Here is a 48,198-nt window from a genome sequence, read left to right on the forward strand (position 1 = left end):
GCGATTAAAAAAGCAGATTTAACTAGCTTTTTTGACCTTAATGTAAAGCATGTACAGCAATTGGTACAAGATTTACCTTGGGTGGCAAGTGTATCGGTGCGTAAACAATGGCCCGACACACTGCAAGTTTATGTAGTTGAGCACCGCGCTGTTGCGCATTGGAATAGTGACTTGTTACTTAATCAAAACGGCGATGCATTTGAAGCTAAAAGTAATAAGTTAAGTAAAAACTTACCTCAACTATATGGCCCAGAGGGCAGTGAGCAAGAAGCATGGATTGCGTTTCAGCAATTTGACGAAATGCTAAAAGTAAACGCATTAACGTTAAAAAGTTTAGCGTTATCGGAGCGTTTCTCATGGCAGTTGTGGCTAGATAATGGAGTGCGCTTAAATTTAGGGCGCAAAGACAAAGCTAAGCGTGTACAGCGTTTTATAGACGTTTATCCACGCATGGAAAAGCGTGCAGATGCTCAAATAGATGCAATCGATTTACGCTACGATACTGGCCTTGCAGTCAGCTTTAAGCCATTGCAAGAAGAACAATTACAAAATAAGAGTAAGGCATGACTAAGTCAGCAGAAAGAAACCTAGTGATTGGATTAGACGTTGGCACCTCAAAAGTGATTGCAACGGTAGGTGAAATCACCGCAGACAACAAACTCAGTATTGTTGGTGTAGGCACGCAAATATCCCGAGGTATGGATAAAGGCGGCGTAAACGATTTAAACTTAGTATCTGAGTCTATTCGCCGAGCCATAGACGAAGCCGAATTGATGGCTGATTGTCGTATTAGCTCAGTGTACCTTGGTATCTCTGGCAAGCATATACAATGCCAAAACGAAAGCGGTGTAGTAGCAATTAACAACACCGAAGTAACCGATGAAGACATTGAAAATGTGATTCATATTGCCCGCTCAGTGCCTATTTCAGCAGAGCGTAAAATGCTACATGCGTTACCACAAGAATACAGTATCGACATGCAAGAGGGGATTAAAAATCCACTCGGTATGAGCGGCGTACGTATGGAAGCACGTGCTCACATTATTACGTGCTCAAACGATATGGCAAAAAATATCGAAAAATGTGTACAGCGTTGTGGGCTTGAAGTTGACCAGCTTATTTTTACTGCACTTGCCTCATGTTACTCGGTACTGACCGATGATGAAAAAGAGCTGGGAGTAGCAGTACTTGATATTGGTGGTGGCACTATGGATATCACTATATACATTAATGGTGCACTGCGTCACTCAGCGGTTATTCCGGTGGCGGGTAACCAAGTAACTGGCGATATAGCAAAAATATTTCGCACACCTATATCACATGCAGAGGCACTCAAAGTACAATACGCCTGTGCTAGTAGCCAAATGGCCAGTAATGAAGACACCATAGAAGTACCGAGTGTAGGCGGACGCCCAGCTAGATTAATGTCGCGTCATACATTATCGGAAGTGGTAGAGCCAAGATTTAGAGAATTATTTGAATTAGCGATGGAAGAAATTCGTCGCTCAGGGTTAGAAGACCAAATTGCAGCAGGTCTCGTTATCACAGGCGGAACTGCTAAAATGGCCGGCGCAATGGAAGTAGCAGAAGATATTTTCCAAATGCCGGTAAGAATAGGCAAACCAATTGGGATAGTTGGTTTGACAGACTATGTGGACGATCCTTCGTACGCAACCGCTGTTGGTTTGTTACAATACGGGCGTACCATGCAATCAATGAATGCACAAAAGTTGAAAGCAGAAGGGAATAATAATTTATGGAGCCGCATTACTAAGTGGTTCCAAGGCGAGTTTTAGTACTCAAGTCGGAGAGTAAACATGTTTGATATGATGGAACAACATAGCGAAGAAGCTGTAATAAAAGTAATTGGCGTGGGCGGCGGCGGCGGTAACGCTGTTGAGCACATGGTAAAACAGCAAATTGAAGGCGTATGCTTTATTGCTGCTAATACAGACGCACAAGCATTACGTAACTCAGCAGCGCACGTTACTGTACAATTAGGCACGCAAATAACCTCTGGGTTAGGAGCCGGTGCAAACCCTGAAATAGGTCGTCAATCAGCTGAAGAAGATGCTGATACAATTCGTGCCAGCCTTGAAGGTGCCGACATGGTATTTATTGCAGCAGGTATGGGCGGCGGTACTGGTACTGGTGCAGCGCCTGTAGTGGCAAAAATTGCAAAAGAGCTTGGTATTTTAACCGTAGCAGTAGTTACACGTCCTTTTGACTTTGAAGGTAAAAAGCGAGCTGCAGCTGCTGAACAAGGCATTAATGAATTGTCAGAAATTGTAGATTCACTTATTACAATTCCAAACAATAAACTGCTTAAAGTTTTAGGAAAAGGGACTACACTTTTAGATGCCTTCGCTAAAGCTAACGACGTATTATTTGGTGCGGTTCAGGGTATTGCAGAGTTAATTACTCGCTCTGGTCTGATCAACGTGGATTTCGCCGACGTACGTACAGTAATGTCAGCAATGGGTCCTGCAATGATGGGTACTGCGTCTGCATCAGGTCCTGATCGTGCACAAGAAGCAGCAGAAGCGGCTATCTCAAGCCCATTACTTGAAGACGTAGATTTAACAGGTGCTAAAGGTATCTTGGTTAATATTACTGCGGGTATGGACATTGCGATTGAAGAATTTGAGATTGTTGGTAACCACGTAAAAGCATTGGCATCAGAAAATGCTACTGTGGTTGTAGGTGCAGTAATTGACCCTGAAATGACCGATGAATTACGTGTAACTGTAGTTGCAACTGGCTTAGGTGGCGATCGTCGTCCGCAGTTTGGCATTGTTGATAATGGCTTTAAAAAAGCATCAGGTTCTGATGTAGCCAGCACTTCAAACCAAAGTAGCAGCATGTACGTACCAAGCTTTGCAAGCCAAGGCACAAGCGCTGAAGAAAACACAGCAAAGACGCAAGTTGAAAGTGACGAAAAAACAACTTCATCTAGTGCTAACAAAAGCACAACGAGTGCTGCAGCGCCAAGTAACAAAAAATCAGATAAGTCAGAAGGCGGAGATTATTTTGATATTCCTGCTTTTTTACGTAAACAAGCTGATTAATATAAACAGTATTTCGTTTGAAATGTGAACGAATATTGCAATTGCGGCGTATTTATGTTAGTATCCGCCGTCTAACTGTAACTGAATTTAAGTGAGCGAACCTATGATTAAACAGCGAACGATTGCACAAGTAGTCAAAGCCATAGGAATTGGACTTCATAAAGGTGAGAAGGTCACAATAACTCTCCGACCTGCGAGCGCAAATACTGGGATTGTATTTCGTCGTGTCGACCTTGATCCGGTTGTTGATTTTGAAACAACACCTGAAGCCGTTGGTGATACGCAATTATGTACCTGTTTAATTAACAAAGATGGTGTTCGCTTATCAACTACTGAGCATCTTATTGCCGCTGTTGCTGCAATGGGTATTGATAATCTAATTGTAGAATTAGATAGCTCAGAAGTGCCAATAATGGATGGTAGTGCATTACCATTCATTTATTTGTTACAAAAAGGCGGTATTGAAGAGCAAAATGCAGCAAAACGCTTTATTCGTATTAAAGAAAAAGTACGTATTGAAGAAGGCGATAAATGGGCCGAGTTAGAACCGTATGACGGTTTTCATATCGACTTTGAAATTGCCTTTGATCACCCAGCTATCAATGAAAGTCGCCAACGTATTGGTTTAGATATTACGACGAAAAGCTTTATTGAAGAAATTAGCCGTGCACGTACTTTTGGTTTTATGAAAGACATTGAATATATGCATGCTAACAACCTAGCATTAGGTGGCAGCATGGATAGCGCAGTAGTACTTGATGAGTTTAAAGTGTTAAATCCAAACGGTTTACGCTACAGCGATGAGTTTGTTAAGCATAAGATATTAGACTGTGTTGGTGACATGTTTATGACAGGTCATAACATTTTAGGTAAAGTAACTGCATTTAAATCGGGTCACGATTTAAATAATAAATTACTACGTAAATTAATGGCTACTGAGTCAGCATGGGAGTGGGCAACCTTTGAAACGCCTGTAACGATGCCTGCACCCGGCCTTGAATTAGCGCCAGCCTAATTTATTGCTCACACAGTTATAAAAAATGACGCTAATTAGCGTCATTTTTTTTGCCTATTGAAAATACTTTAAGTGCGTAGCTACCTACAGCTACAGCTCTAAAATACTTTGTAACTGCTTCAAATGAGTAACGGTATAGGTAGGCTTTATACCCTCGGGCAACTGCTCGTTTGGGTGTTGTAACCAGCAGGTATCAATCCCCGCATTATTACCGCCTAAAATATCGCTTGTGGCAGTATCGCCAACCATTAATATTTGGCTTTTATCTGGGTTACCCATTAATTCAAAGGTATGGTCAAAAATAGCTTTATTAGGCTTAGCTATGCCCACTAATTCAGAAATGACTAACCATTCAAACATATCTTTTAAACCAGTATGCTCAAGGCGCACGGTTTGTAAACGTGCAAAACCATTAGTAATAATACCCAACTTAGCGTGGGGCTTAAGTTTATTTAACAGCTCTATGGCACCGGGTAGCGGCTCGCATATTTCTGCCATAGCATCTAAAAATGCATCATTAAGCTCTTTTGCTGGCACATTTAGTTTAGTAGCCCATTCGCTAAAGCGAGTAACCTGCAAGTAGTCGGCACTAATGTCGCCATTTTGGTAATCAACCCATAGTTGCTTATTGGTTTTTTGATAATGAAGATAGTCGGCTTGGCTAAAATCTACGTTATATGTTTTAAACATGCGAGTCATGCCCGCTAAAATATCAAATCTAAACAAGGTTTCGTCTGCATCAAACAGCACGTAACTGTATTTCATTAAACTTCCTAAAATTAATTTGTTTGGCAATAAAGCGCTGAATGTAAAAAAGGTGCCATGGCCAAAGTAAGTGCCTGAGTATAGGTACTTTCGCGGGTGGCGTGGTTATTAGTGAGTAAACCAATAGCGCCGCCTTGCTGCTTTATATTGGTGGTATTAAAAGCCTTATCCATAACATCGCCAAGCTCTGCACCATTAAGTAATGCGTTATACAGTATTTGCGGCAAAGGTAGGTTGCTACTGCGCCCTACAACTTGATTTACCGCGTTATCGATAACTACATAGGCAAAGGTTGCGGCACCGTAACTAAATTGCTCTGCACCGCCTTCCATGGCCACATAATAGTGGGCTTGGTAGTGCTCTTTGCAGTAATTCACTCGGTTTTGTGCGCCAATGCGAGTTTGCTCTTCACCAATAGGTTGATCAGGCACACCCGAGGGAGCATTTACACCTTGGCAGTCAATGTCACGCTCTGGAAAATATATGCTAAAAATGCACTTAGCAGCATTTATTTTTACTGGGTTTTTAGAGCCCACAATAACTTTTAATGGTTGCGACATGCTGATCTCACTTTAAGCAAAATCAGCAGTGTACGTGAGTTGGCTTTAACAAAAAAGGGCTGTGGGTTATCCAATATCAAATAGGTAAATCCAGTGGTGCTAGGTTTTCTAATGCTCGTTTTTTTAAAATAATATCTTTAATGAGTGGGGTAAGTACCAACTCCATTGCCAAGCCCATTTTACCGCCAGGCACTACCAAGGTATTAATACGCGACATAAAGCTACCTTGGATCATCTGTAAATAGTACGGAAAATCGACATCTTCAATGCCCCTAAAGCGGATCACCACAAAGCTTTCATCGAGTGATGGAATGTCTTTTGCGCTGAACGGGTTAGAGGTATCTACGGTAGGGACTCGTTGAAAGTTAATATGGGTGCGTGAAAATTGTGGAGTAATATGGTTAATATAATCGTCCATACTGCGCACTATAGATCCCATTACCGCTTCGCGTGAGTGACCACGATCAGAGGTGTCGCGGATCAGCTTTTGGATCCACTCAAGGTTGATAATGGGCACCATACCAATAAGTAAATCTACATGTTTTGCTACATCCACATTGTGCTCTTGATCTACAACAGCGCCATGCAATCCTTCGTAAAATAATAAATCGGTATTTTGCTCTAGGTTTTGCCACGGAGTAAATGTGCCGGGCAATTGGTTGTAAGGGACCGCTTCGTCAAAGGTATGTAAATAACGACGCAGTTTACCTTGGCCGGTTTCACCGTAGCTATCAAATAGGGTTTCTAGTAAACCAAAGTCGTTGGCTTCGCGGCCAAAGTAGCTAATATGTTTGCCTTCTTGTTGCGCGTCACGTACTTTTTTTTCCATTTCAGGGCGAGTGTAACGATGAAAGCTATCCCCTTCGATAAAAGCCGCACTAATGTTAAGGCTACGAAAAATATGTTTAATTGCATTCGTGGTGGTAGTTGTCCCCGCACCTGAAGAGCCGGTTATTGCAATAATAGGATGTTTAGCTGACATATTAATTCTCTTTTATAAGACCCGGTTAGTTATAAAGATGTTGCTGGTCTAGGTCAAGTGACGTAATCAGCAAATAACGTTATCATGGGGTGCTTAAAAATAAAACGAGATAGAGCATGAAATTTTTAAAACCACTACTAGGGTTGTTTTCAATAAGCGCTTTAACGCTCTCAGTAGCACAGGCAAGTATGCCCAAAAGCCAAGTATTATTAGCCGATTTAAATACTCCTTATGGCCTGCAAGTTACTATTGTGAGCGACAGTGATAGTTATAATAATCAGCCTCATATACACAATAATGGTGTTTACTTTACCCATGAAGTATTAAGTGTTGAGCAAAGCCAAACCGATATTGCTTACTACGACTTTGCAACAAAACAAATTATTAATATAACCAATACGCCAGTAAGCGAATACTCACCAACCGTAATGCCAAATAAACAAAGCTTATCGGCAATTGTGGTAGAGGCCAATGGCAAGCAAAAGCTATGGCAATATCCGCTTGATAGCGAAGTTGCAGCAAGTCGTATTTTTGACTGGATAGAGCCAGTGGGATATCACGCATGGGGTATAAATAACGATTTAGTCATGTTTATTTTAGGTGAGCCACATACATTACAATATAGCTTGGTTGCAGCGGCAAAAGGGCAAGTTGTGGCAAAAAACATTGGTCGTACGCTTATTTACAATCATACAATGGCGCAGTTTATATTTAGTTACACCCAAAATGAGCAACATATTGTAGCGCGTTTTAACCCACAAACTAAGCAGGTAGAAAACTTACTTAGATTGCCGCTACAAGTACAAGACTTTATCTTAAAAGACGACAGTACGCTGGCTTATGCGCTTAACAACCGTGTTTACCAACGTAACCTTAGTGGCAATAACACTGTATCGCAATGGCTGGATTTAACACCCTATTGCCATACCAATATTACCCGTATGAGTTATAACAACGACAAACTTGCTTTTGTTTGTGATGTAGCTGAGGACTAATTTAAATAAATTTCAGACTTTATAATGCGTATGCGTTAAGGTTATGCGCAAATTTAACTAATAGGGATTACAACGTGGCTTATAGTGCAGACGAGCTTACTGAGCAGCTAATTAAATTAGAGTGTAGAAGTAATTTTAAAATAAAGAATATTGCCGAATACATGTTAGTTAATTCAAAAGAAGCGTTTTACACGCACAGTGAAGGCGGCAAAGGTAAAATTATAATTCGCCCAGCGTTTGAAGTGTTTAGTGATGATTTTACCGATATTGATGGGGTAGTGCGTACTCAGGGCTACTTTCATAGTAGCGAAATGACGCGTTTTCCTACGCGTATTTATAAAAGTGCACAGCCGATTCATTATGGTGTCGCGTTTAAAATAAACTCTGAACAAGCAGCAAAAGATTTTATTGCTAAACTAACGATGATTTTAGGCGGGTAATAGTAAAGGTTTATAAATCAGCTTTCAGGCTTCAGATTTAACAAAATATCGGCCAAGCTAGGTTTAGGTTATAAGTAGGCAAGGCAGTATGCCGCGCTTTTTTAAAGCCTGGTAAATTTAACACCACAGCGCAAAATGCTAGGTATTAGTAAAAAACAAACCAAGCTCGCAGTAAATTATTAGCTACGAAGCTTGGTTTTGTTATCAGCTCTAGGCTCTAAAATAAAACCTAGAACCCTAATATAGCTACTTACCTTTTAAGAAGTTATTAACCGATTCAAGCTCACGATTTTTCAGTGCAATACAATCATTAGTACTTTCTTCTAGCTTACTTAAAGTACGAGCGTAACCTGGTATTTCAGCTAACTTAGTATTAAAGAAGCTTTGTGTTGTGGCAAAGCTATTTGCATCACAATTTGCAGTTGTAAAATACGGTAGGTTAGGGATAAAAAACGGCGGTAAGCTTGCTGTTACTTTATCGTAATTACTGTAAACCCAGTCAATAAACAGCGCTTGGCGCTCATCAGTATAGCTTTGTCCTGCTAAAATAGTGCGCATGTCGGATGCGGTTACTTCATCTGTTAAGCTGTAAGCCAATACTGCTTTTTGCAGTGCAGGTTTTGCAAAGTAGCCCATAGCCGAGAGCATATTAGTACGTACTTGTGGATCTTTGGTGGTTTTAAAGGTTGCCATAAATTGATCAAGCAACGCTTTATCGCCGTTAAAAGCAGCTAAAGTTAAATAAGTACCTGCTAAGTACGGGTCTACTTTTTGTGGATCGTTTAAATAAACCTGAGTTTGCTGTTTTGCTTTATTGATCACATTTTGATCTTCGCCATCAAAACCTAAACGCGATACAACCGCAGCTCGAAGTTGTGAAATAGCGCCATCTTCACCTACTTTTGCCTCTAAGCCATATTTTTTAGCCGCAGGGGTTACTGCACCACGAATAAATTTAGGCCATAAGTCTTTATTGCTATCGTCTTTAAAGGTGCGTTGTTGCGATACTAAATAGCCCAGCGCGGTATTAGCAACGCGAGGGTGGCTGTCGCTTATAAATACTTCAAGCGTTTGCATTAACTTAGCGGCCGATATAACACCAGCATCAAGTAGTGCATCGGTAGCAGATAATAACGCTAAACGTTCGCGGTCATCTAGCTTGTCAGCAGCATTGTCGATAAGCGCACTAAACTGTGCATCGTCCATCACCCAGCGGTAATAACCCAATGCGCCTTGATCGGGATAAATCCACTCGGGTGCAAAATCTAAATCTAGCGTTTGGCTTTGTTTATTAAGTAATACGTTCGCTGTTTTTACTTTATCGCCCGCGCCATATTTAATTGCAACAGGCACATTCCATAATTGCTCAGGCGCATCAACACCGGCATTTACAAAGCGACTTTGCGATATAGTTATTTTACTACCTTGCTGAGCTACTTTAATCAGTGGGTAGGAAGATTGCTCAATAAACGATTTTAAAACACTCGCTACATCTTTATTAGAAGCTTTGCCAAGTGCTTGCCATAAATCGGCAGCTTCGGCATTTTTATAGGAAAATTCTTTTAAGTAATTTTGAATACCTTTTTGAAAGGCCTCTTCACCTATCCAGTTTTCAACCATAGCAAGTACCGAGCTACCTTTGCTATAAGCAAGGCCTAAACCATCCATAATATCGGCTTCGGTTTTAATTGGTTTACGAATTGGTTTAGTACTCAAACGCGCATCAAGTGGCATAACGTTATTTTGTGGTAAATCTAGGTGCGATTCAAATTCAGGGTTTAGTTGCTTGGTAATTTTTGCCGCCATCCAACTAGCAAACGCTTCGTTTAACCATAAATCGTTCCACCACTTCATCGTTACTAAGTTACCGTACCATTGGTGTGCAAGTTCGTGAGCAATAATAGACACATTGCGTTGTTTTTTACTGCGCGTAGCGGCAGCTAAATCAACCAATAAAATATCTTCTCGGTAGGTTACAAGTCCTGAGTTTTCCATGGCACCAAACGGAAATTCAGGTACAGCCACCGAATCTAGTTTTTGATACACATAAGGAATACCAAAATACGCCTCAAGTGCGCCTAGTACTTTTGGCATGTTTTCTTTTGCGTACTGGGCTAAATGAATTTTACCTTGTGGGGTAATTACGCGCCCTGGCACCGACATACCTTCAACATTAAGCTCTTCAAAAGGGCCCACAGCCATTGCTACTAAATAAGAAGGAATAGGCGGTGTTTTATCAAAAAAGTGGGTGGTCATGTCGCCATTTACTGTAGTTTTAAGCTCAGGTGTATTGGCATATACTTTTTGTGAGGTAGGCGCGGTAATAGTGAGCTGAAATGGAATTTTGTAGCTTGGCTCGTCAAACACCGGAAATGCACGGCGCGCATCACTCATTTCAAACTGAGTAAATAAGTAAGGTGTACCTTGATCTAATGTTTTATATAGCCCAACACTTTGGCGATTATATGGCGCTGAAAAATCAATTTTTAAGGTGTATTTACCCGGCTGAATTTGCTCATCACAGCTAAATTTTACTTTACCGGTTTTGAGCATTTCGCTGTTTAAGTCACAATTTTGCTCGCCAAGTAATTGTGCCATTTTAGTTGCGTAAGCCACGCCGTTTAGCTCTATGTAGTTAGTTGGCTTGAGTACTTCTAAAATAATTTCAGTCATTCCGCTAAAGTTATCTTGGCTTGGATCGAGTGTTAACGACACTGATTGACTGCTTGGTTTTGCGAGTTTTTCAATTACAAATTCGTTAGCATTTGCTGCGTTCATCGCGAATGCAACACTTACGGTTAAGAGGCTTTTAAGAAACATAGTATCCCTAGTTTATTATTGTTATAAATGACTAAAGTAGACAGCGTTACCACGCTACTTCAATAGAAACGGTATTATATGCGGATATCCTAGCAGCTTTCTTTTATGGAGTAATCGAATAACCCCGGATTTGGACGAGTAAATAGTAACAAAGTTTGTCAGTGACTATCGCGATTGATAAAGCGCTGCCAATGCAGTTGTGAGTTAATAACGCGAATTTGCCCAATTATGCTATTTAACACTGCTACATTGCTATAATTTGGGTGTGGGTATTCGTTAAAGCCCATTAAATAATTAAACGCGTCTTTAGAGTTAGCTTGCAGTGCATAAATACGTACTTGCTGCTCAAAGTTAAGCCGCAGGCTACTTATAGCGGTTTTCATTCCGAGTTGGTCAATGTTTGGAATTGCACATTTTTGTAAGTAACCAGCGCGCTCGCCTTCGCCGCTAAACCAAATGCGAACTTTTTCGCTGTAGCGACCGGTTTTAGCTGGCAAGTCGAACATTAATCGCTGTTGGTTTTGGCTTTTTATAAATGCTAAATAGTCGTTAAAGCCAGCATTAATTAGCGCTTGATGTACAGGAATAAGTCGCGGTTTTATTTTTCCGTGGGTATGAAAACTAAAACATAAAATGTTTTGCTCAACAGTTAAGTCATCAAGTGTTAAACAGCCTATTTCGTCACTATAAGCGCCCGTATAGTAAGCAATTAATGGCAACCAAAAATGCCAATGTTTTGCTTGTTCACGCACCACGCGCATATCGCCATAAATATAGCCAGTGTAAAGTGTGTGCAGCTCCATAGCTGAAAAAGGACGGCGACCAAGATGGGTTTTCAACGGTGTACCTTGAAAATAATGACAAAATACATTTTATACCCAAAACATAGCAAGATGCGAGTATGTTTTGGGTATAAATACTTATACCTAATTAATTAAAACAAAAAAGCCAACTAGCACGAATGCAGTTGGCTTTTTTTATGCTTTATTAATTAAGCTATAGTGAATTATTCACTTAATGCGCGTGCTAAACCTACTGGTTCAATTTCTACGCATACTTGGTCGTCATTCCAGTTAAGGCCAACTAAAGCATTGTCTTCGTTTAGGTCTTCAACCCATTCATCTAAAAATTCATCAAGGCCAATTTCTACTGGGCTGTACTCTTTCCACTCGTCTTTACACTGAGCTTTAGCAGCCGCTTCGCTTTCCCAAAGTAGTAATACGTCAGTCTCGTCAAATTGATTTGAATCACACACTACAAAGCCATTATCTTCTGCACCTAGTGCCCAAATTACTTCGCTCATACGTACTTTTTCAACAAAGTTGACTAGTTCTGATTCAATCTCGATATCGCTCATGTGTTTACCTTTTTAAATTAATGACTAGGACTGGTATTTATTGCTGCTTGGCGTTGGCCATATTGCTCATAAAAAGCAACAAGCGCTGAATGCTGACTAATGTCGGTTAGTTCACGAAAGCAAATCCAATCAAGCAGGCAGTATAAACTGATGTTGAGGTATTCACAGCCTTTAAATTCATCATCAGTTAAATGATCATTTAAAAAGTGTAATGTTTCAACAATACGTTCGTTTTGCAAATTAAAAAATAACGCATCACTTTGCGTATCAAAACCAGAGCGCTGGCATAAAAGCATTTCCACTAAAGAGTCATTACAGGCATTAATAGTGGTAAGTAAGTGCTCTTGCGGCCAAGTTAATTTTGGCTGTGCTGTTTTTTCAAGTAAATAACGCAGTATTGAGTTTGAATCACTAAGGGTTAAATTGCCATCTACGAGAATAGGGATTTTGCGTGCTGGGTTTTTGCTCACCATAGTTGGGCGATCTTGCGCTGAAAAAATATCCAGATTAATAAACTCTAAATCACAGTTATTTTCCAGCGCCCATATTCTAATACGGCGTACATAAGGCGAGGTAACAGAACCAAATAGTTGCATAATTACTCCATAAAAAAGCCGCATAAGCGGCTTTTTTCAAAATTTACAGTACAGAATAAGTTACTCTGAACGGCTGGTTACTTCAAGTAAATGGTAACCAAACTGTGTTTGTACTGGGCCTTGTACTTGATTAATTGGCGCAGAGAACACCACTTTATCAAACTCTGGCACCATCATACCTGGGCCAAACTCACCAAGAGCACCGCCATCTTGACCTGAAGGACAGTTAGAGTGTGCTTTTGCTAACACAGCAAAGTCTTCACCTTGTTCAATTTTTTCTTTTAAATCTAAACACTGTGCTTCACTATCTACTAATATATGTCTTGCGCTTGCCACTGTCATAAAATCTCCTAATAATTAATCTGGTTGTTTTTTAATCATACTAACGTGTATTTTAGTTAGTTTAAACTAATTGTAACGGTTTTAACCTAGTTAATAGCTAATGTCGCTTCAATTGCTGCAGTTAGTTTTTCTGATTCGGGGGCTACTTTACTGTTAAAGCGCGTAATTGTTTTACGATCAGCAGACACTAAATACTTATAAAAATTCCAATTAGGTGAGCTGGTTTGGCTATTTAAGTGTTTAAAAATAGGGTTTGCATCGCTGCCGCGCACTGCGCTGGTGGCAAACATAGTGAAAGTAACCCCGTAATTAACAAAGCAGACTTTGGCGGTGTCTTGCTCGTTGTTTTCTTCTTGAAAAAAATCATCAGAAGGAAATCCCAATACCACTAAGCCTTGATCTTTATATTTATTATAAACCGCTTCAAGCCCTGCAAATTGCGGCGTAAAGCCACAGTTACTCGCTGTATTAACAATTAGCAGCGGTTGGTTTTCAAATTGGCATAAGTTAACAAACTCTTTTGAGCGTAGTTTACGCAAAGTAACGTTAGTAAAGTCTTGGCAGTTATTTTGTTTTTTAATGGGGTGCTCAGCCGTGCTTTGCGCTTGAGCTAATGTGGGTAAAAGTAACGCCATTAATGCTAATAATATTATTTTTATCATTTTTAATGCCTAAAGTTAAAAGGTTACATATTGTTTATAGCCTCAATAATACGCTAATATAAACGCAACTGATCAACCTTATCTAGACCTTATGACAATCCGTTTAGCACGCCCAGAAGATTTAAAAACTATAGTCGCAATTTATAACGAAACCATTGCCAGCAGAATGGTTACCGCCGATACCGAAGAGGTAAGCGTTACCGACAAGCAAGCTTGGTTTGATAGTCACACTTCTCAGCGGCCAATTTATGTATATTCTGAAAATGACCAAGTGTTAGCATGGCTTAGTTATAAACCGTTTTATGGGCGCGTAGCTTACGAAGGCACGGTAGAAATAAGTATTTATATTACCGCTAAAGCACAAGGCAAAGGTTTAGGTAAAACACTGATGGAGTTTGCCCAAACGCAAGCTAAGCAACTTAATATTAAAGTGCTGCTAGGGTTCATTTTTAGTCATAATTTACCCAGTATTAAACTATTTAAACACTTTAATTTTAGTGTGTGGGGCGAGTTACCACAGGTGGCCATTATGGATAATAACCCTTACAGCTTAACTATTTTTGGTAAGCACTTATAACCGTAGCGATTAATTAAAAGTGCTTACTCCACACCTAAACATTTAAGCGTCGCGGGGTAGGCCTTTTTCAACAATTCTGATAAGCCTTGCGGTTTTACGCAGTATAGTACCTTGCTTATTGCGTTGCTGTTGCAGCGCCCAATTTATATGCTCTAAAACCAGTTCACTGCAAGCTAAGCTTTTATCTTCTAGGGCATGAATAATGCTAGGGCTAAATTCAGCATTACCTAAGCCTACAGCCAAATTACGCAACCAACGCTCGTGGCCAATACGACGAATAGGGCTGCCTTCGGTGTTTTTTAAAAAAGTGGCTTCATCCCAAGCAAACAGCTCAAGCAGGTCTTTATCTTTTAATTGAATGCGCGGATGAAAATCATTTTCGTCGGTAAGTTGGCCATAACGATTCCACGGGCAAACTAATTGGCAGTCGTCACAACCATAAACGCGGTTACCTAATAATGTTCGGTATTGCTCTGGAATAGGGCCTTGTAGCTCAATGGTTAAGTACGATATACACTTACGTGCATCTACCACGTAGGGCTCAACAATAGCGCCAGTTGGGCATAGTGTTATGCAGGCTACGCATTTACCACAGCCTTCAAAGGTGTTTTCTGCATCTATGGGCAGCGGTAAATCAACAAATAACTCACCTAAAAAAAACCAAGAACCGGCTTCTTTATTAATAAGTAATGAGTGTTTACCGCGCCAGCCCAAGCCTGCTTTTTCAGCAAGTTGGCGCTCAAGTACCGGGGCTGAGTCGACAAAAGGCCTAAAACCGTATTCGCCAATTTCGAGCTCTATTTTTTGGCCTAATTTTTTTAAGCGATTACGCATTAATTTATGGTAGTCGCGGCCAAGAGCATAGCGACTTATATACGCTTTTTCTGAGTTTTTAAGGGTTTTGGCAAAACCTGCATCGGGGGGCAGGTAATTCATTTTTACCGAAATAACACGCTGCGTTCCGGGCACTAACTCAGCAGGGCGAGCGCGTTTCATACCATGAGCGGCCATGTAATCCATATTGCCATGGTAGCCGGCGTCGAGCCAACGTTGCAGCTGCGTTTCATGCTTGCTTAAGTCTATATCAGTAATACCTACTTCGCTAAAGCCAAGCTCTTGTCCCCACGCTTTAATTTGTTGGGCAAGGTTTTTATAATCAGGAACTGTGTCGCTCACATGCATCACACGGTTAAATAAATAGCTGGGTAATTTAACATATTTAGCTTATGGGTAAAACGCTTGTTATACCCATAAGCTTGTTAGCAAATACCTATTTTTAATAAAATAGGTATTACTGCACAAAGCGTTTTAGTTGTTGTTGTGTTTGTTGGCTGAGGGTTTGTGATTGTTGGCAATCATTAAGTGCTGTATCTATGGTTTGTTTGGCTTGCTCGCCAAGCGCTACAATATGCTCTACCGATTGGTGGGTTTGATTTTGTGTTTGCTCAAGTAAGTGCACAGCCTCGGCAATTTGTTGTAACTGTTGCTGGTTATGCTCAAATTCAGTAAGCATATTAGTAAAACCATTAGAAGTACTATTAATTGATTTTTGCGCATTGTGTGAGTGAGTAATTAATTGCTCTGACTCTTTATTTGTTTCGTTTACTAGCTCGTTCATTTGGTTTATAAAATCACTAATTTGCCGCGTTGCACCACTTACCTTAATTGAAAGAGTACGCACTTCATCGGCAACTACCGCAAAACCACGTCCCGCATCACCGGCTCTTGCTGCTTCAATGGCGGCATTTAGGGCTAGTAGATTGGTTTGATCAGAAAACTCTTCCACCATTTTTAAAATGCTACGAATGTTTTCACTGTTTTCTTTTAAGCCTGAAATAGTTGCCGAAAAGCCGGTTAGCATATCGGTTATTAATTTTACTTGTTGCACTAAGGCCGACAACTCTGTTGCCGAAAGCTTAACAAAATTTAAATGCTCATTATTTACTTTATGCACGCTGTCGGTATTACTTACTATATTTTGTAAGCTCTGCGCTATTTGGTTGCTGGCATTTATAATTGTATGGCTTAAATGTATTTGTTGTCCGCTTAATTGCTCAGTCTGTTGCATAGACTGAGTTACTTGCTCGGTACTTTGCACACCAGCTTGGGCGCTATTGTAGGTTGTGTTTAGTAGCTGATTTAAATGAGTAGTAAAAAGATTGTATTGCTCGCTTAGTTCACGAAACTCATCATAAGTAAAATGGGGTAACTTTGCTGATAAGTCTGCATCTTGCTGGTTTATATTTATTAGCGTGTCGCGCATTGCCTTTACTGGGCGCACCATTAAAAATCGCATATAAAATAGGGTGAAAATAAAGCCAGCCACAATCACTAAAGCTAATGCCCAAAATAACCCAGTACTTTGTTGGTTTAGGGTTAAGCTTTCATACAGCCAAAATAAAGTAATAGCCTGAAATAAAAATACAAAACTTAAATTACCCACAATTTTGCGCGTTAAGGTAAAAAAAAGTGTTTTTTCTAAAAAATTATAAATTCGCATATAGCTACTCATTATGTACAGACCATTTGGTTATTATTAATCACCTAAGTAAGCTTTAGTTTGTGCCGGATAATTTGTAAAAATACCATCCACACCTAAATCTAGCATCAGCTTTATATCTTGTTGTTTGTCTACAGTGTACGCATAAATTATTAAACCACGTTGTTTTGCATCATCTACAAAGGTTTTATTTATAAAGTTTTTATCTACATGAACACTGTACGCGCCTAAGTCTTCAGCAAACTTTGCATAATTAATTGGTATAGATGACGTTAGTGCACCCATTTTTAGCCAAGGTAAGCGTTTTTTTAACCAGGCTAGTTGATGATGATCGAACGACGACACTAAAATGTTATCTGCTGATATGCGTTTTTCTGTAATGTTTTTTTCAACTTGAGTAGCAAACTGTTCAAGATTAAAAGTATGTTTTAGCTCTAAATTTAAGAGTGTTTGATTATTATTCCAATCAAAAAGTTGCTGTAAAGTTGGTACTTTTTCGCCATTACCAGCATTGAGTTGCATAATGTGAGCAGCAGTAAAGTTACACACTTTACCTACGCCGTTAGTGGTTCTATCAAGCCAAGTGTCGTGAATGATCATGTAATCATCAAGTGCGCTTTGTACATCTACTTCAATGCCGTCAACGCCTATTTGTAAGGCCGCCATAATGGCGCTTTGGGTGTTCTCTGGAAAGTGCCCACTGGCACCGCGATGGGCAAATACTTTCATTGGCGTGATTTCCGTGCAATAGACCAAGTTTCAAAACAAGCAGCGCTAACAATTAATGCACCACCAATAAAAGTGGTGATAGAGGGGCGCTCATGCAAAATAATAATAGCTAATAATGTGCCGTAAAGTGGCTGAAGGCAAGCAATTAGCCCCGCGGTTGCCGCCGATAAATGCTTTAAACTGGCAGCAAATAATGAGTGTGGAGCTGCGGTAAATATAACTCCCGCAACTAAAATAAGCACCAAATCGTGATTAGTGGTCGCATAAATAGGCACTTCAATAAACGCGCAAAGCATTAGGCTGGCAATCAAGGTTTGATAAAACATGGTTTGCGGGCCACCGTATTGATTAAAATAGCGCTTATGAATGATATTACGAATGGCAAAAAAGAACGCCGAAATAACCCCAGTGATCACCCCAAGTGTTACATCATTCCCTAAATTTGCATTAGGTATTAATAAATAAATGCCGATTAACACTACCGCCGCACTAATAATGTCTTTTGCTTTGGGCTTACTTTTATGAAAAAACGGTTCTAAAAACACGGTTATTACCGGGTAGCTAAAAAAAGCCAACATACCAATGGTGATCCCAGCAAGTTGCATTCCCGCAAAATAAGTTACCCAATGTATGCCTACTGCCACACCGAGTAACAGGGCAATTAAGTAATCTTTACCTTGGTTTAGCTTAATCGGCTTTTTTTGCATGCCGAGCAAAATAAAAATAGCGATGCCGGCTATGGCTGCACGATACACGGTAATGTCGAGTGCATTTAAACCAATTAACTTTGCAAATAGCGCAGTGCCGCCAAAGAGTAATACGGCAATGTGTAGGTAAATTAAACTTTGCTGTTGCGACTGCATGTTATTTCCTTATGTTGGCTCATCTAAATATTGCAGACAATGGTTAAGATGAGTTTTTGAGTTTTCGTGACAAATGTAAGCAAAGTTAGTTGTATTTAAGGTAATGTAACTAAAATCGAATTTACTTTTAATATTCGTTTAGCTTACACTCGTTAGTAGGTTACTGCGTTTAAAATTGATAAATACAGGAATTAAACGTTTATTTGTAAAGTTGTGCGTAAAAACACTAAACCAAGCTTGAGTGTATTAATAACAAAAACGCGCTGCTGAAACAGCATTAATAATTAAAATAATGAAAAATGAGGGAATAAATGACACGTTTTATAGCAATAAAAACCGAAGAAAGCACGGCCGTTTTAACCATGAATACCCCCGAAAACCGCCATAATCCAGAGTTTTTGGCTGAGTTTAATCAGCATCTTGATCAAATAGAAGCCGATAAAAATATTAAGTCGGTGGTGCTTACATCTAACAGTGAAAAAAATTGGTCATTGGGAATCGATCTAGAGTGGATGGCTAATACGAGTAATACCCCAGAAACAATTGCCGGCTTTATGAGCGATGTAACCGCGTTATTAAAACGCATTATTACGTTTCCTATGCCGATTATTGCCGCGTTAAACGGCCATACTTTTGGTAATGGTGCAGTATTGGCCTGCGCTTGTGATTTTAGGCTAATGAAATCTGATAAGGGATTTTTTTGTTTTCCTGAAGTCGATGTGATGGTGCCATTTTTACCCTCAATGTTTCCTATTATTAATAAAGCTATTCCACAAGCCTTTTTTAACCGTTTAGCTATGTCGGGTATGCGAGTAGGGGCACAAGAGTTATTAGATAACAAAGTAGTAGAAGCTATTTTTGCCGATGAAGCTCAATTACAAGCAGGTGCGCTGGGCTTTGCACAACAGTTTAATAAAAACCGTTGGATTTACGCTCAAAATAAAACCCAAATGAATAAACAAATAGTGTTAACCATGGAAACAGAAGATCCGATCTTTATCGATAATATCAGTAAATTGTTATGGAAAAATTTACAGCAAAAATAATTCTAACTTAGCGTCAAACAGGCCTTGATGAGTTTGTTTGAGCTACTAATTTTAGTTACTAATTTTAACTTATAGCAGAATAAACCCGCCACAAAATTAAGGGCGGGTTAAGCCCGGTTAGGCTAAGTTTTTAAATACAAAAAGTAAGGTAAAAGTGCTTTATTAAAAGTTTAATAGCTTTTACCTGTCTCATTTTAGCTATATGGGTTAAAATACCTACATAACCAAACTAACAAGATAGTGAATGTCAAACCAAGATCCAAATCTCAGTCGAGAACAAGAAAAGTACGAAAACCCAGTCCCTAGCCGTGAGTTTATACTTACTCACCTTCAAGAGCGTTCAAAACCTGCTAACTATGCACAGTTATGTGAAGAACTAGCGGTAAACGATGAAGAACGGCAAATCGCATTTAAACGCCGCCTTCGTGCTATGGAACGTGACGGTCAGCTGTATTTTAATAAGCATAAATGTTACGCCCTAATTGACGAAGCCGGTTTAACTAAAGGCAAAGTAGTAGGCCACAGAGACGGTTTTGGCTTTTTAGAAGTTGAAGGCGAGAATAAAGATTGGTTTATTGCTAAGCACCAAATGAACATGGTGTTACATGGCGACATTGTACTTGCTAAAGGCACTAAACGTGGCTCTGGCTCAAAATGCGATGCACGTATTATAAAAGTACTTACCAACGAGCGCGCGCCTATTGTTGGCCGCTATTTTGTTGAGCATGGTATTGCCGTAGTGGTTGCCGAAGATCCGCGTATTACCCAAGACATAATGATTTTACCGGGAAGCGAAAACGGCGCGCGCCACAACCAAATGGTGCAAGTTAAAATAACGCAAAACCCCACCCGAAATATGAACGCGGTAGGTAAAGTAATTGACGTACTTGGCGAGCATTTAGCCCCAGGTATGGAAATAGAAGTTGCCCTGCGTAACCACGATATTCCGCACGTTTGGCCTGAAGAAGTTGAAGCGCAAGTAGCCCACCTTGGCGAATTTGTTGACGAGGCTGACAAGCAAAACCGCGTAGATTTACGCGACCTACCTTTAGTAACCATAGATGGCGAAGACGCACGCGACTTTGATGATGCCGTTTATTGTGAGCCTAAAAAGTCAGGTGGTTGGCGTTTATGGGTTGCTATTGCCGATGTGTCGCATTACGTAGGTATGAACACCCCGCTAAACAAAGAAGCCATAGAGCGCGGTAACTCAGTGTATTTTCCTGAGCAAGTAATTCCTATGCTGCCTAAAGTATTGTCTAACGGCTTATGTTCGCTTAACCCTGAAGTTGATCGCTTATGTATGGTTGCCGAAATGACAGTGTCAGATTCGGGCAAGCTTTCGGGTTATAAGTTTTACGAAGCGATAATGAATTCGCATGCACGTTTAACTTACACCAAAGTAAATGCCATTTTACAAAACGATGAAAAACTACGTAAAGAATATGCGCATGTAGTGCCACATTTAACCGATTTACAGCAAATGTATTTAGCGCTTAAATCGGCTCGCCAAGAGCGTGGTGCAATTGAGTTTGAAACTCTCGAAACTCGTTTTGTATTTAACGCACAGCGTAAAATAGAATCGATAGTGCCGGTTATTCGTAACGATGCGCACAAACTTATTGAAGAATGTATGATTTTAGCCAACGTATCGGCGGCTAAATTACTTGAAAAACACGAAGCCAGCGCGCTATTTCGTGTCCATGACGAGCCAGATAGCGAAAAACTAGGTAACTTTACTAAGTTTTTAGGCGAACTTGGTATTGAGAGCACGTTAAGCGACGAGCCAACACCTAAAGAAATTACTCAAGTGCTAGCTCGTTTAGGCGATCGCCCAGAAGCAGAGCTTATTCAAACCATGCTGCTGCGCTCAATGAAGCAAGCTGTGTATCAACCAGATAACATAGGCCACTTTGGTTTAGCTTTATCTGCTTATGCGCACTTTACTTCACCAATTCGTCGTTACCCCGACTTAGTAGTGCATCGTGCTATAAAAGCGGTACTAAAAGCACAAGGCCAACATACTTCAGGCGAATACGCATACACAGATGACGAAGTAGATAAGTTAGGTGAGCAGTGTTCTACCACAGAGCGCCGCGCCGACGATGCTACTCGCGAAGTAGCCGATTGGTTAAAATGTGAGTTTATGCAAGATCACGTTGGCACCGAGTTTGATGGTGTTATTTCATCGGTAACCAATTTTGGTTTATTCATTCGTTTAGATGATTTGCAAATTGATGGCCTTATTCATGTTGCCAACTTAGGCAATGAATTTTTTGCCCATGATGCCGCAAAACATTGTTTAATAGGCGAGCAAACGCACAAAGTATATCGCCTTGGCGATAAAGTAACGGTAAGTGTTGCATCGGTTAGCTTAGAAGACAGACGCATAAACTTAACCCTTAAAGGCGATAAAGCGCAAGACCGATACACGCGCCGCCGTGGGCCAAAAGGCACTGATAAATCTGAGCATGCACCTGCGAGTGTACGCTCACAGTTAAAAGCAGGCAAAGTACCGGGTAAAAAATCGCATGGCGATGAAAAACCTAAAGGTAAAAAAAGGCCAGCAAGCAAAGATAAAGGTAAACCTGCAAATAAGTCGGCAACTAAACCAGCTGACAAAAAAGCAGTAGATGCCACAGCAAATAAAAAACCGAAAAAAAAGGCCGTTAAAAAGCCTAAAAGAGTAGGCAAAAATGCCCGCAAACGTAATACCCCAGGAGCAGAAAATACGTGAGTAATGAATTGATTTTTGGTTTTCATTCTGTTGAAGCGATTTTAGCAAGCGAACCAGAGCGTTTTGTAGAAATTTACGCGCTTAAAGGGCGTGACGATAAACGCTCAACCCCGATTATTGATGAAGCACTTAAATTTGGTATTTCAGTACAGTACATGCAACGCAAAGCCCTTGATAGCAAATCAAAAGGCGAGCAGCATCAAGGTATTATTGCCAACGTAAAAGCAGCACCAACGTTTAACGAAAAAGATCTTGATGCGATTATTGCACGTGAAGATACTCCATTTTTGTTAGTGCTTGATGGCATTACTGATCCGCATAACTTAGGTGCATGTTTACGTAGTGCCGACGCCGCTGGCGTACATGCTGTAATTGTACCTAAAGATCGCTCAGCTAAGCTTAACGGCACAGCGCGTAAAGTTGCCTGTGGCGCAGCCGAAACAGTACCGCTTATTCAGGTTACTAACCTTGCACGTACATTGCGCGAAATTAAAGACGCTGGTGTTTGGGTTGTAGGCACTGCAGGCGAAACAGATAACCACGTATTTGATGCCAGCTTAACAGGGCCAATGGCTATTGTTATGGGTGCCGAAGGCGAAGGCATGCGCCGTTTAACCCGCGAGCATTGCGACTTGTTAGTTAAAATACCTATGGCGGGAACAGTTTCAAGCTTAAACGTATCGGTAGCCACAGGTATTTGTTTATTTGAAGTATTACGCCAACGTAGCGTTAATAACTAAGTTATTAACTGGCTCGTTTAAGCAATAAAAAAACCGAGGTTGAAAATTCAACCTCGGTTTTTTTGTGTTCGTAATTTAATGCGGTTGTTATAAACGGTTCAATAACAAGGCAATAATTTAGATGTGTAGTGTTTCCTGCATAAAAAATTATTAACGCTGTTAGTGAGCCGTTTAACCAGCTTTTAACTTAGAATGAGTAGCTGTAGCCCAACTGTAGGGTACGAGGCTTACCTGGTTGAATACCGCCATTAGCACGATTAGCAATGTAGGTTTTATCAAACAAGTTATCAACGCTTAAGTATACTTTTTGATTGTCGTCGATGCGGTATTTAGCGGCTAAATCCCATACCACACGGCTATTAATAGCATTTAAGCCAGAGTCGGTTAAATCTGCATGTGAGTCAGATACATAGCGCAGTTGGCTGTGTACAACAAATGCTGATAATTCAGCACCCATAGAGAGTGCTACTTGGTTTTTTGGCACGTAAGGCATAGCGTCGCCTTTTTCTACTGTGCCCCAAATTTCTGAATCAAAAGTGTTTTTAAATTCAGAATCGGTGTAGGTGTAAGTTAGCTTAACCGGGAACATAACAGTATCGGTGTTAAAAGTATGGCCTGCACTAAATTCAACGCCAGAAACAGCTACTTCACCATAGTTATATTGATCGCCAATGTTCTCATCGCTACACCCTACAGCGGCAGTACAATTACCGTGCATGTTGTCGTAATCAGAATAAAACGCAATAATTTCACCATTAATACCGCTTACGTTATAGCGTGAACCAAATTCAATATTTACACTTTTTTCTTCTTCTTGGTCGGCATTACCCGGCGCGGCTGGTGCATAACCTTGTTGAATACCAGCAAGTAGAGTGATGTTGTCGTTTACTGTGTAAGTTGCACCGAGTGACGGCACTAAAATATCAGTGTCGTTCGACACATTTTTAGTTAAACCATTGCTGCGTGTAGGATCCGACTTTGCCCACTCTTCACGGGTAATCGTAATGTCTTCGAAGCGCAGGCCAGCACTGATCACCAATGCATCTAGCGTCCATTCGTCTTGAATAAATAAAGTACGTGCAGTGGCACTATCTACGCGGTTACTGTCAGAACCCGGAACTCCGCGCTCTGTCAGTGTCATGCTTAAGTCTTGATTAAGCGTGTACTCGTCTTGCCACTGAAAGCGATCCATTTCGTCTTCATGGTAACGCATACCCACAGTTATATAGTGATTGCCAGCAGGAATATGCAGCTCAGACTGAATACCTTTAGCTTGGTAGTCGCGGTTATTTGCTTTTATAGCAATGCCTTCAATACCTTGTGCGGTAGGGTTGGCTTCAAATTCGCTGTACTGCTCAAGGTAGCTTTCGCTTACTTTACTGGCTTTATACCAGTTACGATGAAAGTCGTTTAAATATGCCGTAGCAAGTAGTTCGTAACCTGCACCAAAGCGATATGCATAGTTAAGTTGATAAGCATTGTGACGGGTATTCATTTCATCATTTTGCGATGCCGCATAACGACGGTATGGCGTTGCTTGGTAATCGGCATCGGTTAAGCCCATGTAAGTTTCGTCTGATGTTTCGTCTGAATACTTAATTTTTAGCTCAAGGTTATGCGCGTCATTTTTACCAAATGTATGGCCTAACTTTAATAGTAAGTCAGTTTTTTCAAAGCCGGTGTTGTCATCGCCAACTGGCAGGTCTTTAAAACCATCTGCGCCGTAGGTAAATACTTCAATTAAACCCGCGGTATTGTTTTTTTCTTTGGCAAAATAAGCATGGCCTTTATAGTAGCCATCGCTACCTAAGGCAGCATCAAGCATACCTGTTGAGCTATTAGGCTCGGTTGGTAAGCTGCGCGATAATAAGTTTAAAACGCCGCCTGTAGTACGTGGACCATATTTAACCGATGCAGCACCTTTTAATACTTCAATAGACTCCATGCGGCCCATAGTAGGGAAGTAATAAGCCGAAGGAGCCGAGTAAGGCGCAGGTGCTACAAGTACACCATCTTCCATTACTGATATTTTGTCGTTACGACCAGTGCCAGTTCCGCGCATACCTATATTAGGGCGCAGGCCGTAGCCGTCTTCTTCTTGTACGTAAACACCAGGTACAGAGGCTAAAACACGAGAAATGTCGGTAAATTCAAATTTTTGCAGCTCAGCATCCGAAATAAACGTTGCAGAGCCCGGAATATCGTTAATAGCTTGTTGTGAGCCTATAACTGTAATTTGTTCAAAGTTACGCTCTACCTTACCCATATCTTTTGCCATTGCAGTTGCACTAATAGACAAGGCAACCGCAGTTGCAAGGGTAGATACTAAAAACTTATGTGCCATTGAGACTATCCTAAATTGGGTCAATTAACTAAATTGGCGCAATTTAAACACGTTAACGAATGAGAATCAATGTTATTCAGTGTTTGCGTGTGTAAGTTTTTATAACTAAAAATCTTCATATATATAACTTTTAATATATGAAGGTTTGTTGGCTAGTATGTGTATAAAGCAGGTTAGCCTAAGCGAAGTTTTATAAATTCGGCCAGTTTAAAAACGGCATTTTCTGGCTCACTGGCCGTTTTTACTAAGCTAATACCAATATCACCCAAGGATGGTAAAAATTTGGTTTTAAGTTGATAGTTTAGCTCGTTTGGTACAGTACTTTTAGCCAGCACTGTAATGCCTAAGCCTTCTTTTAGCGCAGCAATAAGCCCAGTTAAATCGGCGTTGCTATACACAATACGATACTTTATTCCCGACCTTTCTAGCGCCTCTATAGCTCGGCGTCTGTAAATACACCCCTCGGGAGCGGTAACCAAAGTAACAGTGTCGTTTTGTGCCAGCGACAAGTCGCCCACCCATACCAGCTGATCTTGCTTAAAAATAGGAAATTGCTCCGAGTCGAGCTGCTCGTTGAGTGCCAGTACTAAATCAAACTGATCTTGGCGTTCTTGCGATAATAAATGCTTACTTAAACGCGATTTAACTTCCAGCGATACTTCAGGGTATAAAGCTACAAAGTCGCCAATAATAGAGGGTAAAATACGCGCTGCAAATTCGCTTGGAATACCCAAACGTACTCGGCCGGTAATACTTTCTGAGGTAAATAGCTGCAAAATGGCATCGTTGTGTTGCATCATTTGTTTAGCCATTGGCAATAATAGCTCGCCATATTGATTAAGCACTTGGCGTTGGCCTTGTTTTTTAAATAATTTATAACCGAGCAAATCTTCTAAGCGCTTTATTTGCAGGCTAACCGCAGGTTGCGATAAGCCAAGTAAATCGCCGGCTTTAGCAAAGCCGCTAGCCTCTACTACCATTACAAAAGTGCGTAAACTATCTGTTGAAATGTTTTTCATATTTAAAATCACAATTAATATCGCCATATATATAAGCATTATTTATCAATTGATTAATAATTACAATTTGTTGTTGTACAGCGGGAGCAATATACTTTTGATATTATAAGTTTGATAGGTGTTTGTTATGACTTTTAGCCCCATTATGTTTGCCCGCCATAGCAAAGCTAACAGCGCGGTTATTAATTCTTTGCAGGCCAGCAACAACCACGTTGTAATAGACTTTAGCGGCACAGAAGCCTCGGTATTTTTAAGTAATATACTAGGCCACGATTTAACTAAGTTAACTGCCAGTGGTTTGGGTTTAATTGGCACCCTTGATGGCGATTTTAATTCTGATTATAGCTATGCCGTTTACTGCTTTAGCGAAACCGCTTTTAGATTTATATTACCGCACTGCGCAAGTCTGCAATTACAAGCACTTATAAACGAGCAACAACTGCGTTATGACATTGATTATGTTATGCGTACTGACCTAGCAAGCTTTATTTTAAGCGGCAGTAATGCCTTTGACTCAATTGTAGAAGCCTTTAAATTAACGCCGGGTTTACGTCTTTCAGATGCACAATTATGTTACGGTACGCAAAGCGGTGACGTATTTATCACAGCCATAAATAAAAACGACCAGCAACAATTTGTACTGGTGGCTAAAACTCCTGAGCTGCAAAAGTGGCAAGAGTATATGCAAGCCCAAGGCTTTGCCCTTATTCAAGGCGCTGCAGCGTAAAATATTCACCCTAACTTGGGTGCTCACAGCTTAGTATTAATATTTGGCTGTGTTTAATTACAATTTGGCAGGCGTTAAACGCAGGCCATATTATTCCCCCTCATTAAATTGAGGCCACGCCCAAATAACTGGGTTAATTTAAAAGTGAAGGAATATCATGACTTCTAAAACAGTACTTTATGCTAAGCACCTTGAAGCGGGCGCTAAAATGGTTGATTTTCATGGCTGGGAAATGCCAATTAACTACGGCTCGCAAATAGAAGAGCATAATGCAGTACGCAACGATGCCGGTATGTTTGACGTATCGCACATGACCATTGTTGATATACAAGGCGAGCAAGCACAAGCATTTTTACAAAAACTAGTAGCAAACGATGTTGCTAAACTTACCGTACCTGGTAAAGCGTTATATACCCCAATGCTAAATGAGCAAGGCGGCGTAATTGACGACTTAATAATTTATTTTTTCAGTAACACCTCTTATCGCCTAGTTGTTAACTCAGCAACCCGCGAAAAAGACTTAGCTCACCTTGCTAAAATATCAGCCGATTTTGCCGTTACCGTTACAGAGCGTAACGAATTTGGCATGATTGCAGTGCAAGGCCCTAACGCTAAAGCTAAAACTGCCACATTATTAACAGCTGAGCAAAATGCAGCAATAGAGGGTATGAAACCGTTTTTTGGCGTGCAAACAGGTGATTTATTTATTGCCACAACGGGTTATACTGGCGAAGACGGTTACGAAATTGTAGTGCCAAAAGAGCAAGCTGCCGATTTATGGCAACAACTGTTAGACGCAGGAGTTGCACCAGCAGGTTTAGGCGCACGCGACACGCTACGTTTAGAAGCGGGCATGAACCTTTATGGCCTAGATATGGACGAAAGCGTATCGCCACTAGCGGCTAACATGGCTTGGACTATTGCATGGGAACCACAAAGTCGTGACTTTATTGGCCGTGATGTACTAGTACAACAACGCGCCGACCAAAGCACTGATAAACAAGTAGGCCTAGTGCTAGAAGAAAAAGGTATCTTGCGCAGTGGCTCTAAAGTAATTGTTGATGGTGGCGAAGGTGTTATTACTTCTGGCACTTTTTCACCAACACTGGGTTACAGTGTAGCGCTTGCACGTGTACCACGTTCAACGGGCGACACCGCTCAGGTAGAAATGCGTAAAAAATTAGTTACCGTAAAAGTAGTAAAGCCTGGCTTTGTACGTAACGGTAAATCAATACTTTAAAGTATAAATAAATTTAATTTTGGTGCTATCACCCAATATAAACCAAAGGACAAAACAAAATGAGCAATATCCCTAGCGAGTTAAAGTATGCCTCTTCACACGAGTGGGTTCGCAACGAAGGTGACGGTACGTTTACTGTTGGTATTACTGAACATGCGCAAGAGTTACTTGGCGACATGGTATTCGTAGAACTTCCAGAAGTAGGCGACGAAGTAGATGCAGGCGAAGAGTGTGCAGTAGCAGAATCGGTAAAAGCAGCATCAGACATTTACGCACCAATTGGTGGCGAAATTGTTGCAATTAACGAAGAGCTAGAAGACGCACCTGAAACAGTTAACACCGACGCGTTTGGTGACGGCTGGTTATTTCGCATTAAAGCATCAGATGAGTCTGAGCTTGAAAACCTACTAAATGCAGAAGACTACGCAAACACTATTGACGAAGATTAATCTTTAGTGAGTAAAAAGCCCCATTATTTAAAACATTGGGGCTTTTATGATTTTGCTGCTTACCTTTCCATACACTGTAAGTTATTAAATCATATTAATTTTAAGTTATTGCTGGTTACCCATTAGTAATAATCACATTTTTTGGATCATAGGAATCTGGACACATGTCAAACGCCAAATCACTTGAGCAGTTAGAGCAAACGCAAGATTTTATTCGCCGCCATATTGGGCCAAGCCCAGCGCAAGTAAGCGATATGCTTAGCGCGCTTGAAGTATCGAGTGTTGAAGAGCTGATCGGTCAAACTGTACCTGCAGGTATTCGCCTTGAGCAGCCTTTAACCGTGGGCGAAAGCCGCACCGAAGTTGAAACACTAAGCTACTTAAAGTCAGTAGCAAGCAAAAATAAAGTTTTCAAATCGTATATTGGCCAAGGCTACCACCCAACACATGTACCGCACGTAATTTTACGTAACGTACTAGAAAACCCAGGTTGGTATACTGCGTACACTCCATATCAGCCAGAGATAGCGCAAGGGCGTTTAGAGTCGCTACTTAACTTTCAAACTATGACCCTAGATTTAACCGGCCTAGATTTAGCAAGTGCATCGTTACTTGACGAATCAACCGCTGCAGCAGAGGCTATGGGCCTTGCAAAACGTGTATCTAAAGCGAAAAAAGCCAATGCATTTTTTATTGCCGACGACGTACACACACAAACAATTGACGTAGTAAGCACCCGCGCCGAGCAGTTTGGTTTTGAAATAATTGTTGGCAAAGCAGCCGACGCTGTTAACCATGAGATTTTTGGCGCGTTATTTCAATACCCATCAACAACTGGTGAAGTGGTAGACATTACCGACCTAATTGCTGGCGTACAAAGCAAAAAGGCAATTGCCTGTGTTGCTGCCGACATTATGAGTTTATTACTATTAAAAGCACCGGGTAAATTAGGCGCAGACGTAGTATTAGGTTCGGCGCAGCGTTTTGGTGTACCTATGGGTTACGGTGGCCCACATGCTGCATTTTTTGCAACACGTGACGCGTACAAACGTTCATTACCAGGTCGTATTATTGGCGTATCTAAAGACCGTTTAGGTAACGATGCACTGCGTATGGCAATGCAAACGCGTGAGCAACACATTCGCCGCGACAAAGCCAACTCAAACATTTGTACCGCGCAAGTATTACTGGCCAACATGGCAGCGTTTTACGCTGTGTACCATGGCCCACAAGGCTTAAAAACTATTGCTCAGCGTATTCATCGCTTTGCCGATATTTTAGCTGCAGGCTTACAAGCTAAAGGCGTGAGCCTTAAACACAACACCTGGTTTGATACCCTAACGGTAGTAAGCGATAGCAAAGCCGACGTTATTGCGCGTGCACTAGCAAGCGGTGTTAACTTTGCTACTAACCGCGATGGCGAATACTCAATTGCCGTATCAGAAACCACCACACGTGCAGACGTAGCGCAGTTATTTGATATTGTATTAGGCGAAGGCCATGGCCTAAGTGTTGATGCAATTGCAGCCGATATTGAAAACAATGGCAGCACGTCAATTCCAGCAAGCTTAGAGCGTGATGACGAAGTATTAACGCACCCTAACTTTAATTCGTACCACAGCGAAACTGAAATGCTGCGTTATATTAAGCGCCTAGAAAACAAAGATTTAGCGCTTAACCACTCAATGATCTCGTTAGGTTCATGTACCATGAAACTAAACGCGACTGCTGAGATGATCCCAATTACCTGGCCTGAATTTTCAAACTTGCACCCATTTTGCCCGCTAGAACAAGCACAAGGCTATCAAATTATGATGGGCGAACTGCATGATTGGTTGGTAAACATTACCGGTTACGATGCGGTTTCATTGCAACCTAACTCAGGTGCTCAAGGTGAATACGCAGGCTTAATTGCCATTCGTAAATACCACGAGTCACGCGGCGACGCTCACCGTAACGTATGTTTAATTCCAAGCTCGGCGCATGGTACTAACCCAGCGTCGGCACAAATGGCCAGCATGAAAATTGTGGTGGTTGATTGTGATAAAAACGGTAACGTAGACATGGCCGATCTTAAAGCGAAAGCAGAAGCGGTAGCCGAAAACTTATCGTGTATTATGATCACTTACCCATCTACACACGGCGTATACGAAGAAACAATTCGTGAAATTTGCGATATTATTCATCAGCACGGCGGCCAAGTTTACATGGACGGCGCAAACATGAACGCGCAAGTTGGCGTAACTAGCCCAGGCTTTATTGGCTCAGACGTATCGCACTTAAACTTGCATAAAACCTTTTGTATTCCACACGGTGGCGGTGGTCCAGGTGTTGGCCCAATTGGTGTTAAATCGCACCTTGCGCCATTTATGCCTAACCACAGCATTATTAACGTACCAGGTACTAACGAAGGTAACGGAGCGGTATCGGCAGCGCCATATGGTTCAGCGTCTATTTTACCTATTTCGTGGGCTTACATTACCATGATGGGCTCAGAGGGCTTAAAACAAGCCACTGAAATGGCAATTGTAAATGCTAACTACTTAACGCATGAGCTAAGCAAGCACTTTCCAATTTTATACCGTGGCCGTAACAACCGTGTTGCGCACGAATGTATTGTTGACTTGCGTCCGCTTAAAGAGTTGTCGGGTATTACTGAAATGGACGTAGCTAAACGCCTACAAGACTACGGCTTCCATTCACCTACTATGTCGTTCCCAGTAGCGGGCACGTTAATGATAGAGCCTACCGAGTCTGAGTCTAAGGTTGAGATCGACCGCTTCATCGAAGCAATGGTGTCAATTAAGAGCGAAATCGACAAAGTAATCTCTGGCGAATGGTCAATCGAAAACAACCCGTTAGTGTTTGCACCGCACACCCAAGGCGACGTGTTAGGTAACGAATGGGACCGTGCATACGACCGTTTTTACGCAGCATTCCCAGTGCCAAGCGTGGCTAAAAACAAGTTCTGGCCAACCGTAACACGTATTGACGACGTATACGGCGACCGTAACTTAGTGTGTGCTTGCCCACCGGTTGAGACATACCGCGATTAATTTTTTGTGTTCATGATAAATAAGTTTGCGAACGTGAATAAATAAGTTTGCGAATGGACAAAAAGGTGAGCTACTGTAGTTCACCTTTTTTGTTGAGTTTCATTAGACAAGCGCTACTATAAACTCATCCCCGCACCATTAAATTGTAGAGCACGAATAAAGATTGCAACCAATAGTCAAATTTTGAAGTTAGTAAAATAAAAAAGCGAACAAGTAAATGGTTCGCTTTTTTATTTACATAGTTTTTACTGAGTTTGCTATCCGTTTTTCATTGCCAAAGAGCGTGGTATAAAAGCGCTGTTCAATACCGTACACCAACAGCTTCAAATCCTCATCTGTTGATATTTCAAACTTTTTATTTTGTTTATCGTAATTAAGTTTTTGCTCACAGTACCCATCTATGTAGTCAAGCATATTGGTTTTATCATCGGCTGACATATCCTCAAGTGTTTTCATTGCAAGTCCAATACGCTTGCGATTTGGTTTAGAAACTTTTTCTACGCTGTAGTTATTACTTAGCTCTATAAAGGACTCATCCAAGAATTGCTCTACTTCTAGTTTTGTTGCTTCCTTATATAGCTCATCAATCCCTTTGAAGATACTTGATATTGTCGCGAGATTTCTGAATATTAAAGTGTCAGCTACTTTGAAATACACCGCATCCGGCAAAGCGTTAATCACTAAGCGTGTTTGGCTTTTTTCCAGCTCTGCTGCTTCACCAAATACCAGTGTTTTACGCTTAACAAATAGACTTGGAGTAATTTTCTGAAAGTAGAAGTCATCGCCCTGAACAGAAAATAAATAAGCAATTTTAGAAAAATTGTCTTTAACCAAGTCATCATAATCCTTTGCATCGTAGTTTTTCTTCAAAATTTCAATACAAAAATTTTTTTGGCTAAAACCTTCAATTTTAAACCATGAATCTACATCGAGGTTGTGGTCTGGGTCGTATGGGATGCAGGCATTTAAATCGACTTCGACAGTATCAAAAAGACTTTGATCAGAAACCAATTTAAAAATACGTTTGTTTTTTCTTGTTTTTATGTGTGCCAGTAGATGGTCCATCACTATTCTCGCTCGATAAAGGTATAATTATTAATTCGATAGGCTAACGGTATTTGAATATCATTAGGCTTTTTATAGCGCTCTTTACTAATCAGAAAAATAGCTGTTCCACTCCTGGTGGTAATATTGTAAAACTCATAGCCAAACAATAAAAAAAGTGGGTTGAAGTAGAGTGCCTGCGACAGGAAAGTGAATACGAACAACACCCCATACACAAACCACAAGGTTTCCAAGTTGCCTATGCTCAACGCCACAAAAAAGTAGCCTAAGTAACTGGGTAAAAAGCTGTTGTTGGCATGTTCAATACTGGTAACTTCACCCGCTTTGAACTCGTCTTTGCCAAGGTATTTACTTAGCCAAATGCTCAAACCCGTTGATAGAATTAGTATTGCTAAGTAAAACAAATAAGACACTGCGTTCGGAAGTGCTACTGTCCAACCTAAATAACTTGCACCACCCAGAAAATGGTCGAGCGTGATGCCTTTTTGTACCAAAAAGATAATCACCAGCAGCGAAGTGGCATTGAACGTCAGTAAAACCCGAAACGCAGCGTTGATCATTCTACTGTTACCTGGCCGTTCATTAGCATAGGGAGAAGCCAGTCGCGGAGCTGAACTAACTGCTCATTTTCTGACTCTCTTGAAGCTAATTCTGGTACAAGCGGAGTGACAAACTCTTCAAACCTTTTAACAATTGAGTCCGAAGGAATAATGACGTCTATATCTTCCAAAAAGCTTTTGCTTAATTCTACTTGTCCTGTGGAGCCATTAGCTGCTGACTCAATCACCGGCTGATGCCTCATTAATTTCCAAGCCAAATATAATGGTGACAATAGCTCAGATTTCGCTCTTACAATGGATACGTGAGAGTCAACTGTTGTTTTCTTTTCTGGTAAACGCTTTACGTATGCAACCCGGCCAAGAGTGCCTACACCAGTTGAGTTTACTACTACGTCAAACGGTTTTAACAACCGCTCGTCTTCGTCATCAAGTTCTATTTTGTGTCTTCTCGCGTCTTCAAAAGATATCTTTTGATTACGTACACACTTCTGATTTAAAACGGAAATACCGCCTTCATCTGTATATTTAGGCGAAATGCCTCGTCGAATAAGGGAAGTAACATCTGCTAGCTTTTTAACTTTCCACCCCTCCGGTATTTCGCGCTTTAGGGTTGGGTTATAGACTATTTTTCCACCGGAGGTTTTGTAGGGGTTACCGTTGGCATCGGGGAAGTCGAACTGTACAAACCAATAGTCGTACAGGGTTTTGGCCATGGCCTCCAGCTCGGCATTTATGAGGTTATTGAGTTCGATTTTTTTATCGATGACACTTAATACATTGGCGATTTCTGTTTGTTCATCACCTGTAATATCGCGAAAGTGGATGCCTGTGAGAATTGGCATAGTCAAAAATTTAGTCTGAGAGCCTTGTGACTTTTCTCGTAATCTCTTTAATTCGAGTTTTAGTGCGTAATAAACATAATCAATATTGAAGCCTTCTTTGGCGGTCAGAATATAAGTGCGCTGGTAAGCATTGAATTTCCCCTTGTACCGACTTACATGAAAATTCCCCCGGGCATTGTTACCAGCTACAAGCACAACATCATCATCATATGCAAAGTGATCGATCTGATCAGGGAATTCAGCACAAGTAAAAAATGGATATTCTCCACCTGAAACAGCTTGATTGGCATCTAGTTTTCCGGTTGATATGTTACAAGCAAGACCTATTGTTTTATCCATTAAACTTCAACCCCGCCAACTGTTTTTTGATCTCCGCTTCTAATTCACTAGACTGGGAAAACAAGTTATCCAAGTTATTGGTAAAGCCCTGCATTTTCTCTGCAAACTGCTCTGGGGTAATATTCACATATTCGATTTTGACATCAAAATACTGACCTGCACTTAGTGAGTAGTTTTTAGCCTCGATATCGTCATAGCTGATTGCTACCGAAAGGTCTTCAATACTCTCTTTAGCGTTAAATACATCAATAATTTTTTTTTCTTCGTCTGCGGTTAACACGGTTTTTTGGCTTTTACCGTCTTTGACTTTCTCGCCCAAGTTTGAAGCATCTACCAATATTACATCGCCATCATTACTGGCGTCGATAAACAAGATGGATACGTTAGTGCCTGTGGTGGCGAAGATATTAGATGGCATAGAAACAACGCCTGCGAGCATTTTGTTTTTTACCAAATGTTCACGGATTTTTTTGTCGATACCAGATTGCGCGGTGATAAAACCTGTAGGCACCACCACAGCTGCTTTGCCGTTAGGTTTAAGCGAAGCAATAATGTGCTGTAAAAACAGCGAGTAAATCGCCATTTTATCTTTGGCTTTAGCAGGCGCTTTTGGAATACCCGCAAAGAAACGATCTTTGTTTTCTTTGTTGTCTAGTTCATCTCTAAAGTCGCTAAAATCGAGCTTAAACGGCGGGTTAGAGACTATATAGTCAAAGCGTTTTAGTGTGTCGACATCCTTATGGTAAGGGTGCTGAATGGTATTACCTTGGATCACATTTGGGATAGAGTGAACCAAGTTATTTAAGATCAAGTTTAAACGCAGTAGGTTTGATGACTTTTGTGAAATATCTTGAGTGTAAATGCTACAGCGGTTTTCACCTATGGCATGGGCTACGTTCATCAATAAAGTGCCTGAACCAGCCGATGGATCGTAACAACTGACATTGCGTACTGTGCCACGCTGTTCTTGTGGTACTAAAATTTCGGCCATAATGCGCGCTACTGCATGAGGAGTAAAGTACTCGGCGTATTTGCCGCCCGAGTTACTGTTGTAGTCTTTGATCAGGTATTCAAAGATGGTGGCATAAAAGTCGAATTTTTGCGTGAAGATTCGCTCAAAGCTGAACTCTACCAGTTTGTTGATAATCGCGCGGCAGAAGGCATCGCGTTTTGAGTCGTCAGCAATGTATTGGCTGATTCGGTCAAATAGCACCACTTTTGCGCCGCCATCGGTTTTTACTGCGAACACATCGTTATTAGTAATGGCTATATCGATAAGGGTATCGTCAAATAGCTTAGCAAAGTCCGGCGCGTTTTGTTGGCCAAAAAGGTAGCTAATAAAGTGCTGTGGCTTTAGCCGTGCGGTGTCACCACCCATTTGCAGTTGTAGCATGTCGAGGTCGTCCTCGCTCATTCCAACTAAAACTTCTTCCCACTTATCAGCTTTGGCAATGTTGTCGTCGATTTTTTTAGCTTCAAAGGCAAATTTATCGTTTAAAAACTTGTACAAAAAGGTTTGGGTAATAATTTTAAATTCATTACCGTCATTACCTAAACCATAGTTTGCACAGATATTTTTTAAGCTATCAATCAAGGTTTTGGTTTTTTGCTGAAATTCTAATTCAACCATTGGGTTTTTATTTCCTAATCAGTTTACAGGCACTACCATGCTTGGTTGCCGGTATTAAATTCTTTTAAATATTCCGCGACGACCAGGTGGTTAATATACCTTGAGGCGTCAGCGTTAAGTTTTATTTGCTGTTCTTTCATGAAGCGTGCTATTACCAACGGCATCATTTGCCGTTCAAAGTAACTTTCGTTATCTAGCACTTGGCTGTTATTGAGCACTTGCTCGTCGGCATCTTGCTTTACACCAGCTAGAGCTTCAAAGATTTTTCGTTCCGAATCACTGATGTCGCTTTGGCTCTGCTGGCGCTCTTGCAGGCGTTTGTGGATTCGGGTGTATTTTACATCACCTAAGTACTTTTGCCTAAGTTGGTTGTTTTGACGGTTTAGTTCTTTCACGCGATCGTGAATTTTATTTAAGGCATCAATATTTGCAACCATTTCTTCTTGGGTGACTTCGCTTAAGTTTTTCTTCTTAAACAGGCGCTCGAGCTCTTCTTTTAAGCTGATAAAGTGTGGGTCTTGCTGGTCAAAGTTACTAGCTAGTGCTTCTCTAGCTTGGCGCAGAGTGTTTTTTAGCTTGTCGGCCAATACTAGTTCTTCTTCGCCGATTTTCACAAACTTGAAGATCACGTCTTCTAAAGCGCGGTTGAGCAGGTTAGTGGTGTCTTCGCCGTTTTCTAAATCGTTTTTAAGATTTAGTAAGTCCAGATGGTTACTGGTCTCGCGGTAAAGCACATTTAGCTTGGCAAAATCCAGTTCATCGAGAAAGTCATACTCACCTTGCAATCGGATCAAGTTATACAAGCTGCGAGCATCGGCTAAGGCCTTTTTTAGCGCTAGTACGCTATCTCGGTCTTGTATTTGGCTAACCTGATTACAGAACTCTTCCATGTTGTCGGTTTCAAAACGGAACAGTACATCTTTTATGTGCTCGATTTCTTGTTTGATCTCCTCCTGAGATTTAAATAAGTGTGAGTAATGTTCCATCTCATCACCAAGCTCTGCCTGTAATTCGTCGAAATAAGCTTTGTTGGTTGCATCAAACTCTTTGCGAATGTCGGCAAAGTCCACTACGTAACCGTAGCGAAAATCTTTGTATGTACGGTTTACTCGCGTGAGGGCTTGTAGCAAATTGTGCTTGCGGATCACTCGGCCAAGGTAGAGCTTTTTCAGGCGCTTTGCGTCAAAACCCGTGAGTAGCATGTTGTACACAAACAAAAAGTCGATTTTGCCGGCCTTGAAGTCTTCTACCCAGTTTTTACGCTCTTCTTTTGTGCCGATGTCGTGCAGGATCAGGGCGGCGTTTTTTACTTTTTGTGCTTGTTTAGCTGACTCTGCATAGCTTGTTGACGTAGGCTCTGTAACCTCTAATGTTTGGTTGTTTTCGGTGGTGTTCTTCTGTGGAAGAACGGGGGTTTCTGCATACACTGCATTAAAAATTTCAAACATTTGCTTGGCTTGCTCTGAGCTGTCGCAAATGACCATGCCACCAATACTTTTGTCGTTTAAGGCACCACGACTTTTTTCAAAGTCGTTCACAATGTATGCCAGCATGGGCTCAACAAAGCTTTCATGTGCATAGATTTTTTTACGCTCGACATCACCCATTTTCACTTCGGCTTCTTCGAGTGCTTTTTGCAGTTCAATTTTATATTGAGTGCTAATTTCCTCCCGAATTAAGCGCAAAGTGTAACCGTCAGCAATGGACGCATTATAGTAGTATTTATGAATGTAATCGCCAAACAAGACCCGTGAGTTGTAGTCATCGCCCAATAAGGGCGTACCCGTTAAACCGATTTTAATAGCATTGGTGTCTGATTGGCTTAAATTAGCTAAGAAACTGCCTTTAGGATTATAGCTGCGATGTACTTCATCTAAAAAGTACACGCGCTGTATTGCCACGTTGTAGTCTTTAGTACTTACTACATTTGGGTCATCTTTAAATTTTTGAATGTTTACTAACGTGATTTCTGGCGTGCCCGAGTGATTATGAATCACTTGAGTCGCTTTTATATCTCGGCTGAAGGCATCACGTGAGTTAATAGTATGAACAGTTAAGCCTCTAGCGGAAAATTCACGCTGCGCTTGTTGTAGCAAGTCCAAGCGGTCGACAATAAAGTAAAATTTAGGGATAACTTGTTGCTGTTGGAAGTAGTCAGTTAAAAAGCGTACATTGTAAAATGCCAGTGCGGTTTTCCCACTACCTTGAGTGTGCCATATAATGCCTTTTTTAACGCCTTCGCTGAGCTTATGTTCAATGGCTTTGGTCGCAAATAACTGTGGGTAGCGCATAATATGCTTTTGTAGTCCGTCGGTTTCATCTACATAAGCTAAGGCGTAACGTAATATGAAAGCTAAGCGCTCACGGCTTAGTAACGAAGTACAAATGCGATTTGTTGGTCGTTCTGGCTGTTTGTTTGTCTGAAACTCTGGATTGCTACGAATAACTTCAAGATTGTTGTCTTTCAAGACTTTTAGTTCGTCGTCATCAGATACTGACTTGAGTAATGCGGTAAGGTTAAGTATTTCTTCTTCGCGAAAATAATTAAATATTGGTTTATGGTAAGAACTACTGGCGTAGAAGGCACCTTGTACTGGTTCTGGGTTGCCATCGTCGTACTCCATGTTGTTGGAGAAAATCATAAATTGGGTGATGTTGGCAAAGCGCTTGAATTTAGGGTTTTGAAAGCGTTTGTTGATGCGGTCACGCTCGGCCAGAACGCCTTCGCGGTTATTGGGCTTTTTCACCTCAATAAACACAAGTGGCATGCCATTTATTAGTAAAGTTATGTCTGGTCGGAATTCTTCATCACCGTTCTGGCAAGTCAGTTCAGTTACAACATGAAAAGTATTGTTGTCGAAGTTTTCAAAATCGATCAACTTTGTATTTGAACGCTCAGATAGGCGTTTAAAAAAGGCTTTGCCTAGGTCTTCGTTGTCAAGTAATAGCTTTACATCGTCAAATAACCTGCCTGCCTCGGCGTTTTCAATGCCGGGATTAATTTTACAAATAGCAGTTCTAAATAAATCAGGGAATATATTAGTGTCGATATCCCAGCTCTGCCCCTTAAGCGATAGGTACTGATAGCCAAGACGCATTAAATGTAAAATTGCAGGAATTTTTACGCGAGAATCTTCATTAAATTTCATAACATTCCTTATCTTTGTTTTTGTTCTTCAATCCATTGCTCTAAATCTACGCGTTTAAAGCGCCAATTTCCACCCATCTTAAAGTCGGGTATTTTGCCTTTACTTGCAAGGGGATATGCCGTCTTTTCATTGAGCTTTAAGTACGTAGCGACCTCTTGAATAGTCAAAATATCATCGGGCATGTTTAATCTCTGTCTGTGAACAAATTAATAGTATGAGAAAACTGAGGAATAAGCAGTTGACTATAGGAACACCCTAAAAGACCAAGCTTTTGAAGCTATATTAGTGACTAACAACTCGGTTATTGGGAGTAGGTTGTTCCTCACTTGATCGTGTTTCGTTTTTCTTTATCAGTAAGGTTAAACTGTTCAGCTAGTTCGTTAATTACGTCCTTTAGCTTTACTTCTCTTCCATAAGCTTTATGTGCAACCTCTAATAGTGGGCGGTAAATAGGTATCACAAGCAGTTCTTTGTTATGTTTGAGCAATGGCTAAAAATACAGCGCACTGTAACTTTTATACTATCTAGGTACAGTATTGTAATTTAGCTAAAAGCTCAATATTTATGTGTTATATAGCGTATAAATAGAACTGAATTTTAGCTACAAGCACTCATTTTCAATATTCTTAGCTAATTGAATCAACAAGTAATGTTGCTTAGGGTTATCTATTGCTTCAATCGCTGAGCTATTCAGATCGCCAAAGTATGACCCTAACCAAAGTACAATATCCCAGTCGAAATAGTATTTACTTACCTGCTCAAGAATAGGTTCTAAAATAGGTTTAACGCGTCGTTTATAGATATCAAACTGAAAGGCGGGGTAGCCCTCATAGCCTGCGAAATTTGGTGCTGTTACAAAAAAGGCCTTATTTTCATCGACTAAGTTTTTTAAATCTTGTTCAGTAAATGGCTTGCTAGGGGTCGAGAGTAAATCAATGACTTGAGCCGCCGATAAAAGAGCGTGATGCGATAAGAATAAGTTGATTTGATTGTAATAAATACGGTGTTGCTCAGTAGGCGCATTTGTAAGTTTATTAAGTTTGAGTACTTCAGTAAAAAACTGGATGTACTGCTGAGTTCGCGAAAAATCATTCATTTTAATGCTCCTAAAAAGCGCTTTATATGTTGTTTTTTATTAGTACGAATAAAAAAATCGAGTTCCTTTTCGAGCTTATCCTGCCCCTCTGGTGATTCAAGTAGATCAATTAGCGTTGTCATTTTGTTAACTTTTTGCTTTTTTATAAAAAAATAAAAATATTTTTTTTGAGAAAAAAGTCTACTTTTAATCAGTTTTTCGAATAGTTTTAGCTTTGATTCTGTAATGAGCATTTCGTGTTCTCCTACTTTTAAAAAGAATTAACCATTTTATATATTATTGTTATTTATCGATTTTCAGCTGTAAATCATTTTAGATGGAAACACTTTTACTTAATGTATTTAGGTTGACAAATCATGATTTCATGTTATTAAGTTGTTGATTTTAATGTGTTAATTTTAATTGTAGACTGTTTTTTATACTTGACACTATTTTATTTGTATATAGATTTAAATACATATTAAGAGAGGATTATGGGTATGAAAAAAGATGAAATTATTGAAGAAGGTAATGGCGGATTAATTTTCCGTTATAAGGAACAGCCACCAGTTTCATTTCTTATTTTAAGACACTTAGATGAGTGGAGAGTAAAATGTTATGAACAAAAACAGCTCGTACCTTATTTCCCAACTAAGAGAGTTTCTTCTGTCGGATTAGCTACGAAGCATGCGCCGTCAGCAAAGTCTTTGGTTCCATTAGAAGCATTGTCGAAACTAGAAAGTGGCTTTTTAAAAGCACTTCTCTTTTTGTCTAATGTAAAGAAAATATCAATGCAAATTCCTTTGGATAATATTTATAGAACGATTGATATTGCTCAGGGAAAAAGTATTAAACATCCTGGTTTTAAGCCGAAAGGTAATATTTCGAAAGAGCATGATGTATATCAGGCTGCTCCAATGACTACTGATGTATTAATGACTTACACTGATGCTAATGGGGGAGAAGTAAGTCATGCCATCTCACTAAAGTGTTTAAATCGTGATGGTAGATTAGGGGCCACAGATAAAAAAATTGAGCGAATTAACGATAAACATGAAATTGAACAGCAATATTGGTTAGAGCAAGGGGTTAGGTGGAGTTTAATCACAAGTGACCATGATTTACTAGAATATTACTTTCAAGAAAATTTAGCTGAAGCTTATATATTGGGGCAAAGAAATTACCCTAAGCAAAAACTTAATAAGGTTAAAAAAGAAATTATTATTGTTTTCGATCATCGTGAGTATATAACTTTGCTTAAGTTATGCGAATTAGTTTCACAGGTGACTGAAATTGAAATTAGCTTAGTAAGGGCTATATTTTGGTATCTTATTTGGCATCACGAAATTAGCTTTGATTTGCATAGGGAGATTGGAACTTATCATATTCTCTATCCTGCTAAGGAGGAGGTATGGTGTTAAAGTATATTAAAAATCAAGTGCTAAAATCCCCAGTTATAGATGCTCAATCTAGTAAACAATTTGATAAAAGCAAAGTAGCTAAAAAAGATATTAGAATTACGATTGTTGAATATCCATTTATGAATTATCCAGAGTACATATTGCTGTCATTACAAGATAAAAATAAAATAAAAAAGCCATTTGTACATAAATTAAATACACCACTGTATGGGTTTTTTATACAAGAATATGAGTGTATAGAAAATGACTTTATTTCAGGAAAGCGTGCAGCATGGTATTCAGAGTTACTTTTAGCGTCGAAAGAAACTGATAAAAAAAATATAGAAAAGCGTAAAAGGGCTGAAAAATTAGAAGCAAAATTAAATCAGAAAATGAATATCATACATGATTTCTTCATTATCCCTGAAGCATTAGAATTATATGTAAAAGGAACTTATCCAAGTTATGTACTCAATGAAATAGCTGTAAATAATAAGATTAATTTATCTACAGTATATAGAACGTTAAATATTTACTTTGCATTTGGTCGATGTAAAGAAGCGCTTATCCCAAGTAACCATAAAATTGGGAAAGCACGTGAAATTCCAAAAAATCTGCGTGATGGTAGGGAGAAATATCCTCACGGTTTGGGGAGACCAAGAAATGTTGGAGGATTAAATCAGCGCGCTATTACTGAATTTGACCATAGTGTTATGGCACAATTTTCCAAAAGCCTATCCCTTTCTAGCCCTAACCATTTACATCAATTATTTACCTTGTTTTGCGTAAAGTTAAAAGAAAAATTGATAACAGATAACCCACACTTACATTGGGATGACTATAAAATTACGCGTAATCAATTTATTTCCTTGTTCAAAAAACACACAAGTGAAAAGCAGCGTCTAATTGCCAAGGAAGGGATTAAAAATTATAAGAATAATCGAAGGGCTCTCACTTCAACTGCACGTCATAATATTCCCTTTCCGACCGCTAGGTATGAAATTGATTCGACCACTTTAGATGTATATCTACTATCTATTTTTACTGATTTAGAAGGTAAAAAGCCTATAAGGCGCCCTACACTTTATACCGTTTATGATACGTACAGTGGGTGTGTTGTTGGTTTTCACCTTACTCTCGATGGAAATACTGAAGAGTCATTTTTAATGGCTATGCATAATGCATTCACGGATAAAGTCGCTTTTGCTGCCCAACATGGAATAACAATAAAGAAAACTGATTGGCCTTGTAATCATATATGTAGTGAAATTCTGTTTGATCGTGGGACTGAGTTTAAAGATAAAAAAGTATCAGAAATACTTGAATCTAAGCTCGGTATACTTGGAGTATCTTTTACTGAATCTTATATGGGGAGCAATAAAGGAACAGTAGAAACTGGATTTAAATCATTAAAAGCAGATATAACAGATCTGATAAAGGCCCGTGTAGATAAAGATAAACCTAAAAGTACTCAACATGCATCGCAAAAAGCATCTTTAACAATGCCGGAATTATATAAAGTTTTGATTATACATTTTGTTTCGAGGAATCACTCTGGAACTGCAATTGAAAAGCGGGATTTAGAAGCGTGTATAAATAACATAGAGCCAACACCACAAAGCCTCTTTAATTATGGTCTAAAAACCAAGGCCAATGGAGGAGTTGTTCGCTCTAATAAAGATATTTTACTGGCTTTACTACCGCGTTTTAAAGTAATGCTCACTAAACAGGCGTTTGAAGTGAACAGACCTATGAAGGGGCAAGGACACGTCAAACTAAAGTATCAAACTGATAATAATGCTCTTAATAAACATCGAGAAGCTGCGCTCAATGCCCTTGGCAAGGGGATTTATGAAATTGAGGTGATGATACTGCCTAATTGGATTGATCATATTTGGTACTGCGGTCCGATTACAGATTATGAATGCATTGAGTTTAAATTATCAGATAGAAGTAGACGATTTTCTGGCTTGTATGGTGACGATATCGAGAATTTGGGTAAACAAGAGTTTGTACTAGAAAGTTTACTCCGCGATAGACGTCAAAATCAAAAAGAAGCGATCGCGAAATTAATAATAGAGTTTGAATCAGGTAGAGTCAAAGATCTAAGGAACGTTAAAAAGACAAGCAATAAATCAGTATCAAAACACTTAGATGAAAATACAAAGCTTGATTTAATGTGTGAAACTAAAAGTAATGCACAAAGGACAGCTGTCGTATTAGTGGGTGGAAGTTCTTCTTTACTTGATGATTTTGAAAAAGAGGAAAGTAACGATGCTTAATCCACTAACAGAATTTTTACCTAATATTGAGACTAGGTGTGAATTTCATGAGGCTGTGCGTAAAACCCGGAGTGAGCAACCACCTAATCATTGTCATATATCAAGTCAAGTCAAAGAGCTATTTTACATTCCAACTGAAGATGCTTGGAAAGTTTATAAAAGCATAGAAACAATGATAAAAGAAGGTTATAGAAATAAAAATATTAATAGCTCAGAATATTTTAAAGAAGTTAATGAATCTATTTTTAGTGACATAAATAGGCCGGTTAGCCACATTACGAAAAAAGTTGAATTAGGTGGCTGTTTATTCGGAGAGTCTGGAGTTGGCAAAACTAAGCTGGTCAGTGAATCTTTACGTGAGTTTCCACAAAAAATTACACACCAAAGTTTATGCACCGCAACAAATACGCCTTTAATTCAAATTCCTTGGATAATGATAACGTGTGAAGCTACAAGGAAAGCAACCCTTAGATTAATTATTGAAGAAATCGATAGAGTTGCGGGAACTCGTAATTTAGCTGATCTGAATGAACGTGACAGTATTCACAAGCATTGTAGTGTAATACGTTTACTGTGTATCCAATATTCAGTAGGGATTATTATACTAGATGAAAGCCAGTGGTTTGATCAGAAATCGCAATCTAATAGAGATTCAATAAGTAGCTCATTTTTGCAGCAAATCTATAATCGATTTAATGTACCTATCTTGCTTATAGGTACTCCTCAATTGGTTCAAGCACTAATGCTAAGCCAAGCCACGTTAAGGCGTTTTAAAGAGGCTATTTATCATGAACTTCGTTATTTTGAGGTTGACTCTCAGGAGTGGAAAACAGCTATTAAAACTTTGTTCGGTGACTTCATATTCAAGAAATCGCAAAAGCAACTTACGGATAAGCAATTAGATCTAATTGATGATTTTGCTTTTGGTTGTATGAATGAGCTCATTCACCTAGCTTGCAAAGTATCTGAACTTGCAGAGGAAGGCAACATTAATCAATTAACAGAAGTTTTATTAAAAAGCTCAATAAAGGAGTTAAATAATGGGAATACAGATTTTAAACTTGGTTTAAACAATGTGCCCAGAGTTAAGGCTAATTCGAATCAATCGAATGAAGTTTGTAAAAAAAGCAAAAGGGATAAACGCGTAAAAAATAAGGAAGCTGAGTTTAAACCAATAGATATAAGCGACTTTATTTAAGTGATGGAGCCAAAATGACTACCCTTATAAATTTATGCAATTTTTTTCCAATTCAAGCTAATGAATACTTCCCAGCCTATATAATGAGGCTACGCTACTTGGGGAAATATTTAAGTTTACCCTCAGAAATGTTTATATCCGATGTGAAGGCTGCAACAATATCCGATAATATTTATCCACGTTCCATTATTCCTTGTATAAAAAAGTTGGTGTCAGAAAATATTGTAAGTAACAATTACTCTATAGACTGTAAAGTATTAACTAATCATTATAGTGCTAACTATTGGCAAGGCTTTATTAAGCCTAGTGAACTTAATCTCTACAATACAGCTATTATAAATGGTCATAAAGTGAGTAAAAATCTATTCGAAGGTGAGCAGCTTTTAAAGGTATTTAAACCACTTAAGTTTTGCAGGATGTGTGCCCAAGATGATAGGGAATTGACTGGTTTGTCCTACTGGCATAGTGATCATCAAATACCTACAATTTATATATGCAGAAAGCATTCGATAGCGCTAGAACATGCTGTGTGGGAGCATAAAAAAACACTAATAGATTACCCAGTTATTAGCCCTAATAGTGCTTGTAGGATACCTAAGATAGTTATAACCCCTTTACATGTGTGGTTGGAAAGCCAATCGAGGCATTTACTAACTCAACCATTACCAATAACACGAGCGTGGGTTGCATCAATACGCACCTCTTTATATGAAATGTTAGAGGTAAGGCATACGATAAGAAGTGTAATGTTTTCACGTGAATTAATTAATCAATGGGTTTTGTTTTTAAAAGAGGCATTTAAAAAATTAGAGCCAACTCAGCGCTACGGAGCAGGGTTTGAATTATCGGCAGCCTTTACAGTGCAACGTATATTATTCCCTAAAAATAAATACACCCACCCAATGATGTTTTTGCTTTTAATAAAATTTACAGAAGAGTATTTAGGCGTAAATTTATCTATAGGACAAGCAATAAATTCCGAAGCAGACGGTTATATTGATAAGCAACTTAATTAGAATATATGAATATTTTGCCGTTGTTACCTGATGAGACCATTTATTCATTTTTAGCACGGCTTAGGGTTTACTCGGGGGGGGCTAGCCATCGAAATGCAAGCTTACTTTGGCTTGGGCAATATGGACTAAGTTTGGATCAAAAACTTGCCACCCATTTAGCGTATTTTGCTGAGCAAACTAATTTATCTTCTGAGCTATTGCTTAATGGACATACCTATTATCCCTTATTCTCTTTAGCAGGTAATGACCCTAAGAAGCTCAAAGAAGTCATGCTTATTGGACCTTCTTATCGATTAGGTAATGAGGCTAAAATTTCTCAATCTGGCCTGAAAGCATTGAGCAATGACAAATACTGTTTGTCGTGTATTGAAGCTGACAAAAGTAAGTATGGCGTTGCTTATTGGCATCTGTCGCATCAGTTTACAGGGATAAAAAGCTGTCAAATCCATCAGACCTTGCTTATTTGTACGCCTCCATCATCGCGTGTATACAGGCTTCCTCCACAAGTAATATTATATCATGAAGAGCCTGCGAGAGATTTACAGCAATTATTTACTACTTATGTTTTAAAAATTAATGAATCGGCTAAAAATAAATCGCGTAATGACCTGTTATTAGATCAAAGCAGTTTAAACACACTGATTAAGCAAAAAGGATTTATGGGTAAGAATAGCATTAATATGCATTGTTTATTGGCTGCTCATTCAAAAGTATCAGAACTTTTATTTAGTATGGACATTATCACTGAGCATGTAGCAAGAAATCTTATTAGAAAGCCTAACTATCCATGTCACCCGCTCAAACTTATATTATTTCGTTTTGCCTTGGAACAATTGCCAGATAGAGCAACGCAGGGAGACATACAGCTACAACTAACAGATAAAAATAAAGATAAAAAACGCCATAAGCAATGTTTGGTGTTACTACAGAAAAATGAATTGAATTTTACCGAAATTGCTAGACGGGTAAAGTGCTCCGTAGGCTACGTTATTAAGTTAGCAAAGCAAGAAAATATAGGCTATCTAAAGCGGACGCAATTTATTTCAGCTGATATAGAAAAGCGTATTTTAATCCGCTTGATAAAAGGTGATGCTAGAGACGTAATTGCAAAGGCCGAGAGGGTTTCTATAAGCTCAGTTGAAAAAGTATGTGGGGAGAGCTATCAGCTCTCTGAGTGGCGTCAATACCTAAGAGCATTGGATAAAAGAAGTAAATATAGAAATGAAATGTCTACAGCATTAAAGGCTAATTGCTATTCGACACGAGCAGAGATAAAAGCGATGTACCCAGCTTGTTACATGTGGCTTTATAAATACGATGCGCAGTGGTTGTATTTGCAACTACCACCTGCATCTTATCTATCTAAATGATTAATGAAGTTAATAATAAACGGGGCATCAAGTCATTAGTATACAAGTAAGTGAGCTTCATAAGAGTAGTTGAGTAATGCACTAGCGGCTAATAGTTTTTCTCCCCAAAAAACATACTGGATATTTCTAATTTAAGTTCTACACTTCAGCTAAGCTTTAATGAAGTGACTTTGTATATATTAAAATTAAGGATATTTAAGATGGATCTATACTATTTAAATAACAATTCGCAGCCGACTGGCGAACATGAAGTACATAAAAAAGGCTGTAATTTTATGCCGATGAATAAAACAGAACTAGGAATGCACAGCACATGTTCATCGGCAGTATTAAAAGCAAAGCTAATTCATACAAATGTTGATGGATGTATGTTTTGTAGCCCTAATTGCCATACTCGATAATCGTTCCCAAATAGGGTAAAAAAGGCGTTCGTTCGCAAACTTATTTATTTTTTTGCAACTCGGTAGCTTAGTAAAAGCAAGGGGGGTATTCGCAAACTTATTTATCATAAACATTTTGAAAAAATTTCTACTGTAGAGTGGAAATTTATCAAAATTATAAAAGCCGTTGCAGTAATGCAACGGCTTTTTTGTTTGCCCAGCGAAGCTGGCAAACCCGATAGGCTGAAAGATGCCTTATCACC

The 48,198-nt window shown here is 39.7% G+C and carries 43 protein-coding genes (1 of these 43 only partly in view); 20 read left to right on the forward strand and 23 right to left on the reverse strand.

Annotated elements, in window-relative coordinates:
- From AAEZ22_RS07440 to lpxC, 4 genes are all read left to right on the forward strand, one after another.
- Positions 1-567 carry the 3' portion of a cell division protein FtsQ/DivIB gene (locus tag AAEZ22_RS07440; RefSeq protein WP_011329149.1) on the forward strand. 213 nt of this gene lie to the left of the window's left edge, so only the last 567 of its 780 coding nucleotides appear in the window; the start codon falls outside the window, past its left edge; the stop codon is at positions 565-567.
- Positions 564-1,796, forward strand: a complete 1,233-nt coding sequence (gene ftsA / locus AAEZ22_RS07445) for a cell division protein FtsA (RefSeq protein ID WP_011329148.1) — start codon at positions 564-566, stop codon at positions 1,794-1,796. The genes AAEZ22_RS07440 and ftsA overlap by 4 nt, the downstream gene beginning before the upstream one ends.
- Before the next feature lie 21 nt (positions 1,797-1,817).
- A complete protein-coding gene (gene ftsZ / locus AAEZ22_RS07450; RefSeq protein WP_011329147.1) occupies positions 1,818-3,068 on the forward strand; it encodes a cell division protein FtsZ in 1,251 nt (416 codons plus the stop codon).
- Positions 3,069-3,171: 103 nt separating this feature from the next.
- On the forward strand, positions 3,172-4,083 hold the full coding sequence (gene lpxC / locus AAEZ22_RS07455; RefSeq protein ID WP_011329146.1) for a UDP-3-O-acyl-N-acetylglucosamine deacetylase: 912 nt from the start codon (positions 3,172-3,174) through the stop codon (positions 4,081-4,083).
- 90 nt (positions 4,084-4,173) lie between these two features.
- Here the strand turns inward: lpxC and yjjG are convergent, their stop codons facing one another.
- From yjjG to AAEZ22_RS07470, 3 genes are all read right to left on the reverse strand, one after another.
- On the reverse strand, positions 4,174-4,848 hold the full coding sequence (yjjG, locus tag AAEZ22_RS07460) for a pyrimidine 5'-nucleotidase (RefSeq protein ID WP_011329145.1): 675 nt from the start codon (positions 4,846-4,848) through the stop codon (positions 4,174-4,176).
- A gap of 14 nt (positions 4,849-4,862) precedes the next feature.
- The gene (yjjX, locus tag AAEZ22_RS07465) at positions 4,863-5,408 is read right to left on the reverse strand and encodes an inosine/xanthosine triphosphatase (RefSeq protein WP_341255271.1); all 546 of its coding nucleotides are present in this window, start codon (positions 5,406-5,408) and stop codon (positions 4,863-4,865) included.
- A gap of 76 nt (positions 5,409-5,484) precedes the next feature.
- On the reverse strand, positions 5,485-6,390 hold the full coding sequence (locus tag AAEZ22_RS07470; RefSeq protein ID WP_011329143.1) for a phosphoribulokinase: 906 nt from the start codon (positions 6,388-6,390) through the stop codon (positions 5,485-5,487).
- A 116-nt stretch (positions 6,391-6,506) separates the two neighbouring features.
- Between AAEZ22_RS07470 and AAEZ22_RS07475 the strand changes: the two genes are divergently transcribed.
- Complete coding sequence (locus AAEZ22_RS07475) at positions 6,507-7,385, forward strand: hypothetical protein (RefSeq protein ID WP_011329142.1); 879 nt, start codon at positions 6,507-6,509, stop codon at positions 7,383-7,385.
- A gap of 74 nt (positions 7,386-7,459) precedes the next feature.
- The gene (locus AAEZ22_RS07480; protein WP_011329141.1) at positions 7,460-7,825 is read left to right on the forward strand and encodes a hypothetical protein; all 366 of its coding nucleotides are present in this window, start codon (positions 7,460-7,462) and stop codon (positions 7,823-7,825) included.
- A 246-nt stretch (positions 7,826-8,071) separates the two neighbouring features.
- On the opposite strand, the gene AAEZ22_RS07485 is transcribed toward AAEZ22_RS07480, so the two are convergent.
- The 6 genes from AAEZ22_RS07485 to AAEZ22_RS07510 form a co-directional block, all read right to left on the reverse strand.
- Positions 8,072-10,645, reverse strand: coding sequence for a M1 family metallopeptidase (locus AAEZ22_RS07485; protein WP_193038438.1), 2,574 nt, complete (start codon positions 10,643-10,645; stop codon positions 8,072-8,074).
- Positions 10,646-10,803: 158 nt separating this feature from the next.
- On the reverse strand, positions 10,804-11,484 hold the full coding sequence (locus AAEZ22_RS07490; RefSeq protein ID WP_011329139.1) for a site-specific integrase: 681 nt from the start codon (positions 11,482-11,484) through the stop codon (positions 10,804-10,806).
- 167 nt (positions 11,485-11,651) lie between these two features.
- The gene (locus AAEZ22_RS07495) at positions 11,652-12,002 is read right to left on the reverse strand and encodes a DUF2750 domain-containing protein (RefSeq protein WP_011329138.1); all 351 of its coding nucleotides are present in this window, start codon (positions 12,000-12,002) and stop codon (positions 11,652-11,654) included.
- Between the two features lie 17 nt (positions 12,003-12,019).
- A complete protein-coding gene (locus tag AAEZ22_RS07500; protein ID WP_011329137.1) occupies positions 12,020-12,598 on the reverse strand; it encodes a glutathione S-transferase family protein in 579 nt (192 codons plus the stop codon).
- Positions 12,599-12,658: 60 nt separating this feature from the next.
- On the reverse strand, positions 12,659-12,940 hold the full coding sequence (locus tag AAEZ22_RS07505; RefSeq protein ID WP_011329136.1) for a peptidylprolyl isomerase: 282 nt from the start codon (positions 12,938-12,940) through the stop codon (positions 12,659-12,661).
- 86 nt (positions 12,941-13,026) lie between these two features.
- The gene (locus tag AAEZ22_RS07510) at positions 13,027-13,602 is read right to left on the reverse strand and encodes a glutathione peroxidase (RefSeq protein ID WP_011329135.1); all 576 of its coding nucleotides are present in this window, start codon (positions 13,600-13,602) and stop codon (positions 13,027-13,029) included.
- Between the two features lie 91 nt (positions 13,603-13,693).
- On the opposite strand from AAEZ22_RS07510, the gene AAEZ22_RS07515 reads away from it, so the two are divergent.
- Complete coding sequence (locus AAEZ22_RS07515; protein ID WP_011329134.1) at positions 13,694-14,179, forward strand: GNAT family N-acetyltransferase; 486 nt, start codon at positions 13,694-13,696, stop codon at positions 14,177-14,179.
- Positions 14,180-14,221: 42 nt separating this feature from the next.
- Here the strand turns inward: AAEZ22_RS07515 and queG are convergent, their stop codons facing one another.
- From queG to AAEZ22_RS07535, 4 genes are all read right to left on the reverse strand, one after another.
- Positions 14,222-15,361 carry a tRNA epoxyqueuosine(34) reductase QueG gene (gene queG, locus AAEZ22_RS07520; protein ID WP_231617922.1) on the reverse strand — a complete coding sequence of 380 codons (1,140 nt, stop codon included), beginning with the start codon at positions 15,359-15,361 and terminating at the stop codon, positions 14,222-14,224.
- Between the two features lie 109 nt (positions 15,362-15,470).
- Complete coding sequence (locus AAEZ22_RS07525) at positions 15,471-16,691, reverse strand: methyl-accepting chemotaxis protein (RefSeq protein ID WP_041454561.1); 1,221 nt, start codon at positions 16,689-16,691, stop codon at positions 15,471-15,473.
- Positions 16,692-16,715: 24 nt separating this feature from the next.
- A complete protein-coding gene (locus AAEZ22_RS07530; RefSeq protein ID WP_193038433.1) occupies positions 16,716-17,408 on the reverse strand; it encodes a glycerophosphodiester phosphodiesterase in 693 nt (230 codons plus the stop codon).
- Positions 17,405-18,271 (reverse strand): DMT family transporter, encoded by an 867-nt coding sequence (locus AAEZ22_RS07535; protein WP_352296711.1) that lies wholly within the window; start codon positions 18,269-18,271, stop codon positions 17,405-17,407. Before AAEZ22_RS07535 ends, AAEZ22_RS07530 begins: the two co-directional genes overlap by 4 nt.
- 311 nt (positions 18,272-18,582) lie before the next feature.
- On the opposite strand from AAEZ22_RS07535, the gene AAEZ22_RS07540 reads away from it, so the two are divergent.
- From AAEZ22_RS07540 to rlmB, 3 genes are all read left to right on the forward strand, one after another.
- Entirely contained in the window at positions 18,583-19,317 is a 735-nt protein-coding gene (locus AAEZ22_RS07540) for an enoyl-CoA hydratase/isomerase family protein (protein WP_011329129.1), read from the forward strand.
- A gap of 244 nt (positions 19,318-19,561) precedes the next feature.
- Positions 19,562-22,054, forward strand: coding sequence for a ribonuclease R (gene rnr, locus AAEZ22_RS07545; RefSeq protein ID WP_011329128.1), 2,493 nt, complete (start codon positions 19,562-19,564; stop codon positions 22,052-22,054).
- Positions 22,051-22,794, forward strand: coding sequence for a 23S rRNA (guanosine(2251)-2'-O)-methyltransferase RlmB (gene rlmB, locus AAEZ22_RS07550; RefSeq protein WP_011329127.1), 744 nt, complete (start codon positions 22,051-22,053; stop codon positions 22,792-22,794). Before rnr ends, rlmB begins: the two co-directional genes overlap by 4 nt.
- A gap of 187 nt (positions 22,795-22,981) precedes the next feature.
- Here rlmB and AAEZ22_RS07555 read toward each other — a convergent pair whose 3' ends face one another.
- Positions 22,982-25,138 carry a TonB-dependent receptor family protein gene (locus AAEZ22_RS07555; protein ID WP_179808115.1) on the reverse strand — a complete coding sequence of 719 codons (2,157 nt, stop codon included), beginning with the start codon at positions 25,136-25,138 and terminating at the stop codon, positions 22,982-22,984.
- 173 nt (positions 25,139-25,311) lie between these two features.
- Positions 25,312-26,157: a LysR family transcriptional regulator gene (locus tag AAEZ22_RS07560; RefSeq protein WP_011329125.1), complete on the reverse strand. Its 846-nt coding sequence runs from the start codon at positions 26,155-26,157 to the stop codon at positions 25,312-25,314.
- A gap of 127 nt (positions 26,158-26,284) precedes the next feature.
- Here AAEZ22_RS07560 and AAEZ22_RS07565 point away from each other — a divergent pair, with 127 nt between their 5' ends.
- The 4 genes from AAEZ22_RS07565 to gcvP all read left to right on the forward strand — a co-directional run bounded on the left by AAEZ22_RS07565 (position 26,285) and on the right by gcvP (position 31,629).
- Positions 26,285-26,884: a hypothetical protein gene (locus AAEZ22_RS07565; RefSeq protein ID WP_011329124.1), complete on the forward strand. Its 600-nt coding sequence runs from the start codon at positions 26,285-26,287 to the stop codon at positions 26,882-26,884.
- 157 nt (positions 26,885-27,041) lie between these two features.
- The gene (gene gcvT, locus AAEZ22_RS07570; RefSeq protein ID WP_011329123.1) at positions 27,042-28,124 is read left to right on the forward strand and encodes a glycine cleavage system aminomethyltransferase GcvT; all 1,083 of its coding nucleotides are present in this window, start codon (positions 27,042-27,044) and stop codon (positions 28,122-28,124) included.
- Between the two features lie 59 nt (positions 28,125-28,183).
- Complete coding sequence (gene gcvH / locus AAEZ22_RS07575) at positions 28,184-28,573, forward strand: glycine cleavage system protein GcvH (RefSeq protein ID WP_011329122.1); 390 nt, start codon at positions 28,184-28,186, stop codon at positions 28,571-28,573.
- A 164-nt stretch (positions 28,574-28,737) separates the two neighbouring features.
- A complete protein-coding gene (gene gcvP, locus AAEZ22_RS07580) occupies positions 28,738-31,629 on the forward strand; it encodes an aminomethyl-transferring glycine dehydrogenase (RefSeq protein WP_193039205.1) in 2,892 nt (963 codons plus the stop codon).
- A gap of 234 nt (positions 31,630-31,863) precedes the next feature.
- Here gcvP and AAEZ22_RS07585 read toward each other — a convergent pair whose 3' ends face one another.
- From AAEZ22_RS07585 to AAEZ22_RS07620, 8 genes are all read right to left on the reverse strand, one after another.
- Entirely contained in the window at positions 31,864-32,694 is an 831-nt protein-coding gene (locus tag AAEZ22_RS07585) for an ATP F0F1 synthase synthase (RefSeq protein WP_352296716.1), read from the reverse strand.
- Between the two features lie 2 nt (positions 32,695-32,696).
- Positions 32,697-33,254, reverse strand: coding sequence for a KwaA family protein (locus AAEZ22_RS07590; protein WP_352296719.1), 558 nt, complete (start codon positions 33,252-33,254; stop codon positions 32,697-32,699).
- Positions 33,251-34,435, reverse strand: coding sequence for a restriction endonuclease subunit S (locus AAEZ22_RS07595; RefSeq protein WP_352296722.1), 1,185 nt, complete (start codon positions 34,433-34,435; stop codon positions 33,251-33,253). Before AAEZ22_RS07595 ends, AAEZ22_RS07590 begins: the two co-directional genes overlap by 4 nt.
- The gene (locus AAEZ22_RS07600; protein WP_352296725.1) at positions 34,428-36,065 is read right to left on the reverse strand and encodes an HsdM family class I SAM-dependent methyltransferase; all 1,638 of its coding nucleotides are present in this window, start codon (positions 36,063-36,065) and stop codon (positions 34,428-34,430) included. Before AAEZ22_RS07600 ends, AAEZ22_RS07595 begins: the two co-directional genes overlap by 8 nt.
- 32 nt (positions 36,066-36,097) lie before the next feature.
- The gene (locus tag AAEZ22_RS07605; protein WP_352296728.1) at positions 36,098-39,214 is read right to left on the reverse strand and encodes a type I restriction endonuclease subunit R; all 3,117 of its coding nucleotides are present in this window, start codon (positions 39,212-39,214) and stop codon (positions 36,098-36,100) included.
- A gap of 8 nt (positions 39,215-39,222) precedes the next feature.
- On the reverse strand, positions 39,223-39,396 hold the full coding sequence (locus AAEZ22_RS07610; RefSeq protein WP_352296731.1) for a helix-turn-helix domain-containing protein: 174 nt from the start codon (positions 39,394-39,396) through the stop codon (positions 39,223-39,225).
- 419 nt (positions 39,397-39,815) lie between these two features.
- Positions 39,816-40,310 (reverse strand): hypothetical protein, encoded by a 495-nt coding sequence (locus AAEZ22_RS07615; protein ID WP_352296734.1) that lies wholly within the window; start codon positions 40,308-40,310, stop codon positions 39,816-39,818.
- On the reverse strand, positions 40,307-40,543 hold the full coding sequence (locus AAEZ22_RS07620; RefSeq protein WP_208835336.1) for a hypothetical protein: 237 nt from the start codon (positions 40,541-40,543) through the stop codon (positions 40,307-40,309). The genes AAEZ22_RS07615 and AAEZ22_RS07620 overlap by 4 nt, the downstream gene beginning before the upstream one ends.
- Positions 40,544-40,789: 246 nt before the next feature.
- Here AAEZ22_RS07620 and AAEZ22_RS07625 point away from each other — a divergent pair, with 246 nt between their 5' ends.
- The 6 genes from AAEZ22_RS07625 (at position 40,790) to AAEZ22_RS07650 (ending at position 47,956) form a co-directional block, all read left to right on the forward strand.
- Entirely contained in the window at positions 40,790-41,710 is a 921-nt protein-coding gene (locus AAEZ22_RS07625; protein WP_208835335.1) for a TnsA endonuclease N-terminal domain-containing protein, read from the forward strand.
- On the forward strand, positions 41,701-43,971 hold the full coding sequence (locus AAEZ22_RS07630) for a TnsB C-terminal domain-containing protein (RefSeq protein WP_352296738.1): 2,271 nt from the start codon (positions 41,701-41,703) through the stop codon (positions 43,969-43,971). The genes AAEZ22_RS07625 and AAEZ22_RS07630 overlap by 10 nt, the downstream gene beginning before the upstream one ends.
- A complete protein-coding gene (locus AAEZ22_RS07635) occupies positions 43,964-45,169 on the forward strand; it encodes an ATP-binding protein (protein WP_208835356.1) in 1,206 nt (401 codons plus the stop codon). Before AAEZ22_RS07630 ends, AAEZ22_RS07635 begins: the two co-directional genes overlap by 8 nt.
- Before the next feature lie 14 nt (positions 45,170-45,183).
- Positions 45,184-46,185, forward strand: a complete 1,002-nt coding sequence (locus tag AAEZ22_RS07640) for a TniQ family protein (protein WP_208835357.1) — start codon at positions 45,184-45,186, stop codon at positions 46,183-46,185.
- 5 nt (positions 46,186-46,190) lie between these two features.
- On the forward strand, positions 46,191-47,555 hold the full coding sequence (locus AAEZ22_RS07645) for a TnsD family Tn7-like transposition protein (protein ID WP_208835358.1): 1,365 nt from the start codon (positions 46,191-46,193) through the stop codon (positions 47,553-47,555).
- Positions 47,556-47,755: 200 nt separating this feature from the next.
- Positions 47,756-47,956 carry a hypothetical protein gene (locus AAEZ22_RS07650; RefSeq protein ID WP_208835400.1) on the forward strand — a complete coding sequence of 67 codons (201 nt, stop codon included), beginning with the start codon at positions 47,756-47,758 and terminating at the stop codon, positions 47,954-47,956.
- The last annotated feature ends 242 nt before the right edge of the window (positions 47,957-48,198 follow it).

The sequence above is a fragment of the Pseudoalteromonas sp. 20-MNA-CIBAN-0454 genome, from assembly GCF_040308685.1.
Taxonomy (GTDB): domain Bacteria; phylum Pseudomonadota; class Gammaproteobacteria; order Enterobacterales; family Alteromonadaceae; genus Pseudoalteromonas; species Pseudoalteromonas nigrifaciens.

Excerpts from the sequence above, each read along its gene's own strand:
- ftsA (WP_011329148.1), top strand. The coding sequence starts at position 564 with ATGACTAAGTCAGCAGAAAGAAACCTAGTGATTGGATTAGACGTTGGC.
- ftsZ (WP_011329147.1), top strand. The coding sequence starts at position 1,818 with ATGTTTGATATGATGGAACAACATAGCGAAGAAGCTGTAATAAAAGTA.
- lpxC (WP_011329146.1), top strand. The coding sequence starts at position 3,172 with ATGATTAAACAGCGAACGATTGCACAAGTAGTCAAAGCCATAGGAATT.
- yjjG (WP_011329145.1), bottom strand. The coding sequence starts at position 4,848 with ATGAAATACAGTTACGTGCTGTTTGATGCAGACGAAACCTTGTTTAGA.
- yjjX (WP_341255271.1), bottom strand. The coding sequence starts at position 5,408 with ATGTCGCAACCATTAAAAGTTATTGTGGGCTCTAAAAACCCAGTAAAA.
- AAEZ22_RS07470 (WP_011329143.1), bottom strand. The coding sequence starts at position 6,390 with ATGTCAGCTAAACATCCTATTATTGCAATAACCGGCTCTTCAGGTGCG.
- AAEZ22_RS07475 (WP_011329142.1), top strand. The coding sequence starts at position 6,507 with ATGAAATTTTTAAAACCACTACTAGGGTTGTTTTCAATAAGCGCTTTA.
- AAEZ22_RS07485 (WP_193038438.1), bottom strand. The coding sequence starts at position 10,645 with ATGTTTCTTAAAAGCCTCTTAACCGTAAGTGTTGCATTCGCGATGAAC.
- AAEZ22_RS07495 (WP_011329138.1), bottom strand. The coding sequence starts at position 12,002 with ATGAGCGATATCGAGATTGAATCAGAACTAGTCAACTTTGTTGAAAAA.
- AAEZ22_RS07500 (WP_011329137.1), bottom strand. The coding sequence starts at position 12,598 with ATGCAACTATTTGGTTCTGTTACCTCGCCTTATGTACGCCGTATTAGA.
- AAEZ22_RS07505 (WP_011329136.1), bottom strand. The coding sequence starts at position 12,940 with ATGACAGTGGCAAGCGCAAGACATATATTAGTAGATAGTGAAGCACAG.
- AAEZ22_RS07510 (WP_011329135.1), bottom strand. The coding sequence starts at position 13,602 with ATGATAAAAATAATATTATTAGCATTAATGGCGTTACTTTTACCCACA.
- AAEZ22_RS07515 (WP_011329134.1), top strand. The coding sequence starts at position 13,694 with ATGACAATCCGTTTAGCACGCCCAGAAGATTTAAAAACTATAGTCGCA.
- queG (WP_231617922.1), bottom strand. The coding sequence starts at position 15,361 with ATGCATGTGAGCGACACAGTTCCTGATTATAAAAACCTTGCCCAACAA.
- AAEZ22_RS07525 (WP_041454561.1), bottom strand. The coding sequence starts at position 16,691 with ATGAGTAGCTATATGCGAATTTATAATTTTTTAGAAAAAACACTTTTT.
- AAEZ22_RS07530 (WP_193038433.1), bottom strand. The coding sequence starts at position 17,408 with ATGAAAGTATTTGCCCATCGCGGTGCCAGTGGGCACTTTCCAGAGAAC.
- AAEZ22_RS07535 (WP_352296711.1), bottom strand. The coding sequence starts at position 18,271 with ATGCAGTCGCAACAGCAAAGTTTAATTTACCTACACATTGCCGTATTA.
- AAEZ22_RS07540 (WP_011329129.1), top strand. The coding sequence starts at position 18,583 with ATGACACGTTTTATAGCAATAAAAACCGAAGAAAGCACGGCCGTTTTA.
- rnr (WP_011329128.1), top strand. The coding sequence starts at position 19,562 with ATGTCAAACCAAGATCCAAATCTCAGTCGAGAACAAGAAAAGTACGAA.
- AAEZ22_RS07555 (WP_179808115.1), bottom strand. The coding sequence starts at position 25,138 with ATGGCACATAAGTTTTTAGTATCTACCCTTGCAACTGCGGTTGCCTTG.
- AAEZ22_RS07560 (WP_011329125.1), bottom strand. The coding sequence starts at position 26,157 with ATGAAAAACATTTCAACAGATAGTTTACGCACTTTTGTAATGGTAGTA.
- AAEZ22_RS07565 (WP_011329124.1), top strand. The coding sequence starts at position 26,285 with ATGACTTTTAGCCCCATTATGTTTGCCCGCCATAGCAAAGCTAACAGC.
- gcvT (WP_011329123.1), top strand. The coding sequence starts at position 27,042 with ATGACTTCTAAAACAGTACTTTATGCTAAGCACCTTGAAGCGGGCGCT.
- gcvH (WP_011329122.1), top strand. The coding sequence starts at position 28,184 with ATGAGCAATATCCCTAGCGAGTTAAAGTATGCCTCTTCACACGAGTGG.
- gcvP (WP_193039205.1), top strand. The coding sequence starts at position 28,738 with ATGTCAAACGCCAAATCACTTGAGCAGTTAGAGCAAACGCAAGATTTT.
- AAEZ22_RS07585 (WP_352296716.1), bottom strand. The coding sequence starts at position 32,694 with ATGGACCATCTACTGGCACACATAAAAACAAGAAAAAACAAACGTATT.
- AAEZ22_RS07590 (WP_352296719.1), bottom strand. The coding sequence starts at position 33,254 with ATGATCAACGCTGCGTTTCGGGTTTTACTGACGTTCAATGCCACTTCG.
- AAEZ22_RS07595 (WP_352296722.1), bottom strand. The coding sequence starts at position 34,435 with ATGGATAAAACAATAGGTCTTGCTTGTAACATATCAACCGGAAAACTA.
- AAEZ22_RS07600 (WP_352296725.1), bottom strand. The coding sequence starts at position 36,065 with ATGGTTGAATTAGAATTTCAGCAAAAAACCAAAACCTTGATTGATAGC.
- AAEZ22_RS07605 (WP_352296728.1), bottom strand. The coding sequence starts at position 39,214 with ATGAAATTTAATGAAGATTCTCGCGTAAAAATTCCTGCAATTTTACAT.
- AAEZ22_RS07610 (WP_352296731.1), bottom strand. The coding sequence starts at position 39,396 with ATGCCCGATGATATTTTGACTATTCAAGAGGTCGCTACGTACTTAAAG.
- AAEZ22_RS07615 (WP_352296734.1), bottom strand. The coding sequence starts at position 40,310 with ATGAATGATTTTTCGCGAACTCAGCAGTACATCCAGTTTTTTACTGAA.
- AAEZ22_RS07620 (WP_208835336.1), bottom strand. The coding sequence starts at position 40,543 with ATGCTCATTACAGAATCAAAGCTAAAACTATTCGAAAAACTGATTAAA.
- AAEZ22_RS07625 (WP_208835335.1), top strand. The coding sequence starts at position 40,790 with ATGAAAAAAGATGAAATTATTGAAGAAGGTAATGGCGGATTAATTTTC.
- AAEZ22_RS07630 (WP_352296738.1), top strand. The coding sequence starts at position 41,701 with ATGGTGTTAAAGTATATTAAAAATCAAGTGCTAAAATCCCCAGTTATA.
- AAEZ22_RS07635 (WP_208835356.1), top strand. The coding sequence starts at position 43,964 with ATGCTTAATCCACTAACAGAATTTTTACCTAATATTGAGACTAGGTGT.
- AAEZ22_RS07640 (WP_208835357.1), top strand. The coding sequence starts at position 45,184 with ATGACTACCCTTATAAATTTATGCAATTTTTTTCCAATTCAAGCTAAT.
- AAEZ22_RS07645 (WP_208835358.1), top strand. The coding sequence starts at position 46,191 with ATGAATATTTTGCCGTTGTTACCTGATGAGACCATTTATTCATTTTTA.
- AAEZ22_RS07650 (WP_208835400.1), top strand. The coding sequence starts at position 47,756 with ATGGATCTATACTATTTAAATAACAATTCGCAGCCGACTGGCGAACAT.